This is a genomic window from Coleofasciculus sp. H7-2, from assembly GCF_042747725.1.
Lineage (GTDB): Bacteria > Cyanobacteriota > Cyanobacteriia > Cyanobacteriales > FACHB-T130 > FACHB-T130.
Window position 1 is genome coordinate 103254 of record NZ_JBHZGO010000073.1, and the last position, 57671, is coordinate 160924.

General features: G+C 47.2%; 54 protein-coding genes and 2 pseudogenes (1 of these 56 only partly in view). 22 read left to right on the forward strand and 34 right to left on the reverse strand.

Features of this window, described 5'->3' with window-relative positions; translation table 11 throughout:
- Both ACFW2W_RS14780 and ACFW2W_RS14785 read right to left on the reverse strand, forming a co-directional pair.
- Nucleotides 1-490 carry the beginning of a tetratricopeptide repeat protein gene (locus tag ACFW2W_RS14780; protein ID WP_378179341.1) on the reverse strand. 833 nt of this gene lie to the left of the window's left edge, so the window shows 490 of its 1323 coding nt (coding positions 1-490); its start codon is at nt 488-490; the stop codon falls past the left edge of the window.
- 4 nt (nt 491-494) lie between these two features.
- Nucleotides 495-1868 (reverse strand): NB-ARC domain-containing protein, encoded by a 1374-nt coding sequence (locus tag ACFW2W_RS14785; RefSeq protein ID WP_378179344.1) that lies wholly within the window; start codon nt 1866-1868, stop codon nt 495-497.
- Between the two features lie 229 nt (nt 1869-2097).
- Between ACFW2W_RS14785 and ACFW2W_RS14790 the strand changes: the two genes are divergently transcribed.
- Nucleotides 2098-2430 (forward strand): hypothetical protein, encoded by a 333-nt coding sequence (locus ACFW2W_RS14790; protein ID WP_378179347.1) that lies wholly within the window; start codon nt 2098-2100, stop codon nt 2428-2430.
- 168 nt (nt 2431-2598) lie between these two features.
- Entirely contained in the window at nt 2599-3141 is a 543-nt protein-coding gene (locus tag ACFW2W_RS14795; protein WP_378179500.1) for a peroxiredoxin family protein, read from the forward strand.
- 288 nt (nt 3142-3429) lie between these two features.
- Here ACFW2W_RS14795 and ACFW2W_RS14800 read toward each other — a convergent pair whose 3' ends face one another.
- The gene (locus ACFW2W_RS14800) at nt 3430-4035 is read right to left on the reverse strand and encodes a hypothetical protein (RefSeq protein WP_378179349.1); all 606 of its coding nucleotides are present in this window, start codon (nt 4033-4035) and stop codon (nt 3430-3432) included.
- 297 nt (nt 4036-4332) lie between these two features.
- Between ACFW2W_RS14800 and ACFW2W_RS14805 the strand changes: the two genes are divergently transcribed.
- Both ACFW2W_RS14805 and ACFW2W_RS14810 read left to right on the forward strand, forming a co-directional pair.
- A complete protein-coding gene (locus ACFW2W_RS14805) occupies nt 4333-5733 on the forward strand; it encodes an efflux RND transporter periplasmic adaptor subunit (protein WP_378179352.1) in 1401 nt (466 codons plus the stop codon).
- Nucleotides 5734-5807: 74 nt separating this feature from the next.
- On the forward strand, nt 5808-9056 hold the full coding sequence (locus ACFW2W_RS14810; protein WP_378179355.1) for an efflux RND transporter permease subunit: 3249 nt from the start codon (nt 5808-5810) through the stop codon (nt 9054-9056).
- 116 nt (nt 9057-9172) lie between these two features.
- Here the strand turns inward: ACFW2W_RS14810 and ACFW2W_RS14815 are convergent, their stop codons facing one another.
- The 4 genes from ACFW2W_RS14815 to ACFW2W_RS14830 all read right to left on the reverse strand — a co-directional run bounded on the left by ACFW2W_RS14815 (nt 9173) and on the right by ACFW2W_RS14830 (nt 16125).
- Entirely contained in the window at nt 9173-12628 is a 3456-nt protein-coding gene (locus ACFW2W_RS14815) for a GAF domain-containing protein (RefSeq protein WP_378179358.1), read from the reverse strand.
- A 273-nt stretch (nt 12629-12901) separates the two neighbouring features.
- A complete protein-coding gene (locus tag ACFW2W_RS14820) occupies nt 12902-13360 on the reverse strand; it encodes an NADAR family protein (protein ID WP_378179361.1) in 459 nt (152 codons plus the stop codon).
- A 558-nt stretch (nt 13361-13918) separates the two neighbouring features.
- The gene (locus ACFW2W_RS14825) at nt 13919-14761 is read right to left on the reverse strand and encodes a tetratricopeptide repeat protein (protein ID WP_378179364.1); all 843 of its coding nucleotides are present in this window, start codon (nt 14759-14761) and stop codon (nt 13919-13921) included.
- Nucleotides 14762-14991: 230 nt separating this feature from the next.
- Nucleotides 14992-16125 carry a geranylgeranyl reductase family protein gene (locus ACFW2W_RS14830; RefSeq protein WP_378179366.1) on the reverse strand — a complete coding sequence of 378 codons (1134 nt, stop codon included), beginning with the start codon at nt 16123-16125 and terminating at the stop codon, nt 14992-14994.
- A gap of 427 nt (nt 16126-16552) precedes the next feature.
- On the opposite strand from ACFW2W_RS14830, the gene ACFW2W_RS14835 reads away from it, so the two are divergent.
- A complete protein-coding gene (locus ACFW2W_RS14835; RefSeq protein ID WP_378179372.1) occupies nt 16553-16732 on the forward strand; it encodes a family 2 glycosyl transferase in 180 nt (59 codons plus the stop codon).
- Nucleotides 16733-16818: 86 nt separating this feature from the next.
- Here ACFW2W_RS14835 and frr read toward each other — a convergent pair whose 3' ends face one another.
- From frr to speB, 5 genes are all read right to left on the reverse strand, one after another.
- The gene (gene frr, locus ACFW2W_RS14840; RefSeq protein ID WP_378179374.1) at nt 16819-17367 is read right to left on the reverse strand and encodes a ribosome recycling factor; all 549 of its coding nucleotides are present in this window, start codon (nt 17365-17367) and stop codon (nt 16819-16821) included.
- Nucleotides 17354-18082, reverse strand: a complete 729-nt coding sequence (gene pyrH, locus ACFW2W_RS14845) for a UMP kinase (RefSeq protein ID WP_378179377.1) — start codon at nt 18080-18082, stop codon at nt 17354-17356. The genes frr and pyrH overlap by 14 nt, the downstream gene beginning before the upstream one ends.
- Before the next feature lie 108 nt (nt 18083-18190).
- Nucleotides 18191-19402 (reverse strand): RNA-guided endonuclease InsQ/TnpB family protein, encoded by a 1212-nt coding sequence (locus tag ACFW2W_RS14850; RefSeq protein WP_378179380.1) that lies wholly within the window; start codon nt 19400-19402, stop codon nt 18191-18193.
- A gap of 210 nt (nt 19403-19612) precedes the next feature.
- Complete coding sequence (locus ACFW2W_RS14855) at nt 19613-20170, reverse strand: thioredoxin family protein (protein ID WP_378179383.1); 558 nt, start codon at nt 20168-20170, stop codon at nt 19613-19615.
- 72 nt (nt 20171-20242) lie between these two features.
- Nucleotides 20243-21157, reverse strand: a complete 915-nt coding sequence (gene speB / locus ACFW2W_RS14860; protein WP_378179386.1) for an agmatinase — start codon at nt 21155-21157, stop codon at nt 20243-20245.
- Nucleotides 21158-21509: 352 nt separating this feature from the next.
- Between speB and ACFW2W_RS14865 the strand changes: the two genes are divergently transcribed.
- On the forward strand, nt 21510-22454 hold the full coding sequence (locus tag ACFW2W_RS14865; RefSeq protein ID WP_378179389.1) for an alpha/beta fold hydrolase: 945 nt from the start codon (nt 21510-21512) through the stop codon (nt 22452-22454).
- 96 nt (nt 22455-22550) lie between these two features.
- Here ACFW2W_RS14865 and ACFW2W_RS14870 read toward each other — a convergent pair whose 3' ends face one another.
- The 4 genes from ACFW2W_RS14870 to ACFW2W_RS14885 all read right to left on the reverse strand — a co-directional run bounded on the left by ACFW2W_RS14870 (nt 22551) and on the right by ACFW2W_RS14885 (nt 27867).
- Nucleotides 22551-23957: an LCP family protein gene (locus tag ACFW2W_RS14870; RefSeq protein ID WP_378179392.1), complete on the reverse strand. Its 1407-nt coding sequence runs from the start codon at nt 23955-23957 to the stop codon at nt 22551-22553.
- A gap of 405 nt (nt 23958-24362) precedes the next feature.
- Nucleotides 24363-24761, reverse strand: a complete 399-nt coding sequence (locus tag ACFW2W_RS14875; protein ID WP_378179395.1) for a hypothetical protein — start codon at nt 24759-24761, stop codon at nt 24363-24365.
- Nucleotides 24758-26026 (reverse strand): serpin family protein, encoded by a 1269-nt coding sequence (locus ACFW2W_RS14880; protein WP_378179398.1) that lies wholly within the window; start codon nt 26024-26026, stop codon nt 24758-24760. Before ACFW2W_RS14880 ends, ACFW2W_RS14875 begins: the two co-directional genes overlap by 4 nt.
- Nucleotides 26027-26223: 197 nt before the next feature.
- Nucleotides 26224-27867, reverse strand: a complete 1644-nt coding sequence (locus ACFW2W_RS14885; RefSeq protein ID WP_378179401.1) for a S8 family serine peptidase — start codon at nt 27865-27867, stop codon at nt 26224-26226.
- A gap of 166 nt (nt 27868-28033) precedes the next feature.
- Here ACFW2W_RS14885 and rpe point away from each other — a divergent pair, with 166 nt between their 5' ends.
- From rpe to ACFW2W_RS14910, 5 genes and pseudogenes are all read left to right on the forward strand, one after another.
- Nucleotides 28034-28741, forward strand: a complete 708-nt coding sequence (gene rpe, locus ACFW2W_RS14890; protein ID WP_378179404.1) for a ribulose-phosphate 3-epimerase — start codon at nt 28034-28036, stop codon at nt 28739-28741.
- A 178-nt stretch (nt 28742-28919) separates the two neighbouring features.
- Nucleotides 28920-30152: pseudogene (locus ACFW2W_RS14895) on the forward strand (protein kinase); the annotation flags it as partial.
- A gap of 42 nt (nt 30153-30194) precedes the next feature.
- Nucleotides 30195-30395, forward strand: a complete 201-nt coding sequence (locus tag ACFW2W_RS14900; RefSeq protein WP_378179407.1) for a hypothetical protein — start codon at nt 30195-30197, stop codon at nt 30393-30395.
- 256 nt (nt 30396-30651) lie between these two features.
- Nucleotides 30652-30891 (forward strand): DUF2283 domain-containing protein, encoded by a 240-nt coding sequence (locus ACFW2W_RS14905; protein ID WP_378179410.1) that lies wholly within the window; start codon nt 30652-30654, stop codon nt 30889-30891.
- A gap of 23 nt (nt 30892-30914) precedes the next feature.
- Nucleotides 30915-31082 carry a hypothetical protein gene (locus ACFW2W_RS14910; RefSeq protein WP_378179413.1) on the forward strand — a complete coding sequence of 56 codons (168 nt, stop codon included), beginning with the start codon at nt 30915-30917 and terminating at the stop codon, nt 31080-31082.
- A 103-nt stretch (nt 31083-31185) separates the two neighbouring features.
- Here ACFW2W_RS14910 and ACFW2W_RS14915 read toward each other — a convergent pair whose 3' ends face one another.
- The 3 genes from ACFW2W_RS14915 to ACFW2W_RS14925 form a co-directional block, all read right to left on the reverse strand.
- A complete protein-coding gene (locus tag ACFW2W_RS14915; protein WP_378179416.1) occupies nt 31186-31710 on the reverse strand; it encodes a hypothetical protein in 525 nt (174 codons plus the stop codon).
- 147 nt (nt 31711-31857) lie between these two features.
- Nucleotides 31858-32310, reverse strand: a complete 453-nt coding sequence (locus ACFW2W_RS14920; protein ID WP_378179419.1) for a hypothetical protein — start codon at nt 32308-32310, stop codon at nt 31858-31860.
- A 130-nt stretch (nt 32311-32440) separates the two neighbouring features.
- Entirely contained in the window at nt 32441-32629 is a 189-nt protein-coding gene (locus ACFW2W_RS14925) for a CsbD family protein (protein WP_378179422.1), read from the reverse strand.
- A 729-nt stretch (nt 32630-33358) separates the two neighbouring features.
- Between ACFW2W_RS14925 and uvrB the strand changes: the two genes are divergently transcribed.
- Nucleotides 33359-35356: an excinuclease ABC subunit UvrB gene (uvrB, locus tag ACFW2W_RS14930; RefSeq protein WP_378179424.1), complete on the forward strand. Its 1998-nt coding sequence runs from the start codon at nt 33359-33361 to the stop codon at nt 35354-35356.
- A 41-nt stretch (nt 35357-35397) separates the two neighbouring features.
- On the opposite strand, the gene ACFW2W_RS14935 is transcribed toward uvrB, so the two are convergent.
- Genes ACFW2W_RS14935 through ACFW2W_RS14945 form a run of 3 tightly spaced genes read right to left on the reverse strand, consistent with a single transcriptional unit; the run spans nt 35398 to nt 36372 of the window.
- Nucleotides 35398-35775: a type II toxin-antitoxin system PemK/MazF family toxin gene (locus ACFW2W_RS14935; RefSeq protein ID WP_378179427.1), complete on the reverse strand. Its 378-nt coding sequence runs from the start codon at nt 35773-35775 to the stop codon at nt 35398-35400.
- On the reverse strand, nt 35768-36181 hold the full coding sequence (locus ACFW2W_RS14940) for a hypothetical protein (RefSeq protein WP_378179429.1): 414 nt from the start codon (nt 36179-36181) through the stop codon (nt 35768-35770). The genes ACFW2W_RS14935 and ACFW2W_RS14940 overlap by 8 nt, the downstream gene beginning before the upstream one ends.
- Nucleotides 36178-36372, reverse strand: a complete 195-nt coding sequence (locus ACFW2W_RS14945) for a hypothetical protein (protein ID WP_378179432.1) — start codon at nt 36370-36372, stop codon at nt 36178-36180. Before ACFW2W_RS14945 ends, ACFW2W_RS14940 begins: the two co-directional genes overlap by 4 nt.
- A 14-nt stretch (nt 36373-36386) precedes the next feature.
- Here ACFW2W_RS14945 and ACFW2W_RS14950 point away from each other — a divergent pair, with 14 nt between their 5' ends.
- The 8 genes from ACFW2W_RS14950 (at nt 36387) to ACFW2W_RS14985 (ending at nt 46457) form a co-directional block, all read left to right on the forward strand.
- Nucleotides 36387-36956: a Uma2 family endonuclease gene (locus ACFW2W_RS14950; protein WP_378179502.1), complete on the forward strand. Its 570-nt coding sequence runs from the start codon at nt 36387-36389 to the stop codon at nt 36954-36956.
- Between the two features lie 180 nt (nt 36957-37136).
- Nucleotides 37137-37706, forward strand: a complete 570-nt coding sequence (locus tag ACFW2W_RS14955; RefSeq protein WP_378179504.1) for a Uma2 family endonuclease — start codon at nt 37137-37139, stop codon at nt 37704-37706.
- Nucleotides 37707-38478: 772 nt separating this feature from the next.
- The gene (gene hpsE, locus ACFW2W_RS14960; protein WP_378179434.1) at nt 38479-39447 is read left to right on the forward strand and encodes a hormogonium polysaccharide biosynthesis glycosyltransferase HpsE; all 969 of its coding nucleotides are present in this window, start codon (nt 38479-38481) and stop codon (nt 39445-39447) included.
- Between the two features lie 254 nt (nt 39448-39701).
- A complete protein-coding gene (locus ACFW2W_RS14965) occupies nt 39702-40847 on the forward strand; it encodes a DegT/DnrJ/EryC1/StrS family aminotransferase (protein ID WP_378179437.1) in 1146 nt (381 codons plus the stop codon).
- A gap of 119 nt (nt 40848-40966) precedes the next feature.
- The gene (gene crtB / locus ACFW2W_RS14970) at nt 40967-41851 is read left to right on the forward strand and encodes a cyanoexosortase B (protein ID WP_378179439.1); all 885 of its coding nucleotides are present in this window, start codon (nt 40967-40969) and stop codon (nt 41849-41851) included.
- Nucleotides 41848-42606 (forward strand): cyanoexosortase B system-associated protein, encoded by a 759-nt coding sequence (locus ACFW2W_RS14975; RefSeq protein ID WP_378179442.1) that lies wholly within the window; start codon nt 41848-41850, stop codon nt 42604-42606. Before crtB ends, ACFW2W_RS14975 begins: the two co-directional genes overlap by 4 nt.
- Before the next feature lie 45 nt (nt 42607-42651).
- Complete coding sequence (locus tag ACFW2W_RS14980; RefSeq protein WP_378179445.1) at nt 42652-44109, forward strand: polysaccharide biosynthesis/export family protein; 1458 nt, start codon at nt 42652-42654, stop codon at nt 44107-44109.
- 167 nt (nt 44110-44276) lie between these two features.
- Complete coding sequence (locus tag ACFW2W_RS14985; RefSeq protein WP_378179447.1) at nt 44277-46457, forward strand: GumC family protein; 2181 nt, start codon at nt 44277-44279, stop codon at nt 46455-46457.
- A 221-nt stretch (nt 46458-46678) separates the two neighbouring features.
- Here the strand turns inward: ACFW2W_RS14985 and ACFW2W_RS14990 are convergent, their stop codons facing one another.
- The 11 genes and pseudogenes from ACFW2W_RS14990 to leuB all read right to left on the reverse strand — a co-directional run bounded on the left by ACFW2W_RS14990 (nt 46679) and on the right by leuB (nt 53782).
- Nucleotides 46679-47404: a rhomboid family intramembrane serine protease gene (locus tag ACFW2W_RS14990; RefSeq protein WP_378179450.1), complete on the reverse strand. Its 726-nt coding sequence runs from the start codon at nt 47402-47404 to the stop codon at nt 46679-46681.
- Nucleotides 47405-47608: 204 nt separating this feature from the next.
- Nucleotides 47609-47941, reverse strand: coding sequence for a cytochrome c6 PetJ (gene petJ, locus ACFW2W_RS14995; RefSeq protein ID WP_378179453.1), 333 nt, complete (start codon nt 47939-47941; stop codon nt 47609-47611).
- 157 nt (nt 47942-48098) lie between these two features.
- Complete coding sequence (gene petE / locus ACFW2W_RS15000; RefSeq protein ID WP_378179456.1) at nt 48099-48518, reverse strand: plastocyanin; 420 nt, start codon at nt 48516-48518, stop codon at nt 48099-48101.
- Between the two features lie 137 nt (nt 48519-48655).
- Nucleotides 48656-49147 carry a photosystem II cytochrome PsbV2 gene (gene psbV2, locus ACFW2W_RS15005; RefSeq protein ID WP_378179459.1) on the reverse strand — a complete coding sequence of 164 codons (492 nt, stop codon included), beginning with the start codon at nt 49145-49147 and terminating at the stop codon, nt 48656-48658.
- Between the two features lie 84 nt (nt 49148-49231).
- A complete protein-coding gene (gene psbV / locus ACFW2W_RS15010; protein WP_378179462.1) occupies nt 49232-49723 on the reverse strand; it encodes a photosystem II cytochrome c-550 in 492 nt (163 codons plus the stop codon).
- A 178-nt stretch (nt 49724-49901) separates the two neighbouring features.
- Nucleotides 49902-50096: a translation initiation factor IF-2 N-terminal domain-containing protein gene (locus tag ACFW2W_RS15015; protein ID WP_190414291.1), complete on the reverse strand. Its 195-nt coding sequence runs from the start codon at nt 50094-50096 to the stop codon at nt 49902-49904.
- Between the two features lie 72 nt (nt 50097-50168).
- Nucleotides 50169-51107, reverse strand: coding sequence for an acetyl-CoA carboxylase, carboxyltransferase subunit beta (gene accD, locus ACFW2W_RS15020; RefSeq protein WP_378179466.1), 939 nt, complete (start codon nt 51105-51107; stop codon nt 50169-50171).
- Nucleotides 51108-51149: 42 nt separating this feature from the next.
- Nucleotides 51150-51363 (reverse strand): annotated as a pseudogene (locus tag ACFW2W_RS15025) (hypothetical protein).
- 54 nt (nt 51364-51417) lie between these two features.
- Complete coding sequence (locus tag ACFW2W_RS15030) at nt 51418-52239, reverse strand: prepilin peptidase (RefSeq protein WP_378179469.1); 822 nt, start codon at nt 52237-52239, stop codon at nt 51418-51420.
- A 90-nt stretch (nt 52240-52329) separates the two neighbouring features.
- Entirely contained in the window at nt 52330-52593 is a 264-nt protein-coding gene (locus ACFW2W_RS15035; RefSeq protein ID WP_378179471.1) for a hypothetical protein, read from the reverse strand.
- A gap of 100 nt (nt 52594-52693) precedes the next feature.
- A complete protein-coding gene (gene leuB, locus ACFW2W_RS15040) occupies nt 52694-53782 on the reverse strand; it encodes a 3-isopropylmalate dehydrogenase (protein WP_378179474.1) in 1089 nt (362 codons plus the stop codon).
- A 931-nt stretch (nt 53783-54713) separates the two neighbouring features.
- Between leuB and ACFW2W_RS15045 the strand changes: the two genes are divergently transcribed.
- Nucleotides 54714-55664, forward strand: coding sequence for an ABC transporter ATP-binding protein (locus tag ACFW2W_RS15045; protein ID WP_378179476.1), 951 nt, complete (start codon nt 54714-54716; stop codon nt 55662-55664).
- On the opposite strand, the gene ACFW2W_RS15050 is transcribed toward ACFW2W_RS15045, so the two are convergent.
- The gene (locus ACFW2W_RS15050) at nt 55661-55798 is read right to left on the reverse strand and encodes a hypothetical protein (RefSeq protein ID WP_378179478.1); all 138 of its coding nucleotides are present in this window, start codon (nt 55796-55798) and stop codon (nt 55661-55663) included. The two genes, ACFW2W_RS15045 and ACFW2W_RS15050, sit on opposite strands and share 4 nt — an antisense overlap.
- Before the next feature lie 49 nt (nt 55799-55847).
- Between ACFW2W_RS15050 and ACFW2W_RS15055 the strand changes: the two genes are divergently transcribed.
- On the forward strand, nt 55848-57569 hold the full coding sequence (locus tag ACFW2W_RS15055; protein ID WP_378179480.1) for an ABC transporter permease: 1722 nt from the start codon (nt 55848-55850) through the stop codon (nt 57567-57569).
- The last annotated feature ends 102 nt before the right edge of the window (nt 57570-57671 follow it).

Sequence of the window (57671 nt, forward strand, 5' to 3'; positions counted from 1 at the left end):
AAGCTAGACCTTCCAACTGCTGGTCTCTATTTTCCCGTGCGACAGCTAAACACCACTGATATCCCTCAATTGCTTTGTTGTAGTTCTCCAAGTGATAGCAGGAATCACTTAAACCATATACGAGCTGAACATCTAAACGGGAACCTAATTTGTCTAGAAGCCTGCTGTATAAACTAGCACGTTCATGATAAATACCCCAAAGTTCTAGTTGATTATGTAATTGCTCATTGGTAGGTGTATTGAGGCGAGTTAAGAGTATTCTACTAGCTTCTTCCCAAGCTTCCACTTCGCAGAGATGGTGAAATGCTTCCAAGTAGCCCCGCACTTTCTCTAGATTGGTTGCATCTGGCTTGGGTTTGTACTTTGTTAGCCAGTTGATGACGGCTCTGTAACGGGTGCGTTTCCAATGCGGATGAATAAATTTAATGGCTGCTGAATCGATACCTAGCTCAGCCAAAACCAATTCACTAGGCGGTAAAATATTACTCATTTTATTAATCCAGTTGTTTTAAGTGTTCAAGTGCTACACTGCGGATTAAATTGTGCTGTCTTAGTAGGAATTGATCGTCTTCAACAACTTCCTCAGCTAGATGGCGATTTCTTAACACCTCCAGCGCAGTCTCTTGCTGATCCTCATTGCAGTCCCAATCTTCCAAATGACTCAGCCAAAACTCCTCCGGTACTGGACAGCGATACACAGAAGCTTCGCAAAGCAATCGATAGGCATTAAGGACATCTCTCTTCAAGCGTCCAAAAGTTTTTTCCAGCCGATGTCGCACATTTTTTCTCAATTCACGAGTATATCGATCTAGCTGCCACTGGTCATCTGCTGATGCTGTTATTCCTTTCGTTTTGGCTTCCTCAATTGCCTTCTCGACTTCTTCAATTTCATGCCCATATTTGTTCCAGTAAACCACCACATTGCCATAAAAAGGCTTACTGCAAATTTCTCCTGAAATCACTCGCAAAGCTAAAGGATGTCCCTCATAAGCACCGCCAATCCGTTTTAGATACGGTGTGTTTGGTGAATCTGTGTCAACCTCTAGCCCAGTTTTATCGAACAACTCTAACCGTTCTGGTTCTGTAAGTCCACTCAAGACTGTACAATCCCAAAAGTTTTTGTAACGTGCTGGAATTTGCTCTGGCAAATCCTGGGAAGTCAGAAGAATTCGACTTTGGCAAGATTCTGCTGCTAGCAAACTTTCAAAAAATCTTACCCACCACTCATCTTTAAAATCATTCCATCCTTCTTCTTCATTCCCTTCTAAAATAAGTTCCAGCGAATCTATCAGCACCAGATACCGATTCTCTCGCAATCGCTTGACTAGCAAATTTAGCAACCGATTTGTATCTTTGCGGTCTTCTGGCGTAATGGGTTCTCCCCACTTTTCCAGCCATCGAGTTGCAACGCTGGCAAAGTCTGAAGTTTGCTGCTCGTTTTCAAAATTTTCTTGGTGAAACTTAGCCCACTCAGGCTGCAATTCCACTACTAATCGTTCAGCCAAAGCTGTTTTACCAATTCCCGTGATGCCAAGAAGGATTAATAAGCGGCACGAACTTTGAACTTTCTCAGTAAGTTTGGTAACTAGCTGCTCTCGACCAACCCAGGCATCATCATAAGCAAAAAACTCTGCTCTCGAATTTGTGTTAGACAATGGACTGTTATCAACAATCTCTTCCCAATCCTCAATTCCTACAGCTTTACAAATCCCGACGAAGGCATCTCGGTCAATTGGTATGGAGCGCCAAAATCGCTTCAAATTATGCTTTTCACCCCAGATAGCAGCTTGTTTGTTCCATCCTTTCCTCCTTCTAGCTTGATTGACGATTTCTATCCCCTGCTGGGATGCTCTGATAGTAGCTGCCATGCTTATCCTGTAATCTCTATCGACACATATTTAACTTTTATAACTTCTCCCGACTTCTAACTTGGCTCAGTTTTGGCTCAGTTTTGAAATCTGAGCCAAAGTTGCTACCAAACCAGAGCCATCAAGCCCAGACAGCTCAGGCATTGTAGATATGTCGGCTCTAGGAAGCAGCCAACAGCAAATCGCTTCTTCCTGGTAAAAACAATCGCTCTGAATTAGGACTAAGACAATGCAAGCTGAAAAATTCGTCCAACTGGAACTGCCTGTAAACCTGGAGAAAATTGACTACCTCAAGCCAATGCAAGAAGCAATTCAAAATATCCTAGACTTAATCTGGAAAGGGGTAATTTTGCAGATTTCGCCACCTGCTACGAAACAGCTAATGAGTCAGCATGGAAAACTCATCGCTTTTAGTAATGGCGAAGCTTACATTAAAGTTTCATCACTGGCGATTTTCCGAATGGCTGAGAAGAAGTTGCCAGATGTAGAAGCAGCTTTCAAGAAAGCTTTCGGTTACAAAGTCAAAGTTAGTTTAGTCATTGGCAAAACTCTCAATGGATAAAAAGGACACGCCAAGAGCTTAAAATTAAGTCGCATTTCTAACTTAAGAGGGATGCGATTTTTGTTGGGGATGAAGGATGCGATCGCTCTCTCGTCCACGATTCGCCCCGGTTCGCAAAAAAGTAAAGAACTATTACAATTACAGCAATCAAACCAAAATGATATACCAATGCTGACATCTACTGACTTTAGCGGACTGTTAAATCAACGCTTCTTTCAGAATTTCTTGCCGATTCCAGCAACCAGCCGTTTAAACCTGGGAGAAACGACTCCAGCATTTGAACTGCCGGACATTACTAATGGGGGTAAAGTCAAGTTATCGGATTACAGGGGAAAGCAACCCGTCATCCTTGCCTTCACCCGCATCTTCACCGAAAAGCAATATTGCCCATTCTGCTTTCCTCACATCAAAGCGCTGAATGAAAACTACGAGCGCTTTACCAGTTTGGGCGTCGAGGTGTTGATGATTACCAGTACCGACGAACAGCAGAGCAAAATTGTTGTCAAAGATCTGGGTTTAAAGATGCCCTTGCTCAGCGACCCCAGTTGTCGGACGTTTCGAGCTTACTGTACGGGTCAAGCTTTGGGTGCGCCTCTGCCAGCCCAATTCGTACTTGATAAACAGGGAATTCTGCGCTATAAACATTTGTTCTCCTTCCTCGACCATAACGCTGAAGTGGAGAAGCTGCTAGAGACGCTCAGCGGATTGTAGATTACTGGAATCATCCCAACAAGTTGTTTTCAGACCCTACTCTGTCTGAAGGCAACTTGGTCAGGACTTACGCAAAGTTATGGAAAGACGAACCGCGAAGGACGCTTCAAGACACAAAGGAATAAGAGTTTCAGAGAGTTCTTGCGTAAGTCCTATTGGTATTAAGTAGGCGGGATTAATTATTTGTAGTAGTGGTTAGCGATAGCGTAACCCATGCAGGTGTTGGGTTTCCTACGTCAACCCAACCTACGAAAATGTACTATGTCTGAAGGCAACTTGGTATTACTATCAGGGAAGTGGACGAGAAACCCTGTGGAAAAGCGGCACATCGTTAGCCATTGAATTAGCCATCAACAGGATATTTGACCGTTCTATGGTGGGAAAACTAACGCGATAAATGAAGTCATCCTGCTGCCACATTACTGAGGAAAATTCATAGGATGGCTTTTGCTTTGGTCCTTCTAACAGATATCCTCTAATATCCTTCCTTAAAGTGATGCGATCGCCTGCTGCTTTATGTTTTTCTAATTCTCTCATGGCATTCAGAGAAGTCTTTCTCTCAACCGAAAAACTTCCGACTAAGCACGGTTGGGGGTTACTGTAGCAGGTAAAAAGGCTAACAGTATAAATTAAGGGAGTTTCTGACGGGAAGACGCGGACAATCAACTCAGCAGGATTTACATCGGAGGGGCCGCTGAGTCGAATTTGGGACGGCAAGCGCATGACCAACCCAGGCGGGATGCTGCTTTGAATTTTCTCTAAATGGGAAGTAAATACAGGAGCGGGACGAGCTTGTACGGGCACGTTCTCAGATACCCTAATTACTACACTCCCAGCCACTGCCAGAACGACTGACAGATATAGATTTTTAACCCGCAAGAATTGGTAATGCAAGGATTTGAGAATTTGTCAAGGGTTTTAAAAAAAGCATAGCATCTGGAATCCTGCTCTGGGCGATCGCTCGCTGAAAACCAGAAGGCAGATGCCAAAGATCCGCCCTTAAGGCTGACCAATAGAACTGTCTTTGCACTTTATGATTTGTAAAGTGAACGTTTGTAAACTATCAGCAGTCTAAATAGATAGGCAGGCACAGAGCTAACCTGTTGCCTGTGCATCTCACCGCTGGACTGCCCCGCCGAATGCGAGTCCGAACAGTGTCCTGATTGGAACACCCAAGTGCAACTTAAGCGTATGTCTCCTGATGTATCTGCTGCTCTCTCTAGGCAGCAAGCGAGTCAAAAATCAACAAGCAAACTGCAAAATCAAAAAATTTCCCTATTTATATTGATATTTGCTGTTTTAGGGATGCCTTGGTTGACCAGTTGTGGCATTCTGCCGAAAGCTGAAGCGGAGGCTCAATCTCCAAGAGGACAACAAGGGGAGGCAGGAAAACCTACGCCAGTGGATGTCGCGATCGCTCGCAGCGAATCTCTCCAAGAAGATGTACAATACATCGGCACCACTCGACCAATCAGAGAAATATCGGTGCAACCCCAGGTGGAAGGACGACTGCTCTCGCTTAAGGCAGATGTGGGAGATGCGGTGGCTCAGGGTCAAATTGTTGCCCAGTTAGATGACACAACATTGTTAACTAGCGTGAATCAGGCGCAAGCAGAACTCGCAACGCTCCAAGCGGAAGTTGCCCGCGCCCGAACTCAGGTAGCCAATGCCCGGACACAGGTGGAACAGGCAAAAGTTGAATTGCAGCAAACACAGCGGGATGCGGCTCGACTGGCTGGATTGGCGAGACAAGGCGCGATCGCTCAGCAACAAGCAGAATTAGCCCAAACAGAAGCTCAAACGGCTCAACAAGCTTTGCTCTCTGCTCAGGCACAGGTGGGTACAGAACAGCAAGCAGTCGCAGCGGCTCAAGGCAGAGTCAAGGCGCAACAATCTGTACTGGCTCAAAGTCGCGAACGTCAATCCTATTCAGTATTAACTTCCCCAATTAGCGGCGTTGTCGTTTCTAAAGGGTTAGAACCGGGCGATTTAGCGAACCCAGGTAGTGAAATCTTGAAAATTGGAGATTTCAGCCGCGTCACAGTGGTGGTGCCAGTTTCAGAATTGGAACTGTCAAATATCCGGGTTGGACAATCGGTGCGGGTGCAATTAGACGCCTTCAAGAACAAGGAGTTTCTTGGAGAAGTGGTTCGCATTTCTCCGGCGGCGAATGTAGCGGCTCGTCAAGTGCCGGTAGAAGTCACGATTGCCAACCCCAAGGGTGAGATCGGCAGCGGCTTGTTGGCACGGGTCAGCTTTTCGTCAAATACGTCCCAACGGGTAGTGGTGCCGCAAACGGCGCTGCAAGAAGCAGGAGGGAGAGGGGGCAGAAGTGCAGAGGAGCCAGGGAGCCGGGGAGCCGGGGAGCCGAGGAACCCAAAACCAGCGGCGACGGTGTTTGTGTTGACCGGAAACAAGCAACAGCCAAGAGTGCAAGCTCGACCGGTGACAGTGGGCGATCGCGTAAATGGAAAAGTAGAAATTCTGTCGGGATTAAAGCCGGGAGAGCGATTTGTCAGTCGCGCTGGTAAGCCGCTCAAAGATGGCGAACCTGTACGCTTAAGTGTTTTATCAGAAACCAAAGCGCCGTAAAGTTTTGAGTTTTGACTTCTTAATTCAAAACTCAAAATTCCGAATTAACTCAAAATTCAGAACTCAAAATTATTATGTCTGGATTTAGCCTAAGCGCGATCGCCATCCGCCGCCACATCGGCACACTCATGCTTACCATCGCCGTGTTGGTGCTGGGAGTGTTCTTTCTCTCCCAACTCCAAGTAGATTTGTTGCCATCTATCACCTATCCCCGGATTGGCGTGCGGATAGAAGCGCCTGGGATTTCCCCAGAAGTGGCAGTTGATGAAATTACCAAGCCACTAGAAGAAACTTTGAGTACCACACAAGGAGTGGTGCAAGTTTACTCCCAAACCCGCGAAGGGCAGGTGAGTTTAGACTTGTACTTTGAACCGGGAGGCAACATTGACCAGGCGCTAAACGATGCTACTGCTGCCTTTAACCGGGGTCGCAGCAGGCTCCCCAGTACCATCGAAGATGCCCGCTTATTTAAAGTTGACCCCTCCCAGCTGCCCGTTTACGAAGTGGCGCTGCAATCCTCTTCGCTGGGAGATGCGGATTTGCGGGTATTTGCCGATGAAGAATTATCCCGCGAACTGGGTGTAGTTAATGGTGTCGCCAGCGTCGATGTGGCGGGTGGGGTGGAAGAAGAAGTGCGTGTGCAAATTGACCTGAATCGCTTACAGGCGCTGGGGGTGAGTTTGGTAGATGTTTTAAATGCTTTAGGCGATCGCAACCAGGATATCTCTGGCGGTCGTCTGCAAGGCGCTGACTCCGAACCGCTAACCCGCACCGTCGGACGCTTTCAGAATGCTCAAGAAATTAGCAATCTCTCCTTTGAAGTTGGTTCCCCAACCGCTAGCTCAGGAGGAGCAGCAAGCCCTACACTTTTACCGCAATCTCGCGTTTATCTAAGAGATTTTGCCGAAGTCATTGATGGTACAGAAGAACAGCGGGTATTTGTCTATCTTAATGGGCAACCAGCGGTAAAACTCAGCATCCAAAAGCAACCGGATGCTAATACTATCGAGGTTGTGGATGGAGTTAAAAAACGCATCGAAGAACTGCGGCAAGCTGGGGTGATTCCTGAAGACATGAAACTGCTGGCAACGCTGGATGAATCGAGATTTATCAGCAACTCGATCTCCAACGTGACCAGTTCCGGATTGCTGGGTGCAGGGTTGGCAGCGTTGGCGGTGATGCTATTTCTCGGTAGCGCCCGTCAAACTTTAATTATTATCATCGCCATTCCCCTAGCGACCATCGCGGCGATTATCTTAATGCAGCTATTTGGACTCTCCATCAACATTTTCAGCTTAGGTGGTTTGGCACTAGGTGTGGGGATTGTCGTAGACAACTCTATCGTGATGATGGAGACGATTGCCGAAGGTGCTGGCATGATTCCGGGTCAGGATAGCAAAGCCCGCCTGAATAGTCAGCAAGTAATCGATCAAGCAGAACGCAGCGGTCGCGAGGTGGAATCGGCACTTATTGCCTCTACTACTACCAACTTAGTATCTGTGCTGCCGTTTTTGCTGATTGGTGGCTTTTTCTCCCTGCTATTTAGTGAATTAATTCTTACCATTAGTTTTTCTGTAGCTGCCTCCCTATTGGTGGCGCTGACAGTTGTGCCAGCACTCAGTTCCCGGTTGTTGGCAATCCAGTGGTCGAGTGGCGTGGGTCAGTTTTGGCCTTTGCGCGAATTTAACCGCCGATTTGAGGCAGCGACTGGCAGCTATACCCGCTTTTTGACTGGAGTAGTGCGTTATCGGTTGTTAGTCATCGCCGCTATTTTTCTGCTTTTCGGCGGCAGTAGTTTTTGGATGGTCGGTCAAATTCCTCAAGAAATTCTGCCTCGGATTAATACAGGTCAAGCAAATTTGTTTGCCCAGTTTCCTCCCGGAACTAGCGTGGAAACTAACCGCAAAGTGATGAAACTGGTGGACGAAATCCTGGTTAAACAGCCAGAAAGCGACTATGTATTTAGCACAGCCGGAGGTTCTCTGTTCGGCAGCAACACCAATGCCAATCCCCTACGAGCTTCCAGCTCAATTACCCTGAAGCAAGGTACAGATGTCGAGAAGTTTGTCGAAAAAGTCAATCAGGAGTTTAACAAACTTAACTTGGCGGGGATTCGTCTGCGGCTGAATCCCGGTCAGGTACGAGGGATTATCCTAAGTAATTCGCCAGTGCGGGGGGCGGATGTGGATATCATCCTCCAGGGAAACGATGAGCAGCGGTTGCAACAGGCAGGGCGGCAAGTGCTGCAAGCCGTGGATGAGCGAGTAAAAAGTGCAACTTTCCGACCTGATGCTGACTCTCGACAACCAGAAGTGCAGATTCGACCGGATTGGGAGCGTGCAGAGGAGTTGGGGTTGACGACGCAAGACATTGGGCAAACGATTCAGACGGCAATCGAGGGGTCAGTACCGACTCAGTTGCAAAGAGGCGATCGCTTAGTGGATGTGCGCGTACAATTCAATGAAGAATCTGTGCAACGCGCTTCGCAACTGGCACAATTACCCTTATTTGTCAATAACAACAGCTTAGTTCGGCTGGGTGATGTCGCTACCATTTCCGAAGGTCAAGCGCCTGGTGAAGTTCAGCGGATTAACCAACGACAGGTTTTTATCATTGCGGGTAGTCTGAGTGAAGGAGCTAACCTCAGCGATGCCCTGACAGAGGTAGACGAGGTACTGGGGAATTTGCGATTACCCGAAGGCGTGAGCGTGCTTCCCAGTTCGGCAGAGGAAACGAATCAGCAGTTGCAAAACTCCTTGAAAATTTTAGGAGGTTTAGCCGCTTTCTTGGTTTTCGTCGTCATGGCGGTGCAATACAACTCCTTGATTGACCCCTTGGTAATTATGCTCACGGTGCCGCTGGCTTTAGCGGGGGGCATTCTGGGGCTTTATATCACCCAAACTCCTATCGGTGCTACGGTGCTAGTCGGTGCGGTGCTGCTGGTGGGTATTGTGGTGAACAACGCCATCATCATGGTGGAGTTGGCTAACCAGATTCACGAACAGGAAGGCATCGACCGACAAGCGGCGATTTTAAAAGCGGCTCCCATGCGCCTGAGAGCGATTATGATGACCACCATCACTACGGTTCTCGGCTTGTTTCCTTTGGCACTGGGAATCGGGGAAGGCTCAGAATTTCTGCAACCGCTAGGCGTTGTGGTGTTTTCCGGTCTATCTCTGGCGACGCTGCTAACCTTGTTTATTATTCCCTGCTTCTACGTGCTGCTGCACCAGTTCCCGGTTAGCAAGCAGGTACTGAAATGGCAGCGATCGCTCTCCAGAAAATTTGCCCGTAAAACTTTTTCTAGCGATCGCAAGTTCTAGTTGATGCTGTCTTCAGCCGAGTCTGGTGCTTGACAGATGAACGAGCCCGAACCGACTCTTGTCAGCGCTTTGCGATCGCGCTCGTTCGCTTTTTGCCACAGCATCAATTGCTTCTTTCAATTTTGTGGATGAACGGGAATTTCAATCCAGAACTCAGTACCCTTGTCTGGTTGAGAAGAACACTTAAAGACGCCGCCGTGTTTTTCCACCACAATTTGATAGCTGATCGACAGTCCCAAACCAGTGCCTTTACCAACCGGCTTGGTCGTGAAAAAAGGATCGAAGATTTGCGCCTGCACTGCCTCTGGCATACCAGGGCCATTGTCAATAATTTGAATCACCACATGAACAGGATCGGGGATGGAGGGATGAATAGGAGAATCTGTTTCATGCTTTATCCTTCCTTCTTCATCCTGTATTTTTTCATCTTTTATTCTTTCTGCTTCCTCCTTCAAAAAGGTGCGAATAGTAATCTGACCGGGTGAAGTTTTCACTTCCGATTGTGTTAGAACAGCCTTGTCACTTGCGTGCTGCACAGAACCAGCAGCTTCTCCGGTTGCCATCGGGTAGGAAGATTGACCCCAGTCGTTTTGCGGCTCCAGCGCGTCAATCGCATTGCTAAGGACATTCATAAACACTTGATTGAGCTGACCGGCATAGCACTCAACTAAGGGCAGATCGCCATAAGCCTTTACAACTTCAATAGTGGGAGCATTGCCCTTCCCTTTGAGTCGATGTTGCAAGATTAACAGCGTGCTGTCTAAACCTTCATGGATATCCACCCGTTTCATCTCGGCTTGGTCAAGGCGAGAGAAATTCCGCAGAGACAGCACCAGTTGACGGATTCTGTCAGCCCCCACCTTCATCGACGACAGCATTTTGGGCAGGTCTTCAGCAATGAATTCCAAATCAATTGCTTCTGCCCGTTTGGCAATCTCCCGATCGGGATGGGGATAACGCTCCTGGTATAGATGCAACAGATCGAGCAAATATGAAGCGTACTCGCCAACGTGAATGAGATTGCCGTAAATAAAATTAACCGGATTGTTGACTTCGTGAGCCACACCTGCAACTAGCTGCCCCAAACTCGACATTTTTTCGGTCTGAATCAGTTGGGTTTGGGTTTGTTGTAATTCTTGGAGGGCACAAGCGAGTTGTTCTGCTTGGTGTTGGGTTTGAGCGAGTAATTCTGCTTGCTGTAGCGCGACGCCGAGTTGAGCGGCAATTTGGGTAGCAAAATCAATGGACGGGGCGTCCCAGTATCGCGCTTGGGAGCATTGATGAATACAGAGCAATCCCCAAAGAACGTCTCCTTTGAGCAGTGGCACCACCAAGTTAGCTCGAATTTGAAATAGGGAGAGAATTTGGAGGTGAAAATCTGTTAAGCCTGCATCGTAGATGTCAGCAACCACCTGAATCTGACCTTGATGATACTGCTGGGCGTATTCCCCTCCAAAGCAGCGATCGCGGATTTTCATGGTTAAAGCCGAGACAAAACCATCTCGAACATCCTCAGAGACAAACTCTCCCACTTCCCAGTTCGACTCCGGATCGAAGCGAAAAATGCCGACTCGATCGGCGTTGAGCAGGTGCCGAACTTCAGTCACTGTTGCTTTGAGAATGGTATCGAGGTTCAGAGAGTCTCGAATTTTAGTAACCACTCTAAATAATGCTTTTTGTTGTTCCGCTGCTTGCTTGATGCGACGAGTTTGCGCGGTAGCAGTAGCAGCGGCACTACGGCTTTTTTGGTAGAGTTCGGCTTGCTGAATTGCGATCGCGGCTTGATCTCCCAGCTGCTGTAGCAGCTCGACTTCGGCAACATTCCAGGCTCTCGGAGCATGACACTCATGGGCAATTAGCAGTCCCCACAGTTGTTCGCCCATCCGAATCGGTACGACTAGATTGGCTTGCACCTGCATACTCTGCAAAAACTCCCAATGACAAGCAGTGATATTTTCCGTTTTTGCATCGTTAATCGCTCGCACCCGCCCTTGACTATAAAGCTTCGCATACTCCTCTGGAAAGCAATCTTCCGGTCCCGTCAAACCCAACACTGAGGGCCAGTTGCCATTAACGGCTTCCACCACCACCAAGCCATGCGATTTTCGGGTGAGCTGGTAAATCACGACTCGGTCTGTGTCCAGCAGCAGTCTAACTTCCCGAACGATGGTTTGCAGGATGGTTTGTAAGTCCAGGGTGCTGCGAATTTGGTCTAATACCTTACCGAGGACTTTGGCAAACTCTAAGGACTGTTGCAACTGGGTGGTTCGCTCTTGAATTTGATGCTCCAGGTTGCTATTGAGAGACTGCACCTGTAAGTACAGCAGATACTGCTCAATCGCCATTGAGAAATGATGACCCAAGGCTTGAGCGAGTTCAATTTCTTCCTGAGTCCACGCTTGTGCTTGACCTCGTTTCAGTTCCCTCCATGCCTCAAAAGAGTTACGGGGTTGCAGTTGTCGCTGATCGGGGTCAAAATTTCCAGCCCACAAAGTTTCCGTGTCAATTTCATTGCGGAAAATGCACAAATATCCCAGAAACTGTTGACGATACTGGAGGGGGACAATGAGTATGCCCCGAATCCGAGTCGTGCGGAATGCTGGCGCGAGGACTCGCAGATGAGCTTGTTTATAGAGATCCGTCACTGCCTTGATGGGATTGCAGGCAATATCTTGTAACTTTAAATATTCCTGCCAAACGGGATGCTCTTCAAGCGGACGATCTTTGCCGATGGCTCCTAGCATGGGTTGCTCACCGCAGGCAAATAGGGTTGACTGACTTGGGTTTTCTGCCGCTATGTAAATTCTGCCACCACAACCTTGAAAGGCTGCAACCGTTTCCGCAAGGGCGTCAGAGAGCTGAATCGTTGGCAGCGCATGGAGCAGGGTTGCAACTCGGTTAATCCGAGCTTCCCGCGTCGCTTGGGTGCAGGCTAGTTGCAGTAAGGTGGATTGAGCGATCGCAATTGAAACTTGATCCGCTACTAACTGGACGATTTGCAGTTCTTGTTCCGAAACCGAACGCGGTTCAGAGTGATGAGAGACTAATAAACCCCATAGTTCCGCCTGGGTCTGCTGCGTGCGGGCATCATGATACAGAATCGGCACCACGAGGGAAGATTTCACTCCCATTGCCGTGAGATATTCAATATGGCAGGAATCTACTGGGCGATAGCGAATATCTTCCGCCTTCAAAGCAGCACCCGTCTGGGCGCAATCCAATGAACTCAGACCAATTAACCCTAAGGAAACATCGACAATTGAGCGCTGGCGAGCCTTAAGAAACTTCTCGCGGGCGTGGGGAGGAATGTCATCAGCCGGAAAATTTAGCCCCATCAAGGATGGGAGGCGATTGTCATCAATCGCCTCGGCAATCACTTCTCCACTGCCATCAGCATGAAACCGATAAATCATCACGCGGTCGGTTGCAAGCAATGAGCGAATTTCAGCGACTGTCGATGACAAAATTTCTGGCAATTCTAGCGATCGCCGAATCCGATTCGTGATTCCGTGTAATAAGCTTGCTTGGTCTATTTCTTGCTGCATTGTTTGCGTATTATCACTTAAGCTCATTCGCTTTATCCACCACGTCTATAAATTCAGGTCTGTATGAATGTTTTTTGTATAGTTCTATTTTGTAACTAAAAAGTCATGATGGGTATTCGTAAAACTATTGATTTTATCAAACTTTTAAACTTATTGTTAAATTTAATATTATTTAAAAAATTTGATTCAAAAATATTGACAGTCTACTTAAATTGTGGTAGATAAATTTAAAAATTATTTTCCCTAAGAAAATCGCTTGCTTCAGGTTAGCCAAATATACAAATTTAGAAAGGAGTAATGCTACTTTTTTCCTAACCGTTGCCGGATTTCTTGACGGACACTCATCAGAATTTTTCCCAAATGATTTTGTCCAGTTTTTTCTACACCGCAACCCCAATAATAATCGGTGGGAGAATCCTCCACGATCGGGCGATCGCCAGTAGAAAGCAGAATAGATTGAATCTCTAGGTGAGTCAGAAACTTGGTTAGCACGGCTTCGCGCATAATTTGGGTTTTCACTTGTTCCCAGTCCTGACGGATGTGGCGGGTGCGATCGCGTCCCAGTGTCGCGGCTTCCATTGGCGTCTTCGCGCCAGCGATCGCCCGGATTAACGCTTCATCTTCAGTACCAACAAATTTTTGCGCTTGATAATAATGCTCCACCGTCATCCAATCTTGACCCAGCAAATGAATCCCATGAGGAGAAAAGTTGGAAAAACATCCGTAGGGATCGTCAACTTTGTAAAAGTAAATCGTCATGTCGAAACAAGTAAGAGTGTTTGTCCCAGTTCTACCATGCTTGTTGCTGCAAGGGATGCACTCTAGTAGCCGACTTTAAACCGATCGAGTACTCAGCGTCATCAAAGTTGAGGATGTTAAGCGCCTGTTGCCAACATCCCGACCCAGCTTTGGGAGTGTCTCCCCGCTGCTAGTTGTCTAGTTACAGTTCCAGAAAAAAGTTATCCATACGCCAATACGGTTCATTTAGAGCTAAAAATCCAAAATCTGCGTAGGTTGGGTTGAGGAACGAAACCCAACACGCATAAGCATTTGTTGGGTTTCGTTCCTCAACCCAATCTACTAGCACGTCTAGACTAAAATGCTGGGTTGATAAAATTCGCTCTCATCAAATTTTGCCAACATTATAGGCGTCGCTTTACCCAACAAATTAGTGTTGGGTTTCGTTCCTCAACCCAACCTACAACTTCCAGAAAAAAGTTATCCATACACCATTGTAGGGGCACGACAATGCCGTGCCCCTACTCCTTGAATCAAAAATCCTATCCTCTTTTCAGGGAATGGGAGTGTCAAAACTGGTTACTGTTTTCCCAATGCCTTTAATCCCTGGTCAATTTGGTCAGCTTGCTGAGTTTGACCTTGCTCTTTAAACAAGTCTCTGGCTTTTTTCATAGCTTCGATTGACTCAGACTTTTTACCTTGTTGATTTAGAGCTACCCCTAAGCCAAAGTAAGCAGGTGCTGCTTTCGGAGCAATTTCAGTGGTCTTTTTGAGAGCTGCGACTCCCTCATTTAACTTTCCTTGTTTGACCAAGGCAACCCCTAAGAAATAGTGTGCATCTGCACTTTTAGGGTCAATTTCAATTGCCTTCTTGAAAGCCTCAGTCGCTTCGGGTAATTTCTTTTCGCCTTGGGCACCTAAAGCCACTCCCAAATCATTGTAGGATTTGGCGTTTTTTGGCTCGATTTCAATTGACTTTTTGAAGTTGGTAGCCGCTTCAGGTAATTTGCCTTGATTGACCTGAATAAATCCTAAATCATTATAAGATTTGGCATTTTTGGGATCGATTTCAATTGCCTTTTTGAAAGTAGCAGATGCTTCTTCCAGTTGCTTTTCTTGAACCTGAACAAATCCTAATTTATGATATAGTTCTATATTTTTAGGATTACTTGCAATTGCCTTTTTAAAAGCGTCACTTGCTTCAGGGAATTTTTTTTGGTTGACCAGAATAGTTCCTAATTTATTGTAAGTTTCTGCATCTTTGGGATTAATCTCAACGGCTTTGTTGTAGTCAGCGATCGCTTCGTTTAATTTGCCTTGCTGAGCTAAAGTATTTCCTGAGTCAACATACTTTTTAGCGTCAGCCTCTGATTTTTGACAACCTAGTGTCAGGAAGCTTAAGCATCCCGCTACTACAATCATCAGCCCGAACCTGGATAACTTTGCAGTCCTAGAAGACATAACCTAGCAAGTTTCTGGATGAAAGCCCCAATATAACACATGAGGAAATTTCATCACTGACGATTTTAAAGGGCGTTGCACGCTCAAAAATTTGATTTTGTGGAGTGGGCAATGCCTACCAAATCTTATCTGGGTGGGCTTTTGCCCACCCAAAAGAAGTTAACCCTCAACTTTCTAAATGCTCAATCGTTTTACCCACCCATTCCCGGTATCATGCTCTTGCTGAGGCGTTTGATAGCACTGTCTGCCACTTCAGAGTAACGACTTTCTCCGCACAGGATCTTGCCCATGCGCTCAGTGGCAGCAGGGCGCTTAACACCGACTCGATAAGCAATACCAGGAATTCTGTAGAACACTCCTGCTAAGCGTTGCGCCCATAGCATATCCGATCCCCATTCTTGGGCGATCGCGTCGGTATATCCTTCCAGAGCATTGCCATCGCCGGAGAGGGATTTGTCAATCGCTTCCGCTGCCTTCAAGCCGCTAAACATTGAGGGACGAATTCCCTCAGCAGTAAACGGATCGACAACACAGGCGGCTTCTCCGGCTAAAACTGCATTTTGCGTATGCAGCGTTTGATTGCCATCCCACAGGCAAAGGGGATGACCATATTGCTGGCTAGTATTGACCTCTACGCCGAAGGACTTGGCGTACTCAGCCAAAATTTTCTTAAAGTCTTGAGGTTCACCGCCGATAAACGTGCCAACACCGATAGAATAGCCGTCTGCTTTGGGAAAGTTCCAAATATAGCCATTTTTGACCATCCCAAATTCAAAATGGATCTTTTGCTCGTTAGCATTTTGGACGGGTACTTCTGCCTCCAAGGCTCCAGCCAGACGCCGTTTGCGCTCTTTAAAGCCCAGCCACTTAGCCATTGGCCCTTTGGCTCCGTCTGCGGCAATCAGATAGCGACCTTCAACAGGTCCATTGGCGGTGTTGACTTGCCAGCGATCGCTTTTAAACTCAATCCCCGTCACTTCAGTGCTGTCTCGCAGTTCTGCGCCTTGTTTCTGCGCCTGCTGCATCAGGAAGTTGTCGAAAACGTCTCGCCGTACCATCCAAATCGGTTTTCCCGTTTCCAGCTCTACTTCCACTGGATCGCCCATTTTCCAGGTATAGCGGAGTGATTTGAGTTTTAAGGAAATCGCTGGAGAAAAATCAAAATCAAACCACTCTTGTACCGCAGGCGATACTCCACCCCCACACGGTTTGTAACGCGGCATTGCGTCTTTTTCTAGGACTAAAACCGAACGCCCTCCCTTAGCTAGATGATAAGCTGCGGTTCCACCTGCTGGCCCAGCACCGACAATAATGCAGTCAAACATCGTGTTAATTTTTGCTCCTGAACACACTTGCATTTAAGCCTGTCAATCGAAGAATCTACATCCTCACGCTTGACACTCACTGGTAATTAAGCTTAATTGCTTTCCCTACCAGTTGGCTATTTGCGTAATTATCCCTATCTCAGTAAAACGTATACAATTTCAGGCTTTCAGGTTTTTTAGCCTAAATAATATTCGCCTCGATTTAGATTGTATCTTTACTTCTAGAAGACAAACCGTGTTTTCCAGTACGTAGTCGTTCAGCTTTTTCTTCCAGACAACTAGAAAGTGCGATCGCTATGTTTATTCAATTCATTAATTTTACTGAGTGCAAAGTTTGTATAAAGCTTATAGGATGGGTTCATGAAAGCTTTATAAAGTCGCTTACCGACTATTTTGTGCTTCTACTATTTTCATAAGGGGAAAAGCGATGTTCTGGGAATTACGCATCCAATACGCCAACGGCAACGAGAAAGTTTTACGCACCTGCAAAAATCGAGAAACAGCCCTGCGGTACATCGATGCGATCTACTCCCAGGGCTATCCTATGCACGTTGCTTTCCTAGTTCGTCCTGCCTTTTTAGATGGACAAGCGCTCCAACCTGCGTAGTATCAGTTTTTAGCCCTTCGTCCTGAGTTTGTTAGCTTTTGCGCGATCGCTTTTAACGAACGACCCATGACAAGTGACTAATGACTTTAAACGGTAGTGATATCTTTCTCTTTTTCGGCTAACAGCTCATCAACTTTGGCAACGTACTTGTCAGTTAGCTTTTGAATTTTTTCCTGTAAGTCTCTCCCTTCATCCTCAGAGATTTCACTATTTTTTTCTTGCTTGCGAATTGAGTCTACGGCGTCGCGGCGGATATTGCGAACAGAAACTCTACCTTCTTCAGCATACTTGGCAGCGATTTTCGCCAGTTCTTTACGGCGATCGCTGGTTAGAGGTGGAATATTCAATCGAATGACCGAGCCATCATTGCTCGGAGTTAAACCGACATCTGATAAAGAAATGGCTTTTTCAATCAGGTTCAAGCTGCCGCGATCGAACGGTTGAATGGTAATCGTACTAGAATCTGGTGTATTGATACTTGCCAGAGATTTCAGAGGGGTTGGGGAACCATAATATTCCACCGACACCCGGTCGAGGAGGGAGGAGTTCGCCCGTCCCGTCCGAATGGTATTAAAAGACCGCTGAGTCGCCTCAATTGTCTTTTGCATATGATTTTCAACATCAGCTAATTTCACAGAATCCTCCTACAATTGTTCCCACAGCTTCTCCCATAACGGCGCGGTGGATATTGCCCCGCACCGAGAGGTCGAACACAACGATCGGGATGTTGTTGTCTTTGCACAGGGCGATCGCGGTACTATCCATCACTCGCAGATCGTGAGTGAGGACGTGCCCGTAGGTCAGGCTCTGATAGCGACGCGCACCTGGGTTGAGATGGGGGTCTGAATCATAGATCCCATCTACTTTGGTTGCCTTAAAAATTACATTCGCATCAATTTCCGCCGCTCGCAAGGCAGCGGTCGTATCAGTGGTGAAGAAGGGGTTTCCCGATCCCGCCCCAAAAATCACTACCCGTCCTTTTTCCAAGTGGCGAATAGCACGACGCCGGATGTAAGGCTCCGCCACTTCCTGCATTGCGATCGCTGTTTGCACTCGTGTCGGGACTCCGATTTGCTCCAAGGAGTCTTGCAAGGTCATCGCATTCATCACCGTTGCAATCATCCCGATGTAGTCGGCTGTCGCCCGATCCATGCCAGCCGAAGCTGCCTTGACACCGCGAAAGATATTGCCGCCACCTACGACAATCGCCATCTGAATGCCAGTTGCCACGACATCTGCGACTTCCTGAGCGATTTCCTGAACCACAATTGGATCGATTCCATAGCCCAGGTTGCCCATTAAAGCTTCACCGCTCAGCTTTAGTAAAACGCGCCGATAAGTTATCCCCATGCCCAGACTATTGTCTCACTCAAAATACCTCCACCATAAGATAACAGTAGAGGAGTAAGTTTTGTGATATTATCCCCAAATTCAGTTAGTGAATTACCTACACCAACCCTAACGGGTATGGAGTAGGCTTCCAATTTCAATGGGAGCAACCTCGGAGTTCGTGGATTTTTTACGTCCAGAACCATGAGGATTTACACTCCCTCGATTGGCAGTAGCGCTGATTCCCAACGCCAATAATCGCAAGCCTTCATTTCTGATATTGATTGCCGCATTCACGTCTCGGTCATGTCTCTGACCACAGTGAGGGCAATCAAAGAATCGCACAGACAGATCCATTTTCGGAATCTTGAGCAGCGTGTTTGAACAAAGGTGAGAAGACGGAAAGAAGCGGTCTACTTCGAGATACGTCTTGCCATCAAACTCAGCTTTGTACTTGAGCATCGTGCAGAACTTCCCCCATCCAGCATCGCTGATAGCTTTTGCCAGGTTATGATTCTTCACCATGTTTTTCACTGCCAGATTTTCCACCACCACAACTTGGTTTTCGTTGACTAGCTTGCGAGATAGTTTGTGGAGGAAATCAACTCTTACTCGTGCAATTTTGCTGTGAACCTTGGCAACCATTTTTCTCGCTTTGGTGCGAGTTTGACTACCTTTCACTTTTCTCGATATCTTCTGTTGTTTCCGTTTTAAGTTATGAGCGTGTTTTTTAAGATGTCTGGGATTCTGAAACTTTGAGCCATCGGAGGTAACGGCGAAATCAATCAATCCCAGATCAATCCCAACCGCTTTACCCTCACTGGTGATCTCAGTCTTTTCAATGCCATCGTCTATCAGCAAAGAAGCATAGTAGCGTCCGTCAGGAGTCTTTGAGACTGTGACGGTTTTGAGCTTTCCTTCCGGTAAGGCACGATGAATCTTGGCTTTCACAATTCCCAGTAGCCCTGGAAACTTGATCGCGGATTTGCTCGTGACTTTCACGTTGGCGGGATACTGCACTGATTGACGGTCAAACTTGGTCTTGAAAGCAGGATATTTCGCCCGTCCTTCAAAGAAGTTTTGAAAAGCTTGAGACAGATTCAGCACCGACTGTTGAAGGCACTGCGAATAGGTTTCTTTCAGCCATTCAAACTCTGTCTTGAGCAGTGGAATGCGTTTCTTCATGTCGAGCGCAGATACGCCTTTACCCGTCCCTTTGTAGGTCTCTGACATCAAAAAGAGAGACTGATTCCACAGCCATCGCGTTGCGCCAAAGTCTTTGGACAACTGGATAACCTGCTCATCAGTGGGGTAAATTCGCACATGAGTTGCTTTCAACATCCCATTACTTTATCGCGAATCTAGATTGTTGATAACACTGGTTTGTGGCGAGTTCTGAGAGAGTGTTCATTGCGGTGCTGATATCCTTTCTCGTCAAACATTGGCAGATATCGCCCCGCAATTCACGCGCCTTTCATCCCACACCAACGCTTGAGTATGGTGTGGGGATTCCCGTCTACCTAGCTAAAGTGTGGACCTTGAGACTACGTGTTAATGACGCCACTTTACCGGGCTGCCTACCGCCTCGGTTGAGGCTGGAGTAATCACCGTTTTTCCTTGCAGCAAAGAAGCGATCGCATCCCGTAAATAATCCACCTTCACCGCTGCTGGATCTTGGGAATTATCATCAATCCGTCCGCTGTAGCGAAGTATCCCGGAATTATCTAATAAGAAAACCTCCGGCGTTGTCTGTCCCCCGAAGCAACGAGCGACATCCTGAGTAGTATCTCGCAGATAAGGAAAATTCAGACCGTGAGTTGCTGCCAAAGTTTGCATATTCTCGAAGCTGTCTTCAGGAGACTGGACAGCATCATTGGCGTTGATGCCAATCAGGGTAAATCCCTGGCTTTGAAACTCGCTTTGAATCTGAGTTAGCCTGCCCAGATAGGACTGCACGCATGGGCAATGATTGCACATAAAAACAACGCCCACAGCTCGATACTTTTCTAAATACCGAGCCAGGTGGTGGACTTGATTATCGCTTCCCGGCAATTCAAAATCCGGAGCATAACTACCAATAGGAGTGCCGGTCTTTTCCATTACACTCATTTACTTATCCTTGGGTAATTACAACAAATTCGGACAGGGCTACAGTAGTAAGGGACGGGGCAATTCCGGTGTCTATTCGCTTTGGGAGAACGCCTGATAACCGATTAGTTTATAGACTAATTTTGCAGCGGTAAATTGTGATACTACGGAATCTACAATCGGTGCCAATTCCATGACATCACAACCAATCACCTCGTAATTTTGAAACACTTGCCGCAAAAAAGAGAGTAGGGAGTACCAATTTAATCCACCGGGTTCTGGAGTGCCGACACCAGGCATCAGGGTGGGGTCAATTCCGTCAAGGTCAATAGTGAGGAAAACTCGTTTGGTGGGGATACTAGCGATCGCTCGTTCTATCCAATCCGCTTGCATAGCAATTTCTCTCGCCCGAAACACGATCAAATTTTTCTCTTTGATCAGATCGGCTTCTTCTTTGCAAATCGCGCGGATGCCGATTTGTACGGTTGGCAATCCCATCTCCACAATCCGCCGCATCACGCAAGCATGGTTGTGAATCGAGCCTTCGTACTCATAGCGCAAATCGCCGTGAGCATCTATTTGCACGACCGTAAAGGGTTCATTAGGGTAGGCTTTTCGGTATGCCTCCACCAGACCCGTGGTAATGCTGTGTTCGCCACCCAGACCAATGACAAACTTGCCGTCAGCTATCATCTGAGACGCTGTTTCGCAGGTAACTTGCAGCATTTCCTCTGATGAAACTGAACGACCGTTGCGCGTGTCTGCAATCGATTCAGCCGTATAAATTCCAATGTCTTTGCCAGTTTCCCAATCTAGCTCCTCATCATAATATTCCACCTGCCCAGAGGCTTCTAGAATCGCATCTGGCCCATTTTTGCAGCCATTTCGATACGTTGTCGTCGCCTCATAAGGAATCGGCAAAATCACCACCCGCGCGGCATCGTAGGTAGAAGCTACATCAGGGCCAAGGAATGGCAGAACAGAAGTAGAAGTTTGCACCGTACTCATCACCAACTAAATTTCATCAGGGAGTCACCAATCTAGATACTGACATACTCCCCGCTTTGAGTGCTACGCACAGGTGAAAAACTAGGGCTGGGAAATTGGAAATTGAAAATTGGAATTCTCCGTGCCACTTTCCGCTTCCTTTTAGATTCCTCACCTGATTACCAGGCTTATCTACACTTGACATCCGAGTTTTTACGGGATTTTCGATTCAGTTGCTCAAAATTACTGGAATCAGTGTTTTCTAGAGTTTAAGAATTGTAAAATTAGGAAAGCTAGCTCTACCCGTGGCGTTGAGAGCGCACTCAAGGCGCGACGGGATAGAAATCAAAGATATGCGATCGCTATCTATCCCATGACTCCATCTTCCTCCACCACTCCAACCGCACCCACAACTGCCCACATCGTCACGAAAACTTGGACTTGGCAAGGTTTTCCCATCTGCTACCAGACTCAAGGAAACCTAGGGCCAGCGGTTGTGCTGGTGCATGGATTTGGGGCATCTTGGGGGCACTGGCGCAAAAATATCCCAGTGCTGGCTCAAAATTGCCGCGTCTATGCCATTGACTTAATTGGCTTTGGCGGTTCCGCGAAACCCACGCCAGGGGGGAAGATTTCCTACACCTTTGAAACTTGGGGACAGCAACTCGCTGATTTTTGCCGCGAGGTGGTGGGAAGCCCCGCTTTTTTAGTCGGAAATTCCATTGGCTGTATTGTGGCAATGCAAGCAGCAGTAGATCATCCAGATATTGTCTTGGGAACTGCCCTAATTAACTGTTCTCTGCGGCTGTTGCACGACCGCAAACGCGCCCAGTTGCCCTGGTATCGAAGCTTTGGGGCACCCATCGTTCAACGACTGCTGGCAGTCAAGTGGATTGGCAAATTCTTCTTTAGCCAACTTGCCAAGCCGAAGGTGGTACGGAAGGTTCTCCTGCAAGCCTACAAGCATCCGGAAGCGGTGACAGATGAACTGGTGGATATGCTTATGGCACCGGCTTTTGATGAGGGGGCTGTGGACGTTTTTGTAGCCTTTACACGCTATTCTCAAGGGCCACTGCCGGAAGACCTGCTGCCTCTTTTGCCCTGCCCGACAATCATTCTCTGGGGAACGGAAGATCCTTGGGAACCCATAGAACTGGGGCGAGAGTTTGCCAATTACCCGAAAGTTGAGAAGTTTATTCCCATAGAAGGTGTCGGGCATTGTCCCCAGGATGAAGCGCCTGAGTTAGTTAACCCGATTTTGCAGGATTGGATATTGCAGCGGTACTCGGACAATCAAGTTTTAACTGAAAATACTTAGAAGTGCTGGAAAGCGATCGCCCCCAGCACTTCTAAGCAGTCACCCACACTAGAAAAATCACCTGTTTGGGAATTGGTAGTTGAGAAAATTACCCATTTAAAATGAGTCCCGATTAGCATTCCTCTTCAGCCAGTCTTGACCCAGCTGAATCGTCACATCTGAAACCAGGTTGCCGGTACTTTCAACACGCACTTCCCCAAATCCCAGCGAACGGTAGATAGCTTTGGCACTATTTCCATCTCCCTGTTGAGCCACCAGGTGCGTTACCCGCAACGGTTCGGGCCACGGGTCGTCAACGTAGACGTTTCGGTAGCCAGCATTCTTGAGCCTGTCGATTAAGGATTGGACAGCCTTCATATCACCCGTGCTATCTTGAATCGCCACCCGGATATAGGCAGGGTCATTTGCTTCGCCACCGTCCAATCCCTGGTCAAAATGCTGTGCCATCATTGTCTGGATGCGGCGACGATTCGGCAACCAGTAACTCACCTCATGATGCCCGTTGCCACTAAAGTCACCAGGTACCATTAACATTTGCACTTGGGAACGGTCTGTCTTGACACCATAACCAACCAGGGCTAACAACTCCTCAACCGTCAAGTTGGTGTCAATATGCGACTGGATAACCGAAAGAATCTTCGGCATTCTCGCCAAAGTGGTTGGATTCAGTGCTTGTTCCATCAGTGACCGCATTACCATTTGCTGCCGCTGAATCCGACCGATGTCGCCATACTTGTCATAGCGGAAGCGCAGCAATTGCAGCACTTGATTGCCATTGAGATGTTGTTTTCCTGCTTTCAGGTTGATGTACAGGTGCTGGCTATCATCTCGATATTTCATATCCCTGGGGACGTAGACGGTAACGCCACCCAAGGCGTCCACCAGCTTTTCTACCCCCTGAACGTTAATTCGGATGTAGCGATCGATTCCGACTCCGCTGAGGAGTTCGCTAGTTGTCTTAGCACTCAGCGCTGGCCCCCCCTCCAGATTAGCGGCATTAATCTTGGTAACGCCGACCCCCTCCACAAAGGCGCGGGTATCCCGTGGGATAGATAAAGCAGTAATTTTTTGCGCCTCCGGGTCAAACCGCAGCAAGAGCATGGTATCTGATAGACCCTCGAAGGAGTTCACCAGTGCGTGGTATCCCAGATTTTTCGTTTCAGCAGGGGGGTGATCTAGGTCAGAGGAGATAACCTTAATTCCCATGACTAAGATATTGACGGGGCGGGTCAATTCTGGCAACCGCATACTGGTACGAGAGATGCGATCGCCATCAAACACCGCTGCTTCTTCAGGACTTAGGTGGCTTTGCAGCAAGGGCGTACTGGAAAAAGACACTGCTAACAAAGCTCCCGCAGTTGCTGACAGCATTGCCACCCCAGTTAAGCCCAATCCAAGCCAAAGCCAGTTCACCTGGTTTCGTTTTTGAACAGGCTTTTTCTTGATGGGTTGATTGGGTGGTTGCCCCCACGGGCGTTTTTCAGGAATTTTTCGGGCTGACACTGGCTTCCTCACACACGCAAAAAAGATAGCACGAATTTGTGTTCAAGGTAGGGGCACGGAATCTGGCAATCTGGAGCTGGGACGTTTATCTCTAACAAAACCCGTCCTTAAGAAGGATTGCACTAGAACACTCATAGCAGTTTTTCTACCGATTTATTGCAAAATCAGGCAAACACTGGCAAGAGTTTAACCTCATTTGGGTAGAGATGCGTAGGCTAGAGGGAGAACCAGCTATCAAGGGCATAGCTCGAATTGGATTCGACCTTCCCCATTCCTTACTTTTGTTCAAGGAAAGTATCCGGATACAAATGGGTTGCACTCGTAACTCCGATTGCTTTTTTGAAAGAATACTTTGCGCCTACAACCTCTGTGCCTCGTCCCAAACTGAGGCTGAACAATACACGCTTAGGACAAGTGTTTGCGAACGACTCCCTCCGCAAGCTGGCTAACACCCGGAAGACGTACAGATTTCCGTTGCCACAGACGCACCATCAACCATAAGCTGACCAAAAAATAACCCGATGTCAGCAGGCCATTGATAAATAACAAGCGCAGGGTTAAAGTTTCTGAAGCTTGTGCAACTCCAGCCCCCAATAAACCGTATGCCAACAGCCAACCGAGAGCCAGCGTCACCGACAGTCTGCTCACAGTTTGTTGTTGCCGGTTGCTATCACGTCGGTACAGCGTCCAGAGGGCTGGGAAAAAGCCAACCACAGGAATCAAATAGATAAACAGCTGGTAAAGTGGGGTTTCCAACCCGTCCCTCTTGATGTCTTGATTTTCAAACGGGTCAATGTCTTTCATTTTGGTTCCACAATAGACCCCATAAATAGAACGGTTCCAGTTTGATTATCTCGAATGCAAGCGAAAAACGGGCGGTTAACAATCATCTCGAAGGGTTCCTCTGCCATCGGTGCAGATGTTGTCACTACACCGATGGCAGTGACTGCGGCTGCTTCGGTTCCGGCTTCGTTCACTTCCACAAAGGTTTTGTGCTTGACTTGATTGAGCTGGAGTGGGATAGAACTCATCTGAGTAAAATTAGCATTTGAGTTGAAAGCTACTTCCATACCCAGCGCTTTGAGAGCGTCGTTGAGTTCTATGTCGTAGTCCATTTTGAAGCGAGGCATCTGGATAAATCCCGGTTGCTTTTTGAATTGGGTCATCCATTGCTCCCAGTTTTCAGTATTTAGCTGCTGGTAAAAATTTGTCAGTTTAAAATTTTCTTTCGGCAGAAAAACATACAAACTAAGTTTTCCTTTTCCGTAGGGTAAGCTAATGGCTTGAAACTGGTCGTTTTCGTAGTATTTATATTTATCCCTTTGCGACATCATTGGGTGTTGTTTCTGAGTCCCATCAGAAAGATAGAAAGGTTGGGTTGTTGTTTGCCTCTTGTCGAATTTGTTTGTCCAAGTTCCTTTGAAGTAAAGAGCGTTGATCAAAAATAGCACTTGATCGGGTGGAATTTCGTTGACAATCGAATTAATTTTGCCGCGAGTATTTTGTTTTACCCAGTTATTGATGACAGATGGAGCGCTGGGGTTGGTAAAGTCTAATTCTGCAATTTTTGCCTGGTAAAATTGGCGGTTTTTCTGAAGAAATTCCGGATTGAAAGAGACGCCCTTTTTTGCCCAGAGAGAGTTAGCAATGGTCAGTTGCACTTGGGGGTCGGGATTTTCTAAGAGCGCTTTCAAGGCGTCATTGGCTTGATTGACTTCCTGTAGGCTTAATCCTTGGAATTCCAAAGTTTTTGCCATTGCTTGTTGAGTATCGCCGCTAGCACCGTTGTAGGTCATCGAGAGCGCGATCGCTACACTAGAAGGCGAGACAAAAATATTCTTGCCGCTGTCCTTGTTTAAAATTTCCTTGAATAGTTTGAACCCAAATTTTGTATTAGCAGCAACCAGTCTCGAATCCACGGGTTTTTTCTGGCGCTGACTGATGGTAGGAGATGTCTCAGGCTGCCTGGGTTCGCCCATTACCGCTTGCGGATTTTTGACCATCGACCATCCTAGTAAACCGAGTAGGATGATACTGATTGATGCGATCGCTACCATTAGACTGAACATTGGTCGCTTCATATAGCTGTTTATATTGCCGTAACATTCCTTTTCTAGAATGACGGGTAACAGCCAGGGACGTTCCAGTGGTTACGGTTTTGGCAACTGAACCAGATCGCACAAGGTTTAAGGAGTGTGTCTATACAAGGCGCGATATCTTGTTAAACGCAGCCGCATATTCTCCAATCTTAAATAGCGATTCTCTTTTAATTTTGACTTTTGAGTAGCTCTTTAGCGGGTACAGTCCACCAAGCTAAGGCATAGGCTTGAGTATTTTCATTTAATTTCTGACGATATTGGACGCGGATTTTGTAGCGACCCGTGGCAGGAATTTCATGAAAAATGTGTTCTACACTATCAACATCACTTTCCGAAGACCAGATACTCTTACTGATATCATTATCTTCGACTCGCATCAGGTAGATATCGAGATTGTTTAAGCCGCGATCGCTAAAACTTTCCCCCACATCAAACTGCTTGTTGTTATTTTGATCTTGCAACTCCACACGCCTGTCCCAGGCAAGCGTGATCGACGCAAAACTCCCTTGCTGCAATGGTTGGTTCAACACATAATCCTGAAATGCAGACTCCTTCACCGTGCGGTAATCCCAACCTACCAACGGCACCGGCTTTTCAGAGTTCCACTGACCAGGACTAAATTGCTGGTAAGCCCGAAAAGTATTCATCTGTCCGGTACCCATTTGGAAGTCTAGTGGGATTTTTCGGTCTTTGTAAGCATCGGAGGCTAACCAGTCGCGGTTATCTTTGGTCAAAATTGTGCGACTCATGGCTTGCCGCAGTCCATCGCCACTATCTTTGATTTTTTCAGCGGAGTTCAGCAGGACGGCTTTCATGACTTCATGACGACGGGCATCTGGAGTCCAGTTGGGCTGTTGTGTTCGCAGCTGGCGATCGCTATATTCTTGTAATAACGCTACAGATGCGGTGACATGGGGAGCCGCAAAACTCGTCCCAGTAACCCGACTTTCCTTACCCTTAATATCTAATAACTCGATATTGCTACCGGGTGCCACCAAATTAATCGCGCGACGCGGGCCAACATTAATTTCACGGTCAAGCAGACGCTTCCCAATGCCGATGGGCGCAGCACTCAAGTTGGCAAAATCTACTTTGGTAAAAATTCCCTCGCGGCGCGTAGTATAAGCAACATTGACGCCATTATAGTTATCCGTGGGAATCGGAATACCGCCAGTCCCTTGATTCCCCGCCACCACATAAAGCGAGTCGTGGATGCGAGCAGACCAGTCAATACACTGTGTTAGCAGAGCGTTGCCATCCAGAACCGGGTTCGGTCGAGAATCTCGCTCCAGAGACTCTCCAAAACTAAAGTTAATTGCCCGGACATCGCTCCCATTTTGCATTGCCACATACTGAGTGGATAGGCACTCTTCCGGTTGACCTGTCTTTTGCGGGGCGCCAACAGCAGAAGCATAAAGTCGTGCCTCTGGTGCTATTCCCGGTAAACCTTTATCCGAGCTAATCATCACGCCTGCTACCATTGCGGCGTGCCCATCGACATTGCTATCCGCTTTAGCTGGGGTATCTCGATAAAAGACTCGCATTAGGGCGAAGGCTCGATTCCGGGAAACCGCTTTATCCAAACCAAATTGTCCCGGTCTTCCAATCTCTACCTGACCGAGAGCAATCTTACGACCCAATAAGTTATAAGGAGCAGCGTGTAGCCTTTGGGCATCAATGCCAGCTTCTCCCAGTGATGAGGTTTCTTTAGCCAGAGAGGAAGGAGCGGTTAAGGCGGTAATTCCCAGTCCCCAAACAAGCCATGTTAGTTTTTTAAAAATCTGCTGGTGAGCCAACGCTTGCGTCTCCACTGAAGTTTTGAAGGTTGAAGGTTGAAGATTGTAGTTTCAAGGTTGAAGGTTGGAGATTGAAGGTTAAATTCACACTTCATCGTTCATACTTCATACTTTTTTAAGGCTTGCCGCGTCTTTTGTTAAACTTAATACCAGACGAGGACGCAGGAGAGTAGAAATAACCATGACCCAAACGCCATCCCAGAAGCCGATTGTTATCGCTCCATCAATCCTATCAGCTGACTTCAGTCGATTGGGAGAGGAAATTCGGGCGGTGGATGCCGCCGGTGCAGATTGGATTCACATTGATGTGATGGATGGTCGCTTTGTCCCCAATATCACAATTGGCCCGCTGATTGTAGAAGCGATTCGTCCTGTTACCCAAAAGCCGCTGGATGTCCACCTGATGATTGTGGAACCAGAAAAGTATGTGGCAGATTTTGCGAAGGCGGGGGCAGATCATATCTACGTTCATGCGGAACACAACGCTTCACCGCATCTGCACCGGACTCTAGGACAAATCAAGGAACTGGGTAAAAAGGCTGGTGTCGTTCTCAATCCTTCTACGCCGTTGGAGTTGATAGAGTATGTGCTGGAGATTTGCGATCTGGTACTGATTATGAGCGTTAACCCTGGTTTCGGCGGTCAAAGTTTTATCCCAGAGATGGTGCCGAAAATCCGGAAGTTGCGTCAAATGTGCGATGAACGCGGTTTAGATCCCTGGATTGAAGTGGATGGCGGACTCAAGATAGATAATACCTGGCAGGTTTTGGAAGCGGGAGCGAATGCAATTGTCGCCGGTTCTGCTGTGTTTAAGGCGAAGGATTATGCACAGGCAATTGAAGGCATTCGCAATAGTAAGCGTCCTTCACCAGAATTAGCTGCGGTGTAAGAAGAATTTAATAATATTGCCCTTAGAGACGCGATTAATCGCGTCTCTACTAGATGAAAAAAGCCTGCGATCGCGGGCTTTTTTTGTTGTTAGATAGAGGAGAATGTACAAAAGTTTTAGCACGTCCCTATCTTGATACCGTGCCAGAATGAGTAACAGCATTTAGCAATCGTGAAAGATGGTTTGGACGAATGGGCAAGCATTGTTTGGCGATCGCTATATTATCGCAAAGAGGCTAGGCGAAGGCGGTATCGGCATCACCTATCTTGCCAGAAATAAACGCGGCGAACTGCGGGTGATTAAAACCCTGAGAGAACAAATTCTCAATCATCCAGCTTGGATAACGCGCCAAGCTAAATTACGGCAAGATTTCCGCGATGAAGCGCTGCGGCTGGCTTTGTGTCGTCACCCTCATATAGTGCAGATTGAAAATGTCTTCGATGAAGGGAATCTGCCTTGCATAGCGATGGAGTATATCGAAGGCGAAGACTTAGACCAGCGTGTCATCCGGATGGGGGTATTATCGGAACCAGAAGCGCTACACTACATCGGGCAAATTGGCGATGCTTTAACGCAAATTCACGAACGCGGCTTGCTACATCGGGATCTCAAGCCCAATAACATTATGTTACGCAGTGGTAAATTGGAAGCTGTGCTGATTGACTTTGGCATTGCTAGAGAATTTATCCCCAATGCTATCCAGACGCATACAGAAAATCTGACTCCTGGCTATGCGCCACCCGAACAATATATCCCTAATGCAGAACGGGGAGAATACATAGATGTCTACGCCCTAGCCGCTACCTTGTATAGTTTGCTTACCGCAGAAGTGCCAATGCCTGCGCCTGCGAGATTGCAAAATATTCCCCTAGAACCACCGCAACGGTTAAATCCCAACATCAGCGACCGAGTAAATGAGGCAATTATGCGGGGAATGGCGCTTAATCAAAAGTATCGCCCGCAGTCGGTGCAGGAGTGGTTGGATTTGTTGGGATGCGATTTAGGGGCAGGTTTAAGGAAACAATCCTCTATACCACCAATAACACCCCAACCAAAGTCAGTAACACCCGTTACAGTGGTTCCTCCGCTATCACCAAATCCCAAACCGCAAATACACAATCCAAGCCCATCAATACCTGCTGTAATTATTCCTCACACTTGGCAATGCGTACAAACTCTCACAGGTCATTCCAAGTGGGTTAATTCCGTCGCCTTTAGCCCGGATGGGCAGCTACTCGCTAGTGGCAGTCTCGACGACACTATCAAGATTTGGCAACTGGGTACGGGCAAACAAATCCGCACTCTCACTGGTCATTCCAAGTCGGTTAATTCCGTCGCCTTTAGCCCGGATGGGCAGCTACTCGCTAGTGGCAGTCTCGACGACACTATCAAGATTTGGCGGTTGTCTTCTTAAAAAAGAGCAATTTAATAGAATGTTTAGGAAGTAATAAAGGTGAGCGTTAGGCTACATCCCCATGCTCAAGCAAGATTAATAGAGCGTGGTGCAACTGAGGCAGAAGTTATTGTCACTGTTGAAGGTGGTGCAACATTTCCTGCTCAATTGGAGCGAACAGGCTTTAGGCGTAACTTTCCCTTCAATGCCGAGTGGCGGGAAAAATTTGGCTCTTCATTACTTGGTATGCTAAAAAGTTGATCCCAAAACTTGAAAGGCTTACCTAGCAAGGTATAACAATTTTGGACTGTATTTTCTATTTAATAAACGCTAAATTGGCTTAAATTTATGGCTAGTATAGCTTGTGGCGCTTCTTGACTATAATTTAGCATACCAACTACGGAAGAGCCAAAAATTTTATGCTACGAAAAAGGTAGAGGTTATTGCAGTTAAAGAAAACGAAGAAGACTGGCTGGTTATCAATGTAATTGTTAAATTCTTTTGAGGACAATATTTTATGAAACTAACTTACGATCCAAGATACAACGTCGCTTATATTTATCTACAAGAAAAAACAGTGCAGGTAGAAACCATCCAGGTGAGCGATGAAATGAATGTGGATATAGCGCCTGACGGCACCATTTATGGAATTGAACTACTTAATGCAAATCAACAATTAGGAGCTGATAATCAGGGAAAGTTGATTGTAGTAAATGAAGCTTTGGGAGAATCTTCTGAGATTAAACTGGCACTATGAAAGCATAGGAATTTCTAGTCAAGGTGACATCCGAAGGAAAACTTGAATTTCCAGAAACCTTCTTAAAACACTTGCCAACTAACCAAGAAGTGAGAGTGATTATTCTGGTGAATGAACCGACCGATACACAAGAAGAGGAAAAAGCAGCTTGGCATCGCCTTGCCGCCGAACAATTCTTTGCTGACTACTAACTACACAAATTGTCGCGTACATAGTACCTAACAAAAAAAGGGTATCCAATCAAATTGAATACCCTTTTTTTAACAAGCTAATGCTGTTTCATGTGTGCTGGCTTTAGTGCCTGCGACCGCCTAGCCACTTAGCAGCCATGACGCCAAATACAGCGGCAACCACTGGATTGCTAAGAAACTTCATGATAGCTGGTTTGTCAGCTAATACATCTTGGAAAATGTCAGGATGAGTGTGATAGGTAAAGGTAGCCAGCTTGCTGACATCATCCGCACTCATATGGTTGGTGTGATGGGTGGAGAGACTTAATTGTTGCTCTAACTGGCGGTCATTGAGTCCTCTTTCCTTTAACCGCTTGAAGAACTCCCGCGCTACATCATCCCGTTCGTTGGGTTGAATCTGCGCGATCGCTTTTTGCAGTTCTGGCTCCATCTGGCTGACGGGAATGCTGTCCGGATGTAGCGACCGACCAAACAGTTGACGGCGTTCGTCTCTAGAAGAGCGTTGAGCAAAGTCATCAAAATTTTGATAGTCGCTGCTGGGATCGGTTGGAGCGTCCTGCATAGATTCGGAGTTACCACCAGCCAAATCATTCATGATTTGACGCTTATATTGTTCGCTGCTGGTCATTTTCTTATCTCCTGATTCAAAAGCTAAAAGAAAAAATCGTAAATTCTGGGTAGAGACGGGATTCCTCCTATCTCTACAAATGCACCTTCTGAAGTAGTTGAAGCTAGATGAGCTACCCCAGCTTTTACCGATTTCCCCTTAGTTAGACTAAGCGCCTTGATACTGAATCTGTTTTGACTGATCGTCATACTTGGCTGTCAAAATCAGTTTTTTATCTGGCGCATACATCAAAACGGTTAAATCTTGGTTGGGAAAATTCTTGTGGAATCCTTGGGCTAAAGAGCTTGCTAAACCTTTGACTTCATTAGGACGGACTTGCGGCGTAATCACAACTCCCAATTTGTTGTTATCACGGACGTAGGCATCCTTGACCAATCCTTTAGCTGTCTGGACTACCCAATTCCCAAATTCCTGACCGACTGGAGTGCTACCGCGTTCCAACTGTTGATAAGCGACAATGCTATTAGCACCGCTACTCGCACCTGGTAGCGTTCTCGGTTGAGTTGCTTGGCTAGCTCCACTACAAGCTGTAGCCGTGGAAAGGAACAGAACCAAGACTAAAGCCGTAAAAATTTTACGAAATTGCTGAAGAAAATTCACCTCAGTCTCCTATTAAACTCATCTTTGTCAGACAGAATCAAAGTGTTATCTGTCTGTGGTATTGGCTGGATTAAATAAGGGAGAAGGTCTAGATGAATCTCTTCAGTAACTAGACCTCCGTAGTCAAGTATTAGGCGTTATCAACCAAATCTTTTGCTTTATCTTTCACGTCTTCTTTGGCGTGACCCACTTGGGCTTCAGCTTGCTTGGCTTTGCCTTCAGCTTTATCTTCTGGATCGCCAGTTATGTTGCCGAGCGCTTCTTGGGCTTTGCCTTCGATATTTTTGCCAGTTGCTTTGGCTCTATCTTCAACGCTCATTTTTTTCTCCTAATTTTTAAACAGTCTTCCTTTAGAAGATGCGTTAAATTTGCTTTTGGCGCAATCTTCTTTTGCGGGTATGCATTCAATGTATCTGTTTTTTTTTACATAGCCTTCTCTCCCCAGATAGAAAAGATGGGGATCGCTGTTATTACTCTTTACATATACTGAAAGAATGAGTAGTTTCTACTGCTAAAGGTAGATGATATTTCAATAATATTCTTAATTGTTTTAGGAAAAAATATCGGATAGACTAAAAAAAGTGGGACGATAATCCCATTTGACGAATTGCCTGCAACAGCTCTCCCGAACCTTCGCAATGGGAGCGCCGCTGCGCTAGAAAAAAGCGGCTTTCCAGAATCGCAAATGTAGTGCTATAAAGTAAATGGGTATAAGTGAATTAGTCCAAAGTGCTAACAGAGCGCGGTTGCGAAAAACTGTGATAGCACAATTTCATCTGCAAGCAATATTGAAGCCAATCAACTAATCAGCGATCGCTTTACCGCTTGCATAGAAAAAATAATTATTATAAATATTTGTTAAAATATTTATGCCATCCTCTATGACCGTGCATGGCAGTGACAAGTCAGGATTGATTTCTGGCGATCGCTAGATGAGCAAGGCATAGAAGATCGCAAATGGGTAGGATGAGACAAGAGAGATATCTGGTAATGTGCCGACCAAGCTCCAGGCACGAAAAACGATTTTCTTAAAGCTTCTTAAAACTGTATGTCGCAATTTTGTCTGCAAGCTCCCTTTCAACCGATGGGCGATCAGCCGAACGCGATCGCACAACTCACGAAAGGCTTACTCGCTGGCGATCGCTTTCAAACCCTACTGGGAGCGACGGGAACGGGCAAGACATTCTCAGTAGCAGCCGTTATTGAGAAAGTCGGCAGACCCACGCTGGTGCTGGCGCACAACAAAACTCTCGCCGCTCAATTGTGTAACGAATTGCGGGAATTCTTTCCCCCAAACGCGGTGGAGTATTTTGTCAGTTACTACGACTACTATCAGCCAGAAGCGTATATTCCCGTCACCGACACTTATATCGAGAAAAGTGCCGCAATTAACGACGAAATTGATATGTTGCGACACTCCGCCACGCGATCGCTTTTTGAACGGCGCGATGTCATTGTCGTGGCTTCCATTAGCTGTATTTATGGTTTGGGAATTCCCTCGGAATACCTAAAAGCCGCGATTCCTTTAAAGATGGGACTAGAAGTGAATCAACGCGAGTTGCTGCGAGATTTAGCTTCCGTGCAGTATAGCCGCAACGATGTAGAAATGGGGCGAGGAAAGTTCCGAGTTCGGGGCGATGTGCTAGAAATTGGTCCTGCTTACGAAGACCGGATTATTCGCGTAGAATTTTTTGGAGATGAAATTGACGCCATTCGTTACGTTGACCCCGTAACCGGCGAAATTCTTCAGAGTATGGACGCCATAAATGTGTACCCAGCGCGTCACTTTGTCACCCCAGAAGATCGGTTAGAAGCGGCTTGCAACGACATTGAGCAGGAACTAAAAGATCGGCGGTCAGAATTAGAAAAAGCCGGGAAATTACTAGAGGCGCAACGACTCGATCAGCGCACTCGCTACGATTTGGAAATGTTGCGGGAAGTAGGATATTGCAACGGCGTTGAGAACTATTCCCGACATTTAGCAGGACGGCGTGCGGGAGAACCGCCAGAGTCCTTGATTGATTATTTTCCCAAAGATTGGCTGTTAGTGGTGGATGAATCTCACGTCAGCGTTCCGCAAATCCGGGGAATGTACAATGGCGACCAAGCACGAAAAAAAGTGCTGATTGAGCATGGTTTTCGCCTTCCCAGTGCGGCTGATAATCGTCCTCTGAAGTCGGAAGAATTTTGGGAGAAGGTGAATCAGTGTATTTTTGTTTCTGCAACTCCCGGTAACTGGGAGATAGAACAGTCAGAGGATCGAATTGTACAACAGGTAATTCGTCCGACTGGCGTTATCGATCCAGAAATTTTTGTGCGTCCCACGGAAGGACAAATTGACGACTTGTTGGGTGAAATTAAAGACAGGATTGACAAGCGAGAACGGGTGCTAGTTACTACTTTAACTAAGCGCATGGCGGAGGATTTGACAGAGTATCTACAAGAACGAGGAATTCGAGTCCGCTATCTGCATTCAGAGATTAACTCGATTGAGCGAATTGAAATCTTGCAAGAGTTGCGCGAAGGCAATTTCGATGTGCTAATCGGCGTCAACCTGCTGCGAGAAGGATTGGATTTGCCGGAAGTGTCTCTGGTGGCAATTTTAGATGCAGATAAAGAGGGTTTCTTACGCGCAGAGCGATCGCTCATTCAAACCATTGGTCGCGCCGCTCGTCACATCCGGGGTCAAGCGATCCTCTATGCTGATAATCTCACCGATAGCATGATCAAAGCGATTGACGAAACCGACCGGCGGCGGGGGATTCAGATGGCATATAACAAAATGCACAACATTACACCCCAGCCAATTATCAAAAAAGTCACTAACTCAATTCTGGCTTTTCTGGATGTGTCGCGGCGGCTAAATACCCAACAGTTGGAAGAGGTTTACGAACAGGCGGACGAGCTTTCCTTAGAACAAATCCCAGAGTTAATTACCCAACTGGAAGCGCAGATGAAAGAAGCAGCAAAGAATTTGCAGTTTGAAGAGGCTGCAAAATACCGCGATCGCATTAAGCACCTGCGAGATAAATTACTAGGTCATTAGTATTCCTTAAAACCCAGTTTCTTCAAGAAACTGGGTTTATTTTATATAGTTAAAAACCTGAACATTGCCTTCAAACCATCTTCGATAGGCTGATACTCGTCAGGAGTTAAAGTGCCTCGGTAGCGCAAGACGCGCCGGACATCTATAGCACGTATCTGATCTAATAAAACTATTGAGTTACGTCTAATACCCCCAACTCCAGCTGGAAGAAACGGGTACAAAGTCGGGTTTTCCGCCACCCAGTCTCCTGATTGTGCTGTCGTGGGAACGACAACAACAAGCGAAAAACGCACAGACCCCGTATCACCAGGCAAAGCAACAACGACAGCTGGACGTTGACCTTGTTGTTCGCGACCGAGGGGAGTGTGAATCGGGAACTCAACCAGTAAAACATCCCTGACACTGAATGTGTTAGTCACGGGGTGGCGCTACCCCTTCATCTTCCACAATAACTGCCCCAACGCCGGGAATATAGCGCACAGGCTTACCAATTGTGAGCGGGTCTTCATCTCCCCAGTCATAGGGTTCGCTGTCCTCACCCAGGAAGATATCCCGCCAAGGTGAGTTTTCTAGGAATTCCTCAGACAGATGAGGCACAAATTCCATTATTTCTGCCACGTTCACAGGAATTCCTGTGAGTTTGATTAGACCCTCTAGGATAGCAGCTAGGGTAGATAGCTCTATGTGACGCTGCTCTTTTGGTTTTTCTACCAGTCGGTAGATAATTTCAGGCTCAACTGCATCGCCGACAACGGCTACTAACTTGTCGGCGGTGAAGCCTCGTAACTTTAGGTATTCAGCTAGTTTCCAACGAATTTCACTCATAGTTTTAGTTTAAGATGCGGTGAAGTGGAGCGCGATCGCATCAAATACATCCTTTGCAATTGAGAAGCGATCGCACTGAATTCCCCAAACTGTGCGGGATAAGTTGCAGATGCGATCGCATCCATCCACCAATCAGCTACCTGGAAACCAAATTGAGCAACCTTTATAATTGAGGTCACAGACTCAGGCATCACTCGTGCAGCCTATGAACGCCATCACGCTGAATATTCCCCATCTGACAGCCGAGGGGTTTGCTCAATTGTGTCAAGCTAATGAAGACTTGCAGCTAGAACGTGCCGCAACTGGAGAAGTAATATTAATGCCTCCAACATATCCTTGGACAGGCAAGCAAAATTTCAGCCTGCTTGCCCAACTTGCTGCCTGGATTGAACAAACTGGGCTTGGTATTGGCTTTGATTCCTCCACTGGCTTTACCCTTCCTAATGAGGCTGTCAAGTCGCCCGATCTCAGCTGGGTGAGTAATGAACGATGGGAGGCATTAACCCCCAGCCAGCAAAAAGAGGAATTTTCGCCTCTATCTCCTGATTTTGTGATCGAGTTGCGCTCTGAAAGTGACTCGCTCCAGAAGCTGCGGAAAAAGATGCAGGAGTATATTGACAACGGCGTTCGCTTAGGCTGGCTGATTGACCCGAAGACGAAGCAAGTGGAAATTTACCGTCCAGGGCAAGATGTAGAAGTGTTGCAGTCTCCCACAACTGTATCTGGCTGTGATGTACTGCCAGGATTTGAGTTGAATTTGAATAAAGTTTGGTGAAGTGCGATCGCGCTTCTCCTTTGTTTGTCTCCTTTGCGCCTTGTCGGTTCAAAAATTCAATAGCGATGGGAAAACAGGGTGAAGGAGCGATCGCATCCATCCACTAATCAGCTACCTGGAAACCAAATTGAGCAACCTTTATAATTGAGGTCACAGACTCAGGCATCACTCGTGCAGCCTATGAACGCCATCACGCTGAATATTCCCCATCTGACATCTGAGGGGTTTGTTGAACTAGCCCAAGCTAACCAAGACTTGCAGCTAGAACGTGCAGCTACTGGAGAAGTAATCATTATGCCTCCAACATATCCCTGGACAGGCAAGCAAAACTCTGGACTGAACGCCCAACTATGGCTCTGGAATCGACAGACAGGCTTAGGCATAGTCTTTGATTCCTCTACAGGCTTTACCCTTCCTAATGGTGCTGTCAAGTCGCCTGATGCTACTTGGGTGAGTAATGAACGGTGGGAAACTCTTACCTCTAGCCAGCAACAGGAACAGTTCTCGCCTTTATCTCCTGACTTTGTGGTGGAATTACGCTCTAGTAGTGATTCCCTAGAAAAGGTACGGGCAAAGATGCGTGAGTATATTGACAACGGCGTTCGCTTAGGCTGGCTGATTGACCCGAAGACGAAGCAAGTGGAAATTTACCGTCCAGGGCAAGATGTAGAAGTGTTGCAATCTCCCACAACTGTATCTGGCTTTGATGTGCTACCTGGATTTGAGTTGGATTTGAATCAGGTATGGTGAAAGCTGATTTTTGGTACGCGATCGCATCCAACACGAATACGATTAACTGCTAAAACATCGCTACACAGATGCCAATTATCGGTAGAATCTGCATCCTGCATCCATCGCTCCTAGTTCAGCATATCCCAGAAGGTCGCTAAGCAAGGCAGGCAAAGGATTTCTGGCAAATTCATCAAGCGCAATTTATTATCATCCAAGCCAATCACTTCATCCAGAAACCATGCTCTGAATGAAACTAAACCTCACCCTAAATTTCTACCTTTGGGTTGTGGTGAATAGTACTAGCGATATCCGTACAATGTTGGCGATCGCCATCTGGAACTTCAGATGCTGTGAGTGCAGTTAAACTTTATAAGAGGCGACTCTTACTTTGTCGTATCCCTCCCACAACCCCAATGTTCAGGGTGCCACGAGAAAACCTAGCTCTAAACTTGTCTCTGGCTTTGAATCGTCATAAATGTCGATTTCTCGCAGGCGTCCACCCACAGCCGAGTCCTCAACCCGCCTCATCAGCCGCTGACGACGATCTTCCAGATTACGCAGTGCTGAAACCAGAGAAATTAAATTTGCATCTACATCTTCGATCTTGTTTGCAAAGGGCGGTGCTTCTCGATAGTGTTGGCAATTCGCGCAGTCCTAATTATGTTCGTGGGGTGACGATTTCAACCAGTAATTCTGGGCATACTAAGAGCATAGAAGAGCATCATTAAGCCTGGGAATGTAACATATGCTTAGTTACGAGCGCATATCTGAAAAAACTGCTCTGAAACCGATGTCTGTTGATTTTACTGTAGCCATTCCGACCTATAACGGGGAAAACCGCTTACCTGATGTACTAGAGCGACTGCGATCGCAAACTCATACCGAGCAAATTGCCTGGGAAGTTCTAGTTATTGATAATAACAGCTCAGACAACACCGCAAAAGTTGTTCAAGAATACCAATCTCACTGGCCTGTAGCCTATCCTTTAAGGTATTGTTTTGAACCCCAACAAGGACTTGCCTTTTCCCGTCAACGTGCAGTCCAAGAAGCCAGAGGTAAATTGATTGGATTTCTCGATGACGATAATTTACCAACATCAACGTGGGTTTCGGCAGCCTACACATTTGGGCAAAAGCATCCGAAAGTTGGCGGTTATGGAAGCCGCATTTATGGCGACTTGCAAGGAACTCCTCCCCAAAATTTTGAGAAAATTGCCTGTCTGCTGGCAATCGCAGACAGAGGAGCAAATGCTCTATGCTACGAACCCCACAAAAAGCTGCTACCACCTGGGGCTGGATTAGTTGTGCGTCGCCAAGTCTGGCTGGAAACTGTGCCTAAAAATTTTATTCTTCACGGGCGAATTGGCGACAATATGCTGGCAGGAGAAGATTTGGAAGCGCTATTACATATTCAACAAGCTGGATGGGAAATTTGGTACAACCCTGAAATGTGTATTTACCATCGAATTCCCTACTGGCGCTTAGAGAAAGAGTATTTAATCAAATTATGTCGCGGCATTGGTTTGAGCCGCCATCGGACTCGGATGCTCAGTGTCAAACCTTGGCAGCGACCCCTCGCTTTTTTTCTGTATATGTTTAACGATTTACGTAAAATCTTATTTCATCTAATCAAGTACAAATTTTCGTTAAAAGATGATATTGTAGCCGCTTGTCAAATGGAGCTTTTTATTAATAGCCTCATTAGCCCTTTTTATATTTGGAAAACCCAACTACGGACTTATGATATAAAAATTAATTAAATTCTATATAGAGAATTTCCTGGTTATCTTGTAACTATTCTCAATATAAAAGCTTTACTTTCTCTTCATATAGGGAGTATTCGTCTCGCTTAAACTGGTCTTTAGCTGGATCAATAGTGAAAACTCTATGGAAGTAATCAGCCTAAAAGCGTAGGCTTCTCGCCCCATCAGTGCTGTTGATATATCCAAAGGCATTCTTGTTGGCAATTCAAAAAAACTCTAGGAACTATCCCTAACTTTAATCCCCACACCGTATGAACAATATCACGACAGCAATTCCCTTTGTGGATCTTCAACTCCAACACCAGCCTCTTCAAACACAGATAGAGGAGGCAGTGCGGGGTACGATTCAACGGGGAGATTTTATATTAGGTCAGGCTGTGGCTGACTTCGAGGCGGCGTTTGCGAGTGCCTGTGGTGTGGCTTATGGCATTGGGGTCGCTTCGGGAACAGATGCGCTAGCGCTCGGATTAGAAGCCTGTGGCATTGGTGCCGGGGATGAGGTCATTTTACCCACCAATACTTTCATCGCCACTTTGATTGGCGTCACCCACGCTGGTGCCACACCAATTTTAGTCGATTGCGACCCCCAAACTGCGCTAATTGACTTTACAGCCGCCGAAAAGGCAGTCACACCCAAAACCAAAGCAATCGTTCCGGTGCATTTGTATGGGCAAATGGTTTCGCCTCGCCAACTTTTGGACTTCGCCAGCGCCCACAACCTGATTGTATTTGAAGACGCCGCTCAGGCTCACCTGGCAGAGCGAGAAGGTTATCGTGCTGGTTCTATTGGCAAAGCAGCAGCTTTTAGCTTCTATCCCAGTAAAAATTTGGGGGCATTAGGGGATGGAGGCATGGTGATCACCGATGACGAAGCGATCGCGCAGAAAATGCGATCGCTCCGCAATTACGGTTCTTCCCGTAAATATTATCACACCGAATCCGGTACCAACAGCCGACTCGATACCCTGCAAGCCGCTGTCCTCAACATCAAACTACCTCATCTTGCCGACTGGAATCAGGCACGTAATCAAGCAGCCCAGCAGTACGATGTTTTACTAAAGCCGCTGGCAAACTCCGGAATTTTTTCCCTACAAAACCAAAATGGGAACGGTCACATTTATCACCTGTATGTTATCCGCATCACCAAAGCTTGTCCCCTCGACCGGCAGACGATTCAAGACAAACTAGCGGCTGTTGGCATTCAAACCGGCATCCACTACCCCATTCCCTGTCATCTTCAACCCGCCTTCGAGAATCTCGGCTATCAAGCCGGAGACTTCCCCCAAGCCGAAGCCCTAGCACTAGAAATTTTATCCTTACCTATGTATCCAGGCTTAAGCGATACCCAAGTCCATCAGGTCATTGATACCTTGCAAACCTTGTGTGTTAGAACCTGATAAATTTTCAACCCAAAGAACGCAAAGGGAAGCGCTCTCGGTACGCCAAGGAGAATTCTAACTTTGCGTACCTTTGCACCCTTAGCATTAAGTAAAGCTTAGATAATTAAGGTCAAACTATGCAATTTGAGCGAAAGATTCCGATTGCCATTGAGCGCTACTTGCTAGAAGGAACCATCATTGCTCTGCTGGTGATTCTGTATGCTCCGCTTTTATGGCACTGGTACGATGGCTGGCTGAACAAAAATATCAGTATTGAACATGAATATTACAGTCACGGTTTAATTGGTTTGCCTTTTGCCGCCTATATCAGCTGGTTAAATCGACAGCATTGGCGTCAATTACCAGATACAAGTCATCCACTAGGCGCAGCCTTGCTGGCGTTGGGCGGGGTATTTTATCTCAGCGGCATTACTGACCTGATAAATTTATCCTTTCCCGCTGTATTAGCTGGACTTTGTCTGTGGCTGAAAGGAGTTCCTGGCTTCAAACTTCAAAGCTTTCCCTTGTTGCTCGTATTTTTGGCAACGCCGACGCAAATTCCTTACTTGCTGGCTCCCTATACCTTACCCCTCCAGCGATTTATTGCCGGAACGGCTGGTTTTATCCTGACTCAGTTCGGCATGGATGTCACTGTCAACCAGATTTACTTGTTCGTGGGTGGACGAATTGTAGAAGTTGCGCCTTTCTGTGCAGGTCTTAAGATGTTATTCACCAGTTTCTACGTAACCTTAATGCTGCTTTACTGGACGGATACTTGGAGGTCTCGCACAAAGACAATTTTGTTAATCGTGGGTGCAGCGGTCATCAGCATCAGTGGTAATATCGTCCGCAATACCCTGCTTACCTTCTTTCATGGCACTGGTCAAGAAAAAGCTTTTGATTGGCTGCACGAAGGCTGGGGCGGCGACGTTTATTCTGCCTGTATGTTGGGGTTAATTGTGCTTCTACTGATTTTGATTGAAAAATATAGCTCAGATGCGCCTCAAAAGGATGAAGCATGAAACTGCCCAAGTTATTGCAGCGCTTGCAATTTTCTAAAGTCGTCGTCCTATGTTTTCTCATCGTGCTAATGGCAATTGGTGCAGTTCCTAGTTACTGGACGGGACACTGGCCTTGGGCGCATCCTCCAAAAATTGCCAACCTCAAGCAGATGAAAAATTTACGGCAGACTGGGCTATCGCTTCCCGACTGGCAGACTCAACAACAGCATACCGTAACGATTGGCGGTCATAAATGGTCAATTCAGGAACTCCAGCGGGATGAAAAAACCCAGGTAACTTTGCTGCTTTTGCCCCAAGATGACAATAAGGCTCAGCCAGAGGTTGAGTGGATGGACATTAATGGATTTAAGGAGTGGCAGACAGATCAAGAGCGTCGCTTGCACTTTAAGGTTGAAACTCCTTCGCAAGCAGGAACGCACAAAACAAAAGAACCCGGAACTTCTCCTGCACGTCCGACATCTTCCAATGTTGAAGCTCGTTTCTTTCGCGGTTGGACTCGGCAGCAGACCTTCGCTGTGCTACAGTGGTACGCTTGGCCTGGAGGAGGCAATCCTGCTCCCAGTGGCTGGTTCTGGGCGGATCAAATGGTGCAGTTGCATCGTCGCCGCTTGCCTTGGGTTGCTGTTAGCATCTTGATGCCAATGGAACCTTTGGCTGAGGTTGACACAGCTCTGCCGCTGGCTAAATCGCTCGGTCAAACGGTTCAAGCCGCCTTGATGGCAGAGGTTTTACGTCCAAAAGTTATTAGTCCTTAGTTTTTAGCTAATGACTAATAACTACTGAATAATGACTACTGACTAATGAGTAAAATTCAGTTGCGTCGCTTTACAGCCCTCTCCCTCGTCAGTATCCAAACGACTGTTTATACGCTGTTGGGTGGTGTCTTTCTCTGGACGCGACAGGCAACAGCAACACCTATAGCTGGACACTTTGACACTCAGGCGCAGTTGCCGCAATTTCCTGTGGTGGTGCCTCCTGCTGCCGTTGACCCTACAAGCCCGCCGCCACCTGTAGGCTATCCTCAAGAGCAACCGCTTCTGGAAGGCACTGCGTCGCCGCAGTTTAGCCGCTACCAGTTAGGAATTGGAGATGTAGTTAGCGTTGTGGTTGAGCGTCCTCCAGGTACCTACCGCTTGGGAACGGGAGATGTAATTAGCATTTTGGTTGAGCGCTTTCCAGATTTGAATCTTCAAACCCCTATCGATCTAGACGGCAACATAATAGTTCCGCTACTGGGAAGAGTGTCGCTCAAAGGTCTTACCGTGCAAGAAGCACAAGAAAAAATTCGTTCCGGCTTAACCCGCTATGTGGTTGATCCGGTTGTATTACTCTCACTCTCTGGGTTGCGTCCGGATTTAAACTTTCAAGCCCAAGTTAATCAACAAGGCGATATTATAGTGCCTCAACTGGGAAGGGTGTCAGTACAAGGTTTGACTTTAGAAGAAGCACAAGAAAAAATTCGCTTAGGTTTAAGCAGCTTTTTTATCAATCCTAATGTGACTTTAACTTTAGCTTCGGCACGTCCAGCCCAAGTCACAATTAGCGGCGAAGTGGTGAAACCCGGTTACTACACCCTATCACCCGGATCTCAACTGTCTGCGGCACTGCTGGTTGCTGGCGGCAGCACCACTCTAGGAGACCTGCGATCGGTTTTGGTGCGTCGCGCCCGAATTGATGGTTCGACAATTGAGCAACGGGTTGATTTGTTTACGCCGCTGCTAAATGGACAATCACTCCCCAATTTACGCTTACAAGATGGCGATGCAGTGGTCATCCCGAAGCTAGAAGTTGCCACAGATCAAAACTACGATCGCTCGCTAGTTTCTCGCTCCACTGTGTCTCAGCAGCAGATCAACATCCGAGTTTTGAGCTACGCTGGTGGGGGAATTGGTAGTATTAGCTTGCCCAACGGTAGTACATTTGTTGATGCTTTAAGCGCTATCGGCCCCAGTCCAGATAATTCTAACCTGCGGGATATCGCCCTGATTCGATTCGATCCCGAACGCGGCAAAGCGGTTACTCAGAAAATAGACGGGAAAGCAGCGCTACTGGGAAATATTGCTCAAAATGTCCCGCTGATGAATAACGATGTCATCGTGGTGGGTCGTAACTTGATTGGTAGAATTACTTATGCACTGAGTACCTTTACTCAACCCTTCCGGGATATTTTGGGATTCGTGCTGTTTTTTGACCAGCTAAGAGAAAATGCTACTAACCTCTTTGGCCCAACTAACGATAATAATGATAACTCAAACTAAAGAAGCCGGTAATAAATTCCAGCTTACAACAAAAATATCTGAGAAAAGAGATGTTATAAAATGCCAAGTCAAAGCAGCAAAATAAGAAAAATATTTAGTGTGAACTTTTAATTTCTATTTGTTTTTACTCCTTATTTCCTCACTAGCCCCTAGTCCCGAAAACGACCATGACTCCTCCCATTGTTAAGCGTTATCTGATCGCCCTCGATCAACATAAATGGATTGGATTAGCTGGCTTTGCTATCATTGTCGGTGCGTCAGCTGTCGTGGGTATACAACCAGCACCAGCTCCCGTTTTCAAAGCCGCAGGCGTGCTGGCTTATAACGGGCCGATTGCTCCATTTTCGACGACGACGCAAGCGATTCAAAAGCAGGGTCAAGAGCTAAATGAGGATACGCTGCTAGCAGAGAATGTGGTCAAAGCAGCAGCAACGCGGGTGAAAGTAGACACAACACAAATTGCCAAAAATGCGAAAGTAAAGCTGCCGGAGGAGGACGGGCCGAAGGTTATTCAAGTTTCGTACAGCGATAGCGATCCGAAGCGAGCGGCTGCCACCTTGGAAGCGCTGATGCAGGGAATGGTGGAACAAAGTCGTTTGATTAACAGCTCCCGACTACGAGCGATTATTGACTCCATCAGTGCCCGGTTATCTCCTGCTGAGACGCAACTTAGAGAGGCTCAACAGAGACTGGAGCAGTATATTCGCACGGAGGGACCAGCACTGGTTGCCGCTCAGGATGGGAGGACACTGGGTGCAATTTCTGGCAGCGAAGAGCAGCAACGTCAGATTCAGATGACTTTGGAAGGAATTGATACCCAAATTCGCAGTCTACAAAACAAGTTGGGTTTGACGGCGACTGAAGCTTACACGTCTTCTGCCTTGAGTGCCGACCCAATTATTAACAGCTTGCGATCGCAAATTCATCAAACTGAAACCCAGCTGCAAATTCTCAGCCGGGATTTGCGGGAGGAGCATCCTCAAATCATTCAGCTGAAAAAACAGCTAACAGCCTACAACGAACTGCTGTCGGCGCGAGCATCGGAGGTGATGGGTGGAGACGGTTTGGCAGCACCCTTGCCCCCCAGTCAAATTCGCAGAGACAGCAGCCTCGATCCAACGCGGCAAGGTATGGCAAACACTCTGGTAGCTTTACAAACCCAGCGCGAAACGCTGCAACAGCAACTACAGTCTAGCCGCAAAGCCGAGCAGCAACTCCGGGCTGAATATGTAAAAATCCCCAATAAGCAGCTGGATCAAGCACGACTACAACAGCAAATTCAGCTCAAACAAGGTCTGTACGATAAGATGCAAGTGGCATTAGTAGATGCCAAGGCAGCAGAAGCCGAGACAGTCAGCAGTCTCACTATTGCCCAACCGCCACAAGTTGCCGCTAGCGAGCAGAAGAGCCAAAGCTTACCGTTAACGGTAGCAGTGGGAGCTTTGGTCGGGGTGTTGGTTGGCGGCGGATTGATTTTCCTGTTAGCGATGCTCGATGGCACGTTCTACACGGTCGAGGAAGTGCGGGCGGCACTACGACAACGGGATGTGCTGGTGCTGGGTGAAGTGCCTTTCGTCGCCCTCCAAGATCCGCAACTGGGCGAGACGCCGATTTTGCTCCAGCAGGATTCCGTTTATCACGACTATTACGAGCGCTTCCGCAGCAATCTGCGGCGAGCGAGCGATCAACCCTTGAAAGTGGTGTTATTGACCAGCACGATTAGCCAAGAGGGTAAGACAGTCAATGCTTATAACCTCGGAATTGCATCGGCTTTTGCTGGCAAGCGCACTCTGGTGATAGAAACCGATTTGCGATCGCCTTCTGAGTCCAAGTTCCTGAAAGTCGCTCCCGATCCTGGTGCTAGCCTTGAACCCCTACGGTACTACACTCAGTTAAGTGAGTGTATCCGTTTAGTCCCAGACATTGAAAACCTATACGTGGTGCCCAGTCCCGGCCCCGTGCGTAATGCCGCTGCGATTCTGGAATCCAGCGAACTCAGGCGGCTGATCGAAGATGCGCGAGGTCGTTTTGACTTAGTAATTCTCGATACCCCTGCCTTAAGCCGGTGCAACGATGCCCTCCTATTGGAACCCTACGCCGATGGTATTGTGCTGGTGACTCGACCGGGTTTCACCCAGGAGAGTATTTTGGTAGAGGCAATCGATCAATTGACCGCAGCAGAACTGCCACTCGTGGGAGCGCTGATCAATGCGGTAGACACCCCAGTGCAGGTTCCCAGCGTGAAAAATGAGGACATTGAAGCCGACATAGAAGAAGAAGAAGAAGAAGAATTAGAGCCTTCCCATTCTCGGTCAGAACAAGTGCCAAGTGAGTACATTAAGCGCTAGTCATCTCAAATCCGCTTCGGGTATCCGAACCAGATGGAGGCTGCTAATAACAAATGGCTAACCGCTCATTGTAGAAAGATCGCGAGCAGTTAGCCATTCGTAAAAAACCAAGCTGTAAAGCGTCTAAAAAAACCAGTTTAGATTCTTGGTTGTAGCAGAGCAGAAGAAGTGACCGCTTTTCCTGATTTTCAAAATATGCCAGCTCACTCGGCAACCGCTTGCTAAAAAGTTTGTTGTTCTGGATGGTTGTCCGAGTCGGAAGAAAACAATCCCAACAGCGGTGCTAAGATTGCCCCGAAAATAAAGCCACCAGCGTGTGCCCAATAGGCAACTCCACCTTGCTCCATCCCAATATTCGTAGGCGCATTCAGACTCGCGACGCCATAAAAAGCCTGCTGAACAAACCAAAAACCCAGAAAGAAAACAGCAGGAACGCGAATCGTGGTGAAGAAGATACCCAAAGGAATTAATGTCAGCACTTGTGTTTTGGGGAATCTGAGAATGTAGGCTCCTAAGACACCAGCGATCGCACCACTTGCCCCCAAGGAAGGAATGCCAGAATTCATTGAAAAATACCACTGAGTTAAAACCGCTAGAATCCCGCACGTCAGGTAAAAAATTAAGTACTTGACGTGACCCAGCTTGTCTTCAACGTTGTTGCCAAAAATCCAGAGGAACAGCATATTACCGGCAAGGTGTAAAAACCCACCGTGCAAGAATTGCGATGTCACCAGTGTCAGCCACTCCGGTACCGGCTGATTCACAGGTATGCCACTAAAGCTAGCAGATAACTCTCTAGGAACCACAGCAGCAAGGTGAAAAAAACCTTCCAGCTGTTGTGGGGCCAAAGTCAACTCATATATAAAAGCCAAAATATTCGCAGCAATCAGTCCATAAGTGACATACGGAGTGATGCTTGTAGGATTGTCATCACGTAAAGGAACCACAGGCGTCTTTCCTAACTATCCAAGCAAAAGCTGGAAACAACATAACTTAATTTCTTCCTAGCTGTCTTTTCACCTCTGGATAGAGATCCAGTATGAGACGCTCTCCGTGAGAAGGTAGAGGCAATGATAAACCCGTAAAACATTAAACCCCTCTAGGTACACTAGAGGGGTTTAATCATGGTGCATGAGGGAACTATTGTCAGATTACCAGCCCTGTGCAGCCTTTTCCATGACATAGCCAGCAACGTCCTCAATTTGCTTTTTATTCAGACGTCCTTTGAAGGCTGGCATGGCATTTTTTCCATTCGTTACCTGGTTGACAATGGCATCCATCGAGTTCATCCCATACTTGTCTAGAGCATCCTTCTTCAAAGTTTTGTTAGCCATAATCACGTTACCGCCGCCCACGTGGCAAGCAGCGCAGTTAGCGCTGAAAATTTTAGCACCACTGGCTGTATCAGCTGCATTGGCTGGGCGAGTCAAGGCAACTGTCAACACCGCAATCGTCAACAGTAAAACCGATAACAGTTTCCTCAACTTGATTCTCCTCTTCTTAACAAGTACAGTCATAAAAAAAAGCCTTGCAGAACTATTCTAAGCTTCTTCAAGGCTTTTGCTATCACCAAAGAGGAGAAGAAATCTTAAACCTCAAGGGTGATTATGATGGAATTGCCAGTACCAAGGAGCGGTGCTATTAACCCTCTACTGTAATTTTACCAACCATCCCAGCGCCCCTGTGAGGTTGACAATAGTACGTATAGGTGCCCGGCGGTGTGTCAGATGAGAAAGTCGTCTCGTAGGACTCTCCTGGAGAGTTTAGCAACTTGGTGTGAGACAGTTCCTTAGCCAGCGCTTTATCTCCGCTTGGCACTCCCTTATCATCAAAAACAGCATTATGGGGAGCTAGTTTATTATTGACAAACTTTACTGTGTCACCCGGCTTGATTGTGAGTTTAGCCGGTTCAAACTTCAACATCCCGGCATCCGTGCCCATTTTAATCGTATAGGTTTCTGCTGATGCAGGAGAAGCTGACAACACAAAGCTAGAGACTACTAGCAGAATTGTGCAAATTAGTAAACCTAAGCTTCGGGGAATTGTCATTCTCAATCTCATCGTTTCCTCCCAAAATTGTCAATTAATTTTGTTTAGTAATATTTTAGCTTTAACGTTTACATCTGTAGAAGATTAAGACATTTTTGCTTTCTATCAATCGGAAGCATTGGCAGATGCATCCTGAATAGACACGGGGTTCATAAATCATTTGTACCCCATCCCGGTGCTACCTGTGCGGCTCTGAGAACAAAGGCTGCTATAGTTTCCACCTCCTGACGCGCCATCCAACTTTCCGGTACTTGACGACACCAAAAGCTTTCTTCGCCCCCGTCGTAGGTCATCGGCTGCCGCAGGAAAGCCACGATGCTGTTGATGGTGTCGCGAGGTGGAGTGGCACCATTCAAGTCCTTCAGGGACAAAGACACAGCGGGATTTGGCAGGGTAGCGCCGCCGACATGACAATTTAGACAGTGTTGTTCAAATAACTGCTTCCCTGCCGATAAATCTTCCGCAGAGAACTGGCGAGTCTGACCTTGCCCATCTAAGTCTATGGAAATGGGTTCGGTAACTCGCAGGTACTGCCGAACGTAGGAGGCTGCGGCTTGAGCCGGTAAACTGACCATCCAGACGCCCAAGCAGATGCCCAAAATCAAAAATAAACGGCGAAGTGAGAATAATTGACGCAGCATTGACCGTGTTACGAATTGACAAAATGCAAAAAATATGAGTTATGAATTTATTCAAAATTCATAACTCATAACTCATAATTTTACTTAGCGCACGGCTTTACCGCCTCCCCACTGTTCGCCGAGGATTTTCGGCTGTAGGAGGATATGACCGGCGATCTCAAACAGGTCATCATCTGTGAGATTTCTCATCACCGTATAAATATCGGAACTCTCTTTGCTGGGGTGTACTTCAGAGATTGCAGTTTCCCCATCGTAGGTCGTGGGATGATGCATATAATCCACCAGAGCGGCAATGTTGTCGCGCGGCGGGTTTGCCCCAGCCAAATCGTCCGGGCCTAGACCGACATTGAAATCAGTCTTGGTGACGCCCCCAGCATGGCACGAAGCGCAGGCATAGTTAAATAGGCGTTTGCCTTCGGCGACTTGTTTTAAGTTTAATGTCACCTGCTGACCTCGATCGTTTACTTGTACGGTGCGAACTTCGTCAGTCAGTTCGACTGCCATTACCCGACTGACAAGCAATCCGAAAGTGAAAATTACAGTGGCTAAAGCCAGACTTATGTATCGCTTAAGCATGGTTCTCCTTAAGAAATTTGGTGCGAGTTTTTGATCCACAACACAGCTGGACTCAATCTTATAAGCCGACCCCTAAGTTGCAGGCTTCTCAACCAATCATCTGGACAAAAAGAAGCAAGCCGATTGCCAGAAAGGAAAATCGACTGTTGGGACTCAGGATAGTTGGTCGGGATTAATTTTACCCTCCGTCAGTGCCCGATCCCTGTTTTTGAGACAGAATCTTAGAAATGATGGCCTTGGCATCCTCCAGAGCCAGACGGCTCTGTTGGGTTTTATAGGCGATTCCCAATTGTTCGCACAGCTTGAAAACCTCCTCTACTGGGAGGTTATAGTCTGCTGCGATTTCGGCAATGGACAGGTCTGCAAAACCCATGATGATTGAGAGAGATTGAACCGCTCTAATATCAATATCATCCCACTCTTGCGGTCGCTTTCCCTTCCCTGTCTAGTTGCTTGGGATCAATCTAGATATTGGGCGATCGGAGTCGAGAGTTTCCGATAGTGGTAGGGGGGGCGGTGCAGGGGGAAGTAGTTGGTGCAGGCGAATGAGCTGGGCTAGAGTTTTCTTTAACTGAGTGCGGGGCACAATGGCGTCTACAAAACCGTGCTGGAGCAAATACTCAGAGGTTTGAAAATCATCGGGGAGCTTTTCTCGCAAGGTTTGTTCGATCACGCGACGCCCTGCAAAGCCAATTGTGGCTTTTGGCTCTGCGAGAATGATGTCTCCCAACATGGCAAAAGAAGCAGTGACGCCGCCAGTTGTGGGGTGAGTGAGAACCGGGATATACAGCAGTCTGGCGTCTTGATGACGCTCCAATGCCCCGGAGATTTTCGCCATTTGCATCAGACTTAACATTCCCTCCTGCATCCTGGCACCGCCGGAGGCACAGACAATGACTACGGGCTTTCTTTCCCAGGTGGCTCGCTCAATCAGGCGGGTAATTTTTTCTCCGACGACAGAACCCATGCTACCGCCCATGAAGCGGAAGTCCATGACACCGAGGGCGACAGGCAAGCTCTCCAATTGCCCCATTCCTGTCTGTACGGCGTCCACCAAGCCAGTTTTGTCTTGAGTTTCTCGCAAGCGATCGCAATATTGTTTGCGATCGCGGAACTTCAGCGGATCGGTGGGAAACACCTGCTCGTCCAACGGCATCCAGGTATTGACATCGATCAGCTGGTGGATGCGTTCATCGCTGAACACCCGGTTGTGATGGTTGCACTCCAGGCAAACCATATCGTTTAAGCGGAGGTCTTTGGTATAGGCAAGGACAGCACACGCCTCGCACTTTGTCCACAGTCCATCCGCAATCTCACGCTCTTGCCGCTGTTGACTAATTGGCTCTGATTTTCGTCGATTTGCAAACCAATCAAATAGAGACATGAAAACGGTTAATTCCTCTTATTAAAATGATTTTCCGGCGCTTTAAGCTTGCTCTTCCTGAATCGGACTCAATAACAGCAGGGCTGTCCACTGCTGGTGCGATCGCACCTGTAAGGCAGTAGGACTCCCCGCACCGAAATAAGGTGCCACACCGACGCCCGTGAATCCGACTAGGAATTTGATGAGCCGCCAGCATCTGCTGCATTAATTCAGCTTCCCAGCGAACGCAATTGGTTTTTAGGGTAATCCAAGACACTGGAATATCTTACAATACGGCAGTATTGCGGTAAATCAGGGCAGGGGGAATGGGTTAACTGAGGGGGAAAAAGAGTTGCAGGTAAGCAGACCAAATCGCCTCTCCCCAAAAAGTGGCTAAGAGCGCTCCCAGTGCCAGAAAGGGACCAAAGGGCATGGGTCGGTGCCTCTGGTGCCAGCCAAGCGCGATCGCGCCCCCACCGGCAAAGGCTCCCACTGCACAAGCCAAAAACCCAGCCAGTAGCAAATTCTTCCAGCCCAACCAGGCTCCCATCATTGCCGCCAGTTTAGCATCTCCTCCACCCATTGCTGCTCGCCCAAAAGCGATCGCTCCCCCAAAAGCAATGATGTCAAACAACCAAATTCCGACTACACCACCCACAATGCCTGACATCAAATGATTTGCACTTTCCGCCCAACTTGCTGCTGGCAGAAAACCGGCGATCGCCTGAAACACTAAACCCAAAATTAATCCCGTTTGAGTGAGTGGATTGGGCAACGTCATTGTGTCTAAATCGATCAGCGATAGTGTTAAAAGCCAGCTGAAAAAAGCCCAGTATCCTAGCGTTTGCATTGAGACTCCAAACGTCAAGAAAACTAGCAAAAACAGCATCCCTGTTGCCGCTTCTACCAGTGGATAGCGCCCGGAAATCTTGCTTCTACAGTGGCGACAGCGCCCCCGTAACCACAGCCAGCCTAAAATTGGGACATTTTCACGCTTACCCAGTCGATGCAGGCAATGGGGGCAACGAGAAGGGGGCCAAAGAATCGATAAGCCTGCTGGCAATCGATAAATTACCACATTCAGAAAACTGCCAATCGAGGCACCCAATGCGAAGACAATCGCCGCAGCAGGCAACGCCATCAAGTTATCCATAGCAATTAGTCACGAGTCATGGGTCATGAGTCATTGGTCATTAGTAGTGGGTTGGTCATGACTAATGACTAAGGACAATTAGACTAATAACTAATATATTTCCGACTCAATTTGACTAAAAGGCACAAAACATTCTTGCGGCAACAGAATCGGTTTGCCTGCAAAAATCAGCTTGCCCCGATAGGTATACCGATCGATCGCCACCCCTAGAGGGCGCTGTATGCGGTCTGGATGGACTTCCGAGTAAGTCCGATAGATTTGTCGAGCTGCTCTGACGATGCTGGGGTCTAGCAACACGGGGATATCTATCCTTTCCGTCCGATTTTCTAACCGTTGCTGTGAAGTGTAAACCACTCGTCTACCCCTGATATTTGAGCTAGTCTATAATCTACCAGTGCAATTACTGCAATAGATATAACAATTTTTGTTGCAGTTGAAGATGAAATTTTCTTGTCTACTGTTCTAGGGCTTGGATCAACGCATTGCCCATTGCACTGCACCCTAAAAGATTCATCCCCTCAGACATGATGTCACCCGTGCGATCGCCCTGCTCCAGAACTTGCATCACCGCTTGCTCAATTTTATTGGCAGCAGCAGGCTGGTCTAAGCCGTAGCGCAGCATCATCGCTGCACTCAGAACCTGCGCCAGCGGATTTGCTTTATCCTGAAGAGCGATATCGGGGGCAGAACCGTGGACGGGTTCAAAGACACCAGGACCAGATGCACCTAAACTGGCAGAAGGTAACATTCCAATACTGCCGGTAAGCATAGCGGCAGCATCAGACAGGATATCACCAAATAGATTACCAGTTACAATTGTGTCGAATTGTTTAGGCCAGCGAAGAAGTTGCATGGCAGCGGCGTCTACATAGAGGTGAGACAATTCTACATCTGGATATTCTTTAGATAGAGCAGTTATGCGATCGCGCCACAACTGCGACACTTCCAGCACATTTGATTTATCCACCGAACATAGCTTCCCACTGCGTTTTTGCGCTGTTTCAAAGGCTACTCGCCCAATTCGGTCAATTTCTGCTTCCGTATAAGCCATTGTATTGACGCCGCGCTTCTGGCCCGTTTCCGTAGCAAAAATCCCTCTCGGTTCCCCAAAGTAAATACCCCCAGTCAATTCGCGCACCACCATCATATCGACGCCCTCGACCACTTCCCGTTTCAACGACGAGGCATCCACTAACTGGGGTAAGATTTTTGCTGGACGCAAATTGGCAAATAAACCAAGACCAGCCCTGAGTCCTAGCAAACCAGTTTCCGGGCGTTGATGGCGAGGGAGGTTATCCCACTTATAACCGCCAATAGCGGCGAGTAAAACAGCATCACTATTGCGGCACCTTTCTAACGTTTGGGCGGGTAGCGGTTCTCCCGTAGCGTCAATTGCCGCACCACCCAAGAGGGCTTCTTGAAATTCAAACTGAATATCAAATTGTTTCCCGACAAGTTTCAGCACGTCTACCGCCACTGCCATAATTTCAGGGCCAATGCCATCGCCAGGGAGTAGGGTAATACGGTAGTTCTGCTGTGTCATAGGTCGTTCAAAACTCTTGCGAGTTATTAATCATACAGGGGAAATGTACCTAAAAAACACTTAAGATTCAGATACAATCTGCCCAGTTAAACCTAAATAGGTGCAGGTATACCAGCAATTCCTCTGATTGCTAGTTTTCCACCAAAAAAGAAGGCGATGAGGGCAGCCATTATCAGGATGTCTGAAAATTCGGTTATGCCACCATTCATATCTAAGGGCAAATCATTCAGTAAATGCCACTAACAATGAGAAATTGCCGCTTGTAGGCGTAAGCCTTGCCGAATGGTATCCTTCGCCCCTACAAGATACCAAGACTATTTTTTCAGCATTTTCTCAGGTCGATGTCAGATAATTTACTAACTAGCTTTGCAAACACTTTTTAATTCATCAAGTGGTTGCAACGGAAAAACTTAATATTAAATAATAAAATATCTAAGACTTATTTGCAAGCATTTTTTAAATAATTTTAAACAAATGATATGATGCATCTCAATTGTGAAGGGTTCAAAAAATATCGGGGAGTTTTATTAAAAAATATTAATAAAAAGGTTCGCAGAGAATTATCAAAGATTGCATCTGTGCTATTTGAGAATTGGAAGAACAGAGAATCGGAATTTTAACTAACGACATTGACAGAGCTAAGGACTTACGCAAATATCACCACATCTCTTGGGCAACCACAGGGGGATTGAACCCGAAAAAATGCTATATGTATAAGCTTTGGGTAAGTCCTGTTGAAACTGCTAGCCGAACCAAATAGCAAAATGCTTTATCTGACTGAAATTATCACGCATTGGGGCAAATTAAGGGTTTACAACGCTAATCGCTGCTGAAATGTTGTTTAAATTTCAGAAACGCTCGTGGCAAATGCTGTAGGTAAAGGCTACGCTAGCACTCAAGCAAGCCATCTTATAGTCAACCCTCAGCAGCTATGGCAAAAGAACTGGCAATTCAAACTTGTGGACTCACCAAGCAATTCGATCGACATATTGCTGTTAATGATATTGATTTACAGGTAAAAGCTGGTGAAGTCTATGGACTAATTGGACCGAATGGAGCCGGTAAAACAACGTTGTTGCGGATGTTGGCGGCGGCTGAAGAGCCAACGACGGGCGAAATTTATATTAATGGCGATCGCCTGCAACGCGATCACAGCAACCCTACCCTGAAGCGGCGACTCGGCTATCTACCCGATGACTTCCCCCTGTATGACGATTTGACAGTCTGGGACTACCTAGACTATTTTGGGCGTCTCTACCGCTTGCGAGAACCACACCGCAGCCAGCGCCTGCGGGAAGTTTTAGAACTGGTGCAGCTAACGGGTAAGCGCAATAGCATGATTGTCACTCTCTCGCGGGGGATGAAACAGCGCCTGAGTCTGGCGCGGACAATTATTCACGAACCGATTTTGCTGCTGTTGGATGAACCCGTTTCGGGATTAGATCCACTTGCCAGGATGCAGTTTCGGGAAATCATCAAGGTATTGCAGGAAGCAGGGATGACGATTGTCATTTCGTCACACGTCCTCAGCGACTTAGAGGAACTTTGCACTTCAGTAGGCATCATGGAACTCGGCTTTCTAGTAGAAAGTGCGTCACTCAAGGAACTTCGCCGCCGCCTCAGCCGCCAGCAAATTTTCTTGTCTACGTTGGGTAAGCTAGAGTCACTTGTATCAAAACTGAAAAACCATCCTTTAGTCGAAGAATTGGAGGTGATGACCGGACAAGAGCGCGTGCGCCTTTACTTTGCGGGTGGTCAGGAAGATTGTGCTAAGTTGTTGCGATCGCTTGTTGAATCTGGCATCCCTCTAACCGAATTTCATTGCACTCAGGAAGACTTGGAAACCATCTTCCTCAAACTGGGACACCAGCAAGCATCCTAAGACAGGACTGAGGGATGAGGGATGAGGGATGAGGACTGAGGGATGAGGGATGAGGGATGAAGACTGAGGGATGAGGGATGAAGACTGAGGGATGAGGACTGAGGGATGAGGACTGAGGACTGAGTTATTAACAATGCTCATTTTTCACTCAGCACTAATTTTGATTTTGGAGATTTTTTAGTCATGAAAATTAATTGGAGCGACCGGCTGGGAGATGGGAATCCCCAGCTGTTACGAGAAATTAAAGGGCGTCTTAAACCCCGAAATGTATTAATTGCAGTAGCGATCGCGCTGATGGGTCAAATGCTACTGCTGATGAGTTTAGCGACTCAACTGCCGGTTGATACTGGTACGGGCGATATCTACAGTAGATATTGCCTAAACAATCGCCCTGGTTATGGGCAGAGGTGCCTTGTAGACTCCCTTGGCAATTTGGTCATTAACTGGCAGTTGTGGTGGCTAGATGTGTTCGTGTGGCTGAGTGTTATTGGCTGCTTGACCGTCTTGGTGGCTGGCACCTATATGCTAATTAGCGACCTATCGCGGGAAGAAAATCGCGGCACGCTAAATTTCATTCGCCTCAGTCCGCAGTCTACAACCAGTATTTTCAGCGGCAAATTGCTGGGAGTGCCGATTTTACTTTATCTCCTAGCCGGTCTGGCAATTCCTTTGCATTTGTTGGCGGGTCTGTCGGCTGAAATTCCTTTAGTTCTAATTCTGGGCTTTTATGGTGTCGTTGTTGCCAGCGCCGCTTGCATCTATAGCGCCGCCTTACTTTATGGCTTGGTCGCTGGTGGACTCGGTGGATTTCAATCTTGGATTGGCAGCGGCATCGTGCTGATGTTTCTGAGCATCATGACTAGCATGAGCCTTAACAGCAGCCCACTCATCCATAATTCCCTAGATTGGCTGCATCTGTTTTCTCCTTCAATTGTGCTGGCATACCTGATTGATGCCAGTTCTCAAGGAAGTGCCTATTCAACGGGAATGGTGCAACTGGAAGCCTGGAAATGGTTTTACTTACCTCTAGGTGCCAGCGTTTGGAATGTCATCGGCTTTAGCGTGCTGAACTATGCGGTGGGAACCTTATGGTTTTGGCAAGGGATGAAGCGATGCTTTCACAACTCCGGTGCTACTCTACTGAGCAAGCGGCAGAGTTACTTGCTGACAGCTTGCTTTGAAGTGGCTGTTCTCGGATTTGCCCTAACCCTACCAAAATGGCGGACAGAAAATCCACAATCTATACCAAACGGACTGTTTGATAATTTTGGTGCTTTACTCTTGTTAAATCTGCCGCTGTTCTTGTGTCTGATGGCGGCTTTGTCGCCTCACCGGCAAGTCTTGCAAGATTGGGCGCGTTACCGACGGGAGAAAACGTCTTCTCGCGTGAAAAACTTGGTGCAGGATTTGGTATGGGGTGACAAAAGCCCCTCAGTGGTAGCAGTAGCGCTGAATTTGCTGATTGCTTCAACCATCGTGGTGCCCTGGATACTCCTTTGGTCGGCAAGTGCGTATAAAGCATCGGCGCTGGCGACCATCCTGCTGAGTGTAAATTTAATTTTGATTTACGCAGGCGTTGCTCAGCTAATGCTGTTCATGAAGACGCCGAAGCGATCGCTCTGGGCAGCGAGTACAGTGGCTGGATTGATTATATTGCCCCCAGTGATTTTCAGCTTGCTGTCACTCGCTCCCGCTAAAATGCCTGGTATATGGCTGTTTTCCGTCTTCTCCTTGGCTGCGGTCAAAGATGCTGCCGCGCCTAGCCTGGGTCTGGCAGTGCTGGGTCAGTGGCTAATGTTCAGCTTGTTGAGTATTCAGACAGCGCGACAGTTGCGACAAGCGGGTGAGTCTGCGTCGAAATCGCTGATGTCCAGTCGTTCCTCTTTGCCTGCCACTGGCGTATAGAGAAGCGATCGCTCGAATCGAATTTGCGGACACAAAAAAACAAATCTAGAAAAACCCGTTTTCTGCCTCGAAAACGGGTTTTTCTCAAAACTTGTGATAAAG

What these genes read in the sequence shown, in the direction of transcription:
- ACFW2W_RS14785 (WP_378179344.1), bottom strand. Translation starts at nt 1,868, where the DNA reads ATGGCAGCTACTATCAGAGCATCCCAGCAGGGGATAGAAATCGTCAAT.
- ACFW2W_RS14790 (WP_378179347.1), top strand. Translation starts at nt 2,098, where the DNA reads ATGCAAGCTGAAAAATTCGTCCAACTGGAACTGCCTGTAAACCTGGAG.
- ACFW2W_RS14795 (WP_378179500.1), top strand. Translation starts at nt 2,599, where the DNA reads ATGCTGACATCTACTGACTTTAGCGGACTGTTAAATCAACGCTTCTTT.
- ACFW2W_RS14805 (WP_378179352.1), top strand. Translation starts at nt 4,333, where the DNA reads ATGTCTCCTGATGTATCTGCTGCTCTCTCTAGGCAGCAAGCGAGTCAA.
- ACFW2W_RS14810 (WP_378179355.1), top strand. Translation starts at nt 5,808, where the DNA reads ATGTCTGGATTTAGCCTAAGCGCGATCGCCATCCGCCGCCACATCGGC.
- ACFW2W_RS14815 (WP_378179358.1), bottom strand. Translation starts at nt 12,628, where the DNA reads ATGAGCTTAAGTGATAATACGCAAACAATGCAGCAAGAAATAGACCAA.
- ACFW2W_RS14820 (WP_378179361.1), bottom strand. Translation starts at nt 13,360, where the DNA reads ATGACGATTTACTTTTACAAAGTTGACGATCCCTACGGATGTTTTTCC.
- ACFW2W_RS14825 (WP_378179364.1), bottom strand. Translation starts at nt 14,761, where the DNA reads ATGATTGTAGTAGCGGGATGCTTAAGCTTCCTGACACTAGGTTGTCAA.
- ACFW2W_RS14830 (WP_378179366.1), bottom strand. Translation starts at nt 16,125, where the DNA reads ATGTTTGACTGCATTATTGTCGGTGCTGGGCCAGCAGGTGGAACCGCA.
- ACFW2W_RS14835 (WP_378179372.1), top strand. Translation starts at nt 16,553, where the DNA reads ATGTTCTGGGAATTACGCATCCAATACGCCAACGGCAACGAGAAAGTT.
- pyrH (WP_378179377.1), bottom strand. Translation starts at nt 18,082, where the DNA reads ATGGGGATAACTTATCGGCGCGTTTTACTAAAGCTGAGCGGTGAAGCT.
- ACFW2W_RS14850 (WP_378179380.1), bottom strand. Translation starts at nt 19,402, where the DNA reads ATGTTGAAAGCAACTCATGTGCGAATTTACCCCACTGATGAGCAGGTT.
- ACFW2W_RS14855 (WP_378179383.1), bottom strand. Translation starts at nt 20,170, where the DNA reads ATGAGTGTAATGGAAAAGACCGGCACTCCTATTGGTAGTTATGCTCCG.
- speB (WP_378179386.1), bottom strand. Translation starts at nt 21,157, where the DNA reads ATGAGTACGGTGCAAACTTCTACTTCTGTTCTGCCATTCCTTGGCCCT.
- ACFW2W_RS14865 (WP_378179389.1), top strand. Translation starts at nt 21,510, where the DNA reads ATGACTCCATCTTCCTCCACCACTCCAACCGCACCCACAACTGCCCAC.
- ACFW2W_RS14875 (WP_378179395.1), bottom strand. Translation starts at nt 24,761, where the DNA reads ATGAAAGACATTGACCCGTTTGAAAATCAAGACATCAAGAGGGACGGG.
- ACFW2W_RS14880 (WP_378179398.1), bottom strand. Translation starts at nt 26,026, where the DNA reads ATGTTCAGTCTAATGGTAGCGATCGCATCAATCAGTATCATCCTACTC.
- rpe (WP_378179404.1), top strand. Translation starts at nt 28,034, where the DNA reads ATGACCCAAACGCCATCCCAGAAGCCGATTGTTATCGCTCCATCAATC.
- ACFW2W_RS14905 (WP_378179410.1), top strand. Translation starts at nt 30,652, where the DNA reads ATGAAACTAACTTACGATCCAAGATACAACGTCGCTTATATTTATCTA.
- ACFW2W_RS14915 (WP_378179416.1), bottom strand. Translation starts at nt 31,710, where the DNA reads ATGACCAGCAGCGAACAATATAAGCGTCAAATCATGAATGATTTGGCT.
- ACFW2W_RS14925 (WP_378179422.1), bottom strand. Translation starts at nt 32,629, where the DNA reads ATGAGCGTTGAAGATAGAGCCAAAGCAACTGGCAAAAATATCGAAGGC.
- uvrB (WP_378179424.1), top strand. Translation starts at nt 33,359, where the DNA reads ATGTCGCAATTTTGTCTGCAAGCTCCCTTTCAACCGATGGGCGATCAG.
- ACFW2W_RS14940 (WP_378179429.1), bottom strand. Translation starts at nt 36,181, where the DNA reads ATGAGTGAAATTCGTTGGAAACTAGCTGAATACCTAAAGTTACGAGGC.
- ACFW2W_RS14945 (WP_378179432.1), bottom strand. Translation starts at nt 36,372, where the DNA reads ATGCCTGAGTCTGTGACCTCAATTATAAAGGTTGCTCAATTTGGTTTC.
- ACFW2W_RS14950 (WP_378179502.1), top strand. Translation starts at nt 36,387, where the DNA reads ATGAACGCCATCACGCTGAATATTCCCCATCTGACAGCCGAGGGGTTT.
- ACFW2W_RS14955 (WP_378179504.1), top strand. Translation starts at nt 37,137, where the DNA reads ATGAACGCCATCACGCTGAATATTCCCCATCTGACATCTGAGGGGTTT.
- hpsE (WP_378179434.1), top strand. Translation starts at nt 38,479, where the DNA reads ATGTCTGTTGATTTTACTGTAGCCATTCCGACCTATAACGGGGAAAAC.
- ACFW2W_RS14965 (WP_378179437.1), top strand. Translation starts at nt 39,702, where the DNA reads ATGAACAATATCACGACAGCAATTCCCTTTGTGGATCTTCAACTCCAA.
- crtB (WP_378179439.1), top strand. Translation starts at nt 40,967, where the DNA reads ATGCAATTTGAGCGAAAGATTCCGATTGCCATTGAGCGCTACTTGCTA.
- ACFW2W_RS14975 (WP_378179442.1), top strand. Translation starts at nt 41,848, where the DNA reads ATGAAACTGCCCAAGTTATTGCAGCGCTTGCAATTTTCTAAAGTCGTC.
- ACFW2W_RS14980 (WP_378179445.1), top strand. Translation starts at nt 42,652, where the DNA reads ATGAGTAAAATTCAGTTGCGTCGCTTTACAGCCCTCTCCCTCGTCAGT.
- ACFW2W_RS14985 (WP_378179447.1), top strand. Translation starts at nt 44,277, where the DNA reads ATGACTCCTCCCATTGTTAAGCGTTATCTGATCGCCCTCGATCAACAT.
- petE (WP_378179456.1), bottom strand. Translation starts at nt 48,518, where the DNA reads ATGAGATTGAGAATGACAATTCCCCGAAGCTTAGGTTTACTAATTTGC.
- psbV2 (WP_378179459.1), bottom strand. Translation starts at nt 49,147, where the DNA reads ATGCTGCGTCAATTATTCTCACTTCGCCGTTTATTTTTGATTTTGGGC.
- psbV (WP_378179462.1), bottom strand. Translation starts at nt 49,723, where the DNA reads ATGCTTAAGCGATACATAAGTCTGGCTTTAGCCACTGTAATTTTCACT.
- ACFW2W_RS15015 (WP_190414291.1), bottom strand. Translation starts at nt 50,096, where the DNA reads ATGGGTTTTGCAGACCTGTCCATTGCCGAAATCGCAGCAGACTATAAC.
- accD (WP_378179466.1), bottom strand. Translation starts at nt 51,107, where the DNA reads ATGTCTCTATTTGATTGGTTTGCAAATCGACGAAAATCAGAGCCAATT.
- ACFW2W_RS15030 (WP_378179469.1), bottom strand. Translation starts at nt 52,239, where the DNA reads ATGGATAACTTGATGGCGTTGCCTGCTGCGGCGATTGTCTTCGCATTG.
- leuB (WP_378179474.1), bottom strand. Translation starts at nt 53,782, where the DNA reads ATGACACAGCAGAACTACCGTATTACCCTACTCCCTGGCGATGGCATT.
- ACFW2W_RS15045 (WP_378179476.1), top strand. Translation starts at nt 54,714, where the DNA reads ATGGCAAAAGAACTGGCAATTCAAACTTGTGGACTCACCAAGCAATTC.
- ACFW2W_RS15055 (WP_378179480.1), top strand. Translation starts at nt 55,848, where the DNA reads ATGAAAATTAATTGGAGCGACCGGCTGGGAGATGGGAATCCCCAGCTG.